Source organism: Glycomyces artemisiae (genome assembly GCF_003002955.1).
Classification (GTDB): Bacteria; Actinomycetota; Actinomycetes; order Mycobacteriales; family Micromonosporaceae; genus Glycomyces; species Glycomyces artemisiae.
In genome coordinates this window covers 111561-168665 of the sequence record NZ_PVTJ01000010.1, presented here as the reverse complement: position 1 = coordinate 168665, position 57105 = coordinate 111561, and the positions used below count along the sequence as shown (strand labels likewise).

The window sequence follows — 57105 nt, the reverse complement described above, 5'->3', positions numbered from 1 at the left end:
CGCGGAGTTCAGTGAACGGCTCGCCGACGAACTCGGCATCGACCCCGGCCGGTCGCTGAGGGACCTTCACACCGCCATGCTCCGCGCCGACGCCCGTCCGGCCGCGGGACCCGCCGGGACACGCCGGACCGCGCCCCTCCCGCCACCGGTCCGCCCCGCGCTCCTGCCCCCCGACACGGCCGCGTTCACCGGTCGCGGCCGGCATCTCGATGCGCTCGACGGCCTGCTCGACGACGAAGTCGAAGGAGTGCGGCTGTCCGTGATCACCGGGACCGGCGGCGTCGGCAAGACCGCGCTCGCCGTGCGGTGGGCGTATCGGGTCGTCGACCGGTTCCCGGACGGGCAGCTGTTCATCAACCTGCGGGGCTTCGACCCGCGGCACGCACCGCTCGGACCCGACGAGGCGGTGCGCGTCCTGCTCGACGCGCTCGGTGTGCCGCACCAGCGCGTTCCGGCCGACCCCGAGGCGCAGTTCGGCCTGTACCGCAGCCTCCTCGCCGAGAAGCGGACACTGGTCCTGCTGGACAATGCCGCCGATGCCGCCCAGGTCCGGCCCCTCATCCCCGGCGGCCGAGGCAATGCCACCGTCGTCACCAGTCGCAACCCGCTCTACGGGGTGGTCGCCTCCCAAGGGGCGCAGACGGTCCCGATCGCGGAGCTGTCGGCCGACGAGGCGTACGAGCTGCTGGAGCGGCGCATCGGCGAGGACCGGGCGTCGGCCGAACCCGATTCGGTCGCCCGGATCGCCGAGCGCTGCGCCCGGCTCCCGCTGGCGCTCGCGGTCACCGCCGCCCGCGCCGCGGCCCAACCGGACTTCTCCCTCGCCGCGCTGGCACGCGAACTCGACGAGACCGCCGGCGTCCTCGACGCGTTCGCCGGGGACGACCCCGACACCGACGTCAGGGCCGTCTTCGCGTGCTCCCTTCACGCCCTCACCGAACCCGCCGCGAGGCTGTTCCGGCTGCTGGGCCTGCACCCGGGCCCCGACTTCGCCGCCCCGGCCGCCGCCAGCCTCGCTGCGGCTCCGCTTCACCAGGTGCGGACGTCGCTGACGGAACTCACCCGCGCGCACCTGCTCACCGAGTCCGAGCCGGGCAGATACACGTTCCACGACCTGCTCCGCGCCTACGCCGGCGAGCTCATGACCGAGACCGACCACCGCGCCGAGCGAGAGGCGGCGACCCGCCGCGTCCTCGACCACTACCTCCACACCGCCCACAGCGCCTCGCTGCTCGTCAATCCCGGACGAGTGGCGATCGAACCGGCGCCGGCACGCCCGGACGTCGCACCCGAGCCGCTCGCGGACTCCGAACAGGCATTGGCCTGGCTCACCGACGAACTCCGATCACTCGCCGCCGCCGTCGGCCTGGCCGCCGACTCCGGATACGACGGCGTCGCCTGGCAGCTCGCCTGGACGTTCATCGGGTTCACGTACCGGCAGGGCCACCTGCACGACGGCATCGCCGCCCAGCGCACGGCGCTCGCCGCCGCGCGACGCCGAGGCGACGCGAAAGGCCAGGTGTACTCGCATCGCATGCTCGCCGTTCACCTTGCGGCGCTGGACGACTACGAAGGAGCCGCCCACCACTTGGAGCGGGCGCTCGACCTGTGCGACGGGATCCAGGACCCTCTGACGCTCGCACAGGTCCACCTGAATCTCGCTCGAATCCATGAGCAGCGCCAGAAGTACGCCGAGGCGGTCGAGGCCGCGAAGGAGGCGCTCGGCGTCTTCCACGAACTCGGTGAGACCTGGCGCGAGGCCACCGCGCTCAATGCCGTCGGCTGGTACTGCGCGCACCTGGAACGCTACGACGAGGCGCTCGCGTACTGCGAGCGGGCGCTGGCCATCCAGGTCGAGTCCGGCAACCCGGCGTACCAGTCGAGCACCTGGGACAGCCTGGGGTTCATCCACCAGCGCCAGAGCCGCTTCGACCGGGCGGTCGAGTGCCTTCGCACGTCGCTCGATTTGAGCAGGAGGACCGGACATCGCACCGACGAAGCCGAAGCCCTGATCCACCTCGGCGACGCCTACCAGGGCGCCGGCGACGCCGCGGCCGCGCGTGCGGCCTGGCGCGAAGCGCAGGACCTCTTCCGCCATCTCGACCCCTCACGGATCGCCGAACTCCAGGCGAGACTCGACCGTCAAACGCCGCCGCCGGGAATGTAAGCGGGATTGCCGCTCGCCACCTCGTAGAAGTACGGATCGAAGAGCGTCTCGGTCTCCTTCTTGAGGTCGGCGCGGCTGTCCTCCATCATCGACTCAGTGTCGTCCAGCACCGCCATCACGTCGTCCTTGATCGTCTCGAACTGATCCAGCTTGAGCTCCCGTTCGATCGTGATGTCGAGCTTCACTTCGACTCCGGCGTAGGACAGCGCCCCCAGTGCGAAACCGACCACCGCCAGCGGCTGGGTGCTGACCACCAGCCCGACCGTGCCGAGGACCATCGACGCATCGCCCAGCACGTCCCACTCCTTGAAGTGGTCGAGATAGGTCTTCTGCCGAATCGTGTTGTGCACCTGCTTGACGCAGTCGGCGAGCACATAGTGCACGGTGATCTGGAGCGCGAGGTCGTTGTTCGCTTGATCGCGCAGGATCTGCGCCATGGCGGCGTGGTTGTCCCCGGCCTGCTTGATCGCGCCGCCGTACTGCTCATGCGCGGTATCCGCGTCGTCGCCCTGCCAGTGATCGCTGCCTTCGTCGCTGAGGGCGTGAATCGACTTGTAGGCGCCGTCCGCTCCGGACTCCGTAGCGGAGTCCAACGCCTCGCAGACCCGCTTCATACCGAGATAGAGCTGCTCGGTCTCCTGCATGTCGCCGTTGTCGAGCAACTCGGTGAAGCGGTCGGACCATTCGGCCAGCTCGGTGTCGACCCATTCGTCCGCCTCGATGTCGATCGCCCAGGCGGTCCGGTCGTCGCAGTCCTTGTCGACCGGGCACTGGGTGTAGGTCGACCACTTGACCTCGTACATCTCCTCGAACTCGGACGTCGGGGTGGCCGAGGACGAACCCCCTTCCGATTCCGGACCGATCCTGCCGCCGTTGTGCCGGTACTCGTCCTCCGAGTACTCGAAGATGAATCCGCGGTCCACGGTCTCCCCCATGGCCCCCAGGGACTCCTGATCGGCGTCGGTGACCTTCATGTCGCTCCAGCGCTCCTTGCAGTACTGCCTGACCTTCATGGCCGTGAACGGCTCCCGGAGCTTCTCGATGAGTTCGAGGATCTCGCGCTTGGTCGGAGCGTCGCTCGTCGGCTGCGCTTCGCCGCCGTCGGGTGTCTCTTCCATGGATTCGGCCCTTCCTCTCCTGATGCCGACCGCCCGGTCAGCTGAGCTCGTCCTCGTACGGGTTCGGCGCCTCTTCAAGGTCGTAGGCGTCATCGGTCTGCGGGTCGATGCCCTGGTCTTTCACCTGATCCTCGACGGTCGTGTAGTCGGAGCCCAACTCGTCGTCCCTGGCCTCGTCGAAGCTGGACTCGAACATCGCCTCGTCGTCCTCCGCGTCGTCGGCGACCTTCTTGAGCGCCTTCTGATACGCCTCGCTGGCCGCGGAGGTCTCGTAGAGGCAGTTGTAGAACAGCTTGAAGCACTGGTCCCAGGACGAACCGAAGGAGTGGACGCTGCCGTTCGCGTCGCTGAAAGCCTCGTCGCGGACCAGTCCGGCGTCCGCCGTGTCGTTCACGAGGTCGTAGTACAGGTCGACGACGACCGACACCGCGTTGTCCGCGACGTCCCGCATCTCCTCAGTGTCGATCTTCCTTCCGCCCATCGGCCGCCTCCTCACATCCGTGACCTGCTCGGAGTCCGATTCACTCGGGGACTCCGCTTGAGGCACCCAGTGTGGGCGGCGCCGGTACGAGTCCGCTACGAGTTCGCTACCGTTCGGTGGTCGGCAGATCGGGACCTCGGAAAAGCGCTAGGATTCGGGCGGACACACCATGAGCCTCATACACTTTGTCTCGCAACAGGAATAGAATGCATCTAGAGACCGGAGACCGGAGACCGGAGACCGGAGACCGGAGACCGGAGACCGGAGACCGGAGACCGGAGACCGGAGACCGGAGACCGGAGACCGGAGACCGGGATGGCCGGTTGACGGGGCGAGTTCTGCGTTTGAGCGTCGAGTCGTGTTCGCGGGTGGGAGCCTGCAGGCGCTGAACCGGCTGTATTACGACGTCGAGCCGCTCTTTGCGGGCGATCGGCGGCTGCTCATCCGATACGCGCTGTTCCACACTGAGCGTCAGGCGAGCGGGCGCCGGTTCAGCCGGCAGAGGGACATCGACTGGCTCGACTGGGACTCGGTCACCACCGACCCGCCCGATCTGCTCGTCTCCTCTGGTGCGACGAACACCCTGTACGAGGCCGGCTGCGATGTCGCCCTCGTGCCGCACGGCGCGGGCCACAACCGCTTCACCCCCTACTTCGAAGGCGTCGCGGGCCTCGCCCGCGGCCAGCTCCGGAGTGACGACGGACGCCTTCCCGCCTTCCTGGCCCTCCCCGGACCGGCCTCCGCCGAGCGGCTCCGCATCGACTGCCCCGAGGCGCTCCCGTTCGCAGAGATCACCGGCGACCTGTGCTTCGAGCGCCTCCGGCTCAGCACCCGCATGCGCCGCGAATACCGCCGCGCCCTGGGGCTCGATCCGGACCGGCGCCTCGTGCTGGTGGCGTCGACCTGGCTCGGCCGTTCGCTCTTCGCGCACCATCCGTCCCTGCCGGAGCGCCTGCTCGCCGCCCTCCCGATGGACGACTACGCGGTCGCGTTCGTCCCCCACCCGAACATCCTCGCCGTCCACGGCGGCATGGAGAGCCTGTTCCGCCGCCAGCTCGAGAACGGCCTGATCATGGTCGATCCCGGCGAGGGCTGGCGCGCCGCGCTGCTCGCGGCCGACTGCGTCGTCGGCGACCACGGCTCCATCGGCTTCTACGGTGCGGCGCTGGGCATTCCGACCGCTGTGGCGGCCTTCGGGTTCGAGGAGATGCCGCCCGAGTCGCCGCTGGCGGCGTTCGGCAGGCTGGCGCCCGCGTTCCACGCGGCCGGCGACCTGTTCGGCCAGATCGAGCGCCTGTGCGACGCGGACCCGATTCGGGACGAGTGCTTCTCCCAGGCGCTGGCCGAACCCGATCCGGGTCCGTCCCGCCGACTCCGCGCCGGGCTGTACCGCACGCTCTCCCTGGACGAGCCCGCGGGACCGGACCCTCGGATGTTCCCTCCGCCGACTCCGGTGCCCCACTGGCGCCCGACATCGGCTTGGCGCGCGGAAGTGGAGATCGACGGCGGCGATGCAGTGTGCCGCCGCTTCCCCTCGGACGACGGCCGCCGCGGCCCGGGCCATCTGGTCGCCGACGTCCGCTGCCTCGATGTCAGCGCCCGCGACCGCGCCGACGCCATCGTCCGGCACCACGACGCGCTCTCGGACGGCGAGGCGCAGCAGGAGGGCCTGCTGCTCCTCGACGAGCACCCGTTCGCTCAGGTGGCGAGTGTGCGCACGGACCCGGAGGCGCTGGCCTGGGCCTGCGCCGACGGCCGCAGGTTCCGCACGGTCTGCGACCCCGAGCTGGCCGATGCGGCGGTCTCGGTCTGGTTCGCGGCGGGAAGGCCCGACTCAGGCGAGTGGCACGTGAACGGCGGGACCGTCAGCGTTCATCGGATCCGTTGAGCCCCAGCCGCTGCCGGACCCGTGCGGCGTCGAGGACCGCGCCGTGCGCGTCGAACAGCCGCAGCGCCCGCTCCAACCGGTCCCGATCAGGGGCCCCGTCCTCGCCGGTCGCCTCCGCGACCCGCTCGTGCGTCTCGGCGACGGTCTGCCAGTAGCCGCCCTGCTCGAACGGCTTCAGCAGGTCGTCGATCTCCGGGACGACACCGGTGTCGCCGCGGCGGAGGCGGAGCATGGCGATGTCGAGCAGTGCGCCGTTGCGGTTGCGCCAATCGGTTCCCGGATCGAACTGCTCGGCCGCCTGCGTCCAGGTCGCGACGGCGTCCTCGAATCTTCCTTCGGCCTGGTACGTCTCGGCGATCACCCGGAGGCGGATGCCGACCGCTCGTGATTCGCCTGCCTCCGCCATGTACTCGCAGGAGCGGAGCAGTACGTCGCGGGCGTCGTCGAATCGCCCTTGGCCCTGGCGCAGGCGTCCGAAGGCTTCGGTGACGATGCCTTTGAGCCGGGTCCGGTCGACGGCCTCGGCACGCTCGGCCGCGGGCGGGGCCGACTCCAGTGCTTCCATCGCGTGGTCGAGGACCTGCTCGGCTTCGTCGAACCCGCCGATCCTGATGAGGCACATGGCGAGCAACGAGGACAGGTGGGCCTCGGCGTGCGGGCCGTCCGCGACGGCGCGGGCCGCGCGGTAGGCCTCGGCGGCGTCCTCATGGCGGGAGGCGTTGGCGTAGTACGCCCACAGTGCTTCGGCGAGAGCCCAGGTCAGATCGGTGTGCAACCGCTGCTTCGCGGTGACGAGCAGCGAGCGGTGGAGGACGGGGTAGAGCGTGCGGAACCACTCGATGGCGGTTGCTTCGCTCGTGAACGGCGTCGCCGCGATGTGGCGGGGCAGGGGCGGGGCGAAGCGCATGCGGGCCTTCATGATCGCGTGGTCGGCGAGCTGGGCTCGCCGGATGTGCCAGATGAGGGCGTCGCGGACCGAGCCGTGCACGTCGGAGCGGACGGCGCCGGTGCGGGCGTGGCGTCCCCCGGCACCGGTGATCTGGTATTCGAGCCGGTACCAGCCGGGCCGGTGGGACTTGACGAGGCCGAGCGCTTCGAGTTCGGCGAACGGGTCGAGGGTGCCCTTCGTCCAGTCGACGGAGCCTTCGAAGATCTGCGTCAGGTCGCCCTCGAATTCCCGGTTCGGCAGCGATTCGAGCATGCGGTGCAGCCACTTCGCGCTCTCGCTGAGGCTGTCGTAGATTCCGGTGAAGAGACTGGAGCCGCCCAGGGCCTCACGGACTTCGAACAGGCCCGTCAGGGAGCGGTGCCGGACGAGCTTCGCCAGCGCGGACAGGTCGGCCGGTTTCGACCCGAGCTCGGCGACCAGTCGTTCCGGCGCGCCTTCCACGAGGTTGGGGCAGGCGCGGCGCAGGAACTCGGCGGCGTGCCCCGGATCGAGCGGCCCGACCTCGTGCCGGGCGAATGAAGCGTCCTGGAGGGGTTGTCCGACCACGAGGTATCCGCTCGCGGGGGACGCGGGTCGGAACCGGGAGGCCTGACCCTCGCTCACGACGCCGTCTATGACGACGAGGAGCGCCAGCCCCCTGGTCACCGATTGGTACATGCCCAGGCGGCGGTTGAGGCCCTTCGGAATCTGACTGGAGTCGACGTTGAGGCTCAGGAGCATGTCGTAGAGGACCTCTGCCGGGTCGTCGGTGTCCGTGCCGAGGTCGACATAGAGCTGGCCGTCCGGATAGCGGTCGCGGAGGTGGTCGATGACCTGCGCGGCGAGTGCGGTCTTGCCGATCCCGCTCTCGCCGTGGATCGCCACCGGACGCCGGGCGGCGATGTCGGCGGCGATCCGTTCGACCTCGCGTTCGCGGCCGATCCAGGCGCCGTCCACCGGAGGTCCTTCCTGAGGCGGGATCCGGTTCGGCCCGTAGTGCACATGGATCGTCTGGCCTTGAATGAGACGTTCGACGCCGCCGTCGAACGTGTTGTGGAAGGCCGACTCCTCGGACATTTGGACTCCCGGCGAGGTAAGGGTGCTCCGGACATGCTCCCACAGAACACGCATGGGGGCCGTTCCAGGCGCGATACCGGACTGCCGTCGGTCATGGAGGTGGTGGCCGCCGATGGGGACGCGGAGCCTGGCGGGCGCGTTGTTTGGGTCCGGTAGGCCGGGGGAACTATCCCGGCGTGTTGCTGAGGGGTGTCGGTGCAGCGTGCGGGCTCGTGGCCTGTGCGTGGGCGGTCGCCGGGTGCGGGGCCGGGCAGCGGGGCGAGGAGGCCGGGGCGGCCGCTGAGGCGTTCGTGGCTGCGCTTGCGGAGGGCGACGGGGCGGCGGCGTGCGGGCTGCTCTCCCCGGAGGCCGTCGAGCAGGTGGTCTCGCAGGAGGGGAAGGACTGCGAGGCCGCGGTGCTCGCACTGGGCCTGCCTGCCGAGGCGTCCGGCACGGCGGAGGTGTGGGGCGACCGGGCGCAGGTGAAGACCGGGTCCGACGTGCTGTTCCTCGCGGAGCTGGAAGACGGCTGGAAGGTCGTCGCCGCGGGCTGCGCGCCGCAGGGCGAGCGGCCGTACGAGTGCGAGGTGGAGGGCTGATGAAGCGCGTGATGTTCACCGTGTACCTGGCGTTCACCGCGGTCGGGCTCGCCTACATGATCGCCGTCGGCCTGCTGCGGCTCTGAGGAGGGGACGATGCGGAAAGCGTTGCGCGACAACGGGTTGAGCATCGGCTTCGGGCTGCTGTTCCTGGCGGCGCTCGTGGGCCAGGCCTTCGCCGGGCAGGCGGACTTCAACGACAGGCAGCTCGCCGAGGCGGGCCGGCAGGTCACGCTCGTGCAGTACGTGACGTCGAGCGACTTCGCCGTGGACGTCGCCGAGAACTGGCAGTCGGAGTACCTCCAGTTCTTCCTGTACGTGTTCGCGACCGTGTGGCTGGTGCAGCGCGGCTCCCCCGAGTCGAAGCTCGTGGGCAAGACCGGGACCGAGTCCGACGAGGAGCAGAAGCTCGGCGAGTACACGACCGAGGACTCCCCCGCGTGGGCGCGCGCCGGAGGCTGGCGGACCGCGGTGTTCTCCAGGTCGCTCGGGGCGGTCATGGGCGCGCTGTTCGTGTTGTCGTGGCTCGCGCAGTCGATCGCCGGGCGGTCGGCGTACAACGCCGAGCGGCTCGCGCAGCTCCAGGACCCGCTGAGCTGGCTCGGGTACGTCGGCAGCGCCGACTTCTGGAACCGGACGCTCCAGAACTGGCAGTCGGAGTTCCTCGCGATCGGCTCGATCGTGGTGGTCAGCATCTACCTGCGCCAGCGCGGCTCCCCCGAGTCGAAGCCCGTGGGCGACCCGCACGACACGACGCAGGACTCGGGCTGAGCCCGCGGTCGCGGTTCAGCGCAACGGGATCGGGTACCCGCCGCCGATGTTCGCCCGCCTCACGAGACTCGTCGGCCGCGACCTGCTGCGCGACACCCTCGCGTACAGCGCGGGGATAGCCGTGGCGGGCGCGTCGTTCGGCGCGCTCGCGACCGCGCAGGGCCTGGAATGGTGGACGACCATGGCCGTCTCGGTCCTGGTGTACGCCGGGACCGCGCAGTTCGCGGCGCTCGGAGTCGCCGCGTCCGGTGGCGGGCCGGCCGCGATCATCGCGACGGGGCTGATCCTCAACCTGCGGCACATCCCGTACGGCCTGTCGGTCGGCCACCTGTACTGGGACCGGTGGTGGACGCGGATCCTCGGGACGCACAACCTGCTCGACACGACGACGGCGTTCGCGCTCGCCGAGGGCGACGACCTGCGGCGCGCGAAGATCGCGTACTGGACGACCGGGGCGGGGAACGCCGTCGCGTGGGTCGTCGGGAACGCGGCGGGCATCCTCGCGGGGAGCCGGATCGGGGACCCTGCGGTGCTGGGCGTCGACGCGGCGCTGCCCGCGCTGATCCTGGCGCTGGTGCTGCCCGCGCTGCGCGACCGGTCGACGCTGCTCGCCGCGGTGGCGGGCGCGGGGATCGCGCTGGCGGCGAGCCCGTTCCTGCCCGCGGGGCTGCCGGTCCTGGCGGCGCTCGCGGGTCTGCTGTTCGCTTGGCCGAGAAGGGAGTCCGAGGCGCGGGAGGGGGCGGCGCCGTGAACGTGCTCGTCATTGCGGTCTTGGCGGTGGGGACGTTCCTGATCCGTCTCGCCGGGCCGCTGCTGCGCGGCCGGGTCGAGGTGAGCGACCGGGCCGACTTGCTGCTCAAGCGCGGGGCGACGGTGGTCCTGGTGGCGCTGGTGGCGACGTCGGCGCTCATCGTCGAGGGCGCGTGGGCGGGTTGGGCGCTGCCCGCGGGCGTGGTCGTCGGCGGAGTGCTCGCGTGGCGGAAGGCGCCGCTGGCGCTCGTGGTGGTGGCCGCGGCGGCGACGACCGCGGGGCTGCGGCTCCTCGGTGTCGCGTAAGAGCCGCCAGCGCCGCGTATGAGCCGTCAGCCCGGCATGGTCTCGCCGCCGAGCGGGGCGAGGACTTCGCCGGTGTAGAACGAGGAGAGCCGGTTCGACGCGAAGAACACGTAGGACGGCGCGATCTCGTCGGGTTCGGCGGCGCGGCCCATCGGGGTGCGCTCGCCGAAGCCCTCCACGTGGTCCTCCGAGAGCGTGGAGGGGATGAGCGGCGTCCACACCGGGCCGGGCGCGACGCAGTTGACGCGGATCTTCCGGTCGGCGAGCGCCTGGGCCATGGAGTAGGTCCAGGCGAGGATCGCGCCCTTGGTCGCGGAGTAGTCGATGAGGGTCTTGTTGCCGCGCAGGCCGTTCACGGACGCGGTGTTGATGATCGAGTCGCCGTCGCCGAGGTGGGCGAGGGCGGCGGCGGTGACGCGGAAGTAGGAGTGCATGTTCACGTCGAACGTGTGCGTCCACTGCTCGTCGGTGATCTCCTCGGGCCGGTCCACCGGGGTCTGGGTGGCGACGTTGTTGACGAGGAGGTCGAGCCCGGAGAGGGCCACGACGGTGCCGTCGACGGCCCGCTGGCACTGCTCGGGCGAGGCGAGGTCGCCGGGCAGGAGCGCGCAGACGCGGCCTTCGGCCTCGACGAGCTGCGCGGTGCGGGTGGCGTCGTCGTGCTCCTCCAGGTAGGCGATGGCGACGTCGGCGCCCTCCTTCGCGAACGCGACGGCGACGGCGCGCCCGATCCCGGAGTCGCCGCCGGTGATGAGCGCCTTGCGGCCCTTGAGGAGTCCGCTGCCGGTGTAGCCCTCCATCGCGTCGCGCGGCTGCGGCCGCATCGCGTCGGTGCGTCCGGGCGGTTCCTGCTGCTGCGCCGGCTTCCCCATGGCGGCGTCCCCCTTCGGTCGCGGCCCCCGGCCGGGGCCTGTGAGGGGAGGGATACCCGTGGTGGGAGTGGTTAACCACCTGGAATCGGACGGAGAGGGAGGGCCCGGCCGTGCGGCCGGGCCCTCCCTGCGCTTGCTTCCGCTACTGCGCGTTGGCGATCGCGGCGGCGACTTGCTTGACCTCGTCGATGCCCTGGCGGCCGAAGGGGTCGCGGACCTCGACGGCGAGGCCGGGGGCGAGGAGGCGGGCGACCTCGTGCTCGCTCAGGAGGCCGTCGTCGCCGAAGGGCTCGGGCTTCCAGTCGTCGCCGCGCTCGTGGTACTCGACGAGAAAGGCGCGCAGGGCGTCCATGTCGGCGAGGCCATCGCCGCGCATGGCCTGCACTTGGAGGTCGACGCGCCAAGCACCGGAGTCGAGCCGCGTCTCCCAGACGCGCTGGACGAACGCGACGCCGCCCCATTCGAACTCGAAGTCGGAGGCGGAGCCGAGCCGGTCGGGCAGGTACCCGACCGCGAGGCCGCCGATGTGCGTTTCCTGGCTGCTCACAGTCATGTCTCCATTGTAGGTATTTGCGTGTGGAGTGTGCTATTGCCTCAAAATCCGGCTTGTCCGTGAATCAACTGTTGCGTAAGTTCAGCATGTCTTGTGGGTAAAAGATGGGATTCACCCCTTGCGTCGCTTCGTCATCCCATGATTCGATGAATCCCGGTCCCCCAGTACTCCCCCACTTCCCCGCAGGAGCCTCAATGAAGACACTCAAGCGCGCGGCCGCGCTCGTCTCGGCCGCGGCCCTCGCCGTGCTCACGGTCCTCGTCCTCGACACCGCCCCGGCGCAGGCGGTGCGGCCGCCGGGCATCCCGTCCCTGTCCACCGCACAGTCGGAGCTGAACGCGCTGACCGTGGCCTCGGAGTCCCACGGCGACTCGTACGACCGGGACCTGTTCCCGCACTGGTCCAGCGTGGGCGACGGCTGCACCGCGCGCCAGTACGTCCTCAAGCGGGACGGCAGCAACGTCGAGACCGGCTCGGACTGCCAGCCCGACTCCGGCTCCTGGCAGTCGGACTTCGACAACCAGTGGACCTCGACAGTCTCGAACGCGACGGTCGACCACGTGGTGGCCCTCTCCGAGGCGTGGGCGTCGGGCGCCTGGGCGTGGACCACGGCCGAGCGCGAGGACTTCGCGAACGACATCAGCTCGCCGCAGCTGTGGATCGCGACGACCTCGGCGAACTCCTCGAAGAGCGACTACGACCCGGCCGAGTGGATGCCCTCGAACTCCTCGGTCCGCTGCGACTACGTCAAGGCGTGGACGCACGTGAAGTACCTGTACGACCTCACGATCGACTCGGCGGAGAAATCCGCGATCCAGTCGCACTTCGACACGTACTGCTAAGACGCGGCCTGCTAGGACGCGACCGCGGCGGCGCCCCCGGATTCCGGGGGCGCCGCCGCCGTTCACAGGAAGTTCGCGGTGGTGATGAGGGCCGTGATCGCGGCGAACGAGAGCGCGACGATGGCGATGATGAGGCCGGTGAGGGCCACGCCCTTGCCGGAGATGCCGCCGTTCGCGCCTCGGATCTGCTTGCGCGCGTGGAGGGCCAGGAACAGCGCGCCGATCCCGAACAGGGCCGAGCTCATGAAGAACGTGACGCCCGCCCAGGGGGTCACGATCGCGAAGAGCATGCCCGGGAGCGCGCCGAGGACGGCGCCGATGCCGGCGACCAGGGAGCCGATCGCCGGGCCGGACGGGATGGGCCGCAGGCGCGGCTGCACGATCTGGAAGCCGTCGATGACCACCGGCGCCGGGACGGGCGGCCAGTAGTACGCGGCGGGCTGGAACTGCGGGACCTGCTGGTACGGCTGCGGGTAGCCGTGGACCGGCGGGCCCGGATGGGCGGGCTGCATCTGGGGATGGTTCACGGGGGCCGGGGGCGGCTGGAGATGAGGATGGTACGGATCCTGCGCGGTCACGCCCCCAGACTAACCGCCGCGGAGCGTCCTCGCGACCTCGGCGAAGTACTCGTCCACCTCCGCGGTGTCGTAGCCGCGCAGGGTGAGCTGGAAGCCCATGTTCGTGAGCGAGTCGGGGTGGGGCGGGGCACCGGCGTCCGTCGCGGTTCTGATGCGGGCGACGGCGCGGTCGACTTGGGCGCGGTCGTATCCGCGGAAACGGACAGAGAAGAAGGGGTTCTCCATGCGTCACAGTCTGCCAGGTCAGCGCCACGCTTTGGGATCGGGCCACCGCCGGATGAATTTGTGGGGAAATATCAACTTCTTACGGGCACAAACTAAGTGAGGAAACGCTTCCACCTTTTCACCTGGTGTCCGATCCTGCCGGAGTAGTCGGACGCGACGGCCGCGGCCGCATCGGCGTCCGATTCCGAGACCGCATGGGGGGCGAACGCCGCGGCGTTGACCAGACGCGGCAAAGGCCCGATATCGGCTTCAAGGGTCGCCAAGCGCGCCGCCGCCTCTTCCGCGTTGGCGTGGCCGGGGACCTTCACCCCCGCGCGGGCGGCGGACGCCAGGACCTCGGCCCACGCGCCCGCGACGCGCTCGGCGGGCGTCCCGCGCGTGAGCCTGCGGCGCCTTCGCAGCGCCCGGCGGGCCTTGAGCACCAGCGGCACGCACGCGAGCAGCAGGACCCCGATCGCGTACCAGACCCACACCGGCAGGCCCCCGGCGTCCTCGGTCAGCGCGTCGTCGAAGTCGCCGTCCTGCTCCAGGGACTCGTCGTTGAAGTCCTCGGCCTCGCCCCCGCCGCCGGAGTCCTCCTCGGGGCTGGGGGTCTCCTCCTCCATCTGCTCCAAGGTGTCCTCGGGCGGCACGGGCACCGCGTCGGGCGGCGGCATCGGGTCGAAGCGCACCCAGCCGACGCCGTCGAAGTCGACCTCCGGCCACGCCGAGCCCTGCCCGGCGGTGACGGTGCTGGAGCCGCCGGGGACCTCGAAGCCGACGACGACGCGGCTGGGCAGGCCGATGAGGCGCGCGATGACCGCGTACGCGGCCGCGAAGTGCTCGCTGGTGCCGCGCTGCCCGCCCGCGTCGACGGGGCTGCCGAGGAAGAACCCGAGCGAGGGCAGGTCGTGGCCCGACGGCGCCTCGGGGTTGTACGCGTAGTGCTGGCCGAGGAAGTCCGCGAGCCCTTGGGCGCGTGCATACGGCGTGTCGTACGTGGTGCGGATGTAGTCGGCGATCGTCGCCATGATCTCGGGCGTGCCGGGCGGCACGGCGACCGTGGCGGCGTCGGCGAGGTTCGCGCGGGCGTTCTCGGCGGCGGCCGGATCGGCGGCGACCAGCGCGGAGTCGACGTGGTACGCGGTGCCGGTGGCGAGGCCGTCGGGGGTGAGGAGGCACCTGGTGGTGAGGTTGACGGCGATCGGCAGGCCGGTCACGGTCGCGGGGTCGGCGGCGGCCGGGACGAGCTTCCCGCCGAGGCCGATGATCTCGACGTCCGCGGAGTAGCTCGCGTCGCCGCTGCCGGGGATGACCGTGCCCGCGGTGCGGAAGTCGCCCGCGGCCTGCCAGGTGGTGCCGTCGTACTCGGTGAGGACGGCGAGGCGCATCCACGCGTCGGCGCTGGTGTCGGCCTTGAAGAGGTCCTGGTCGGGGTATTTCGACCACTCGGCGATGCGCACGAGCGGGTTGAGGTCGATGTCGGTGAGCTGCGGCGGCTCGACGTACTCGCGCGGGTCGCCGGGGCTGGCGGTGACGAGGCGGGCCGCGACCGGGACGAGGAGCGCCATGACCGCGAGGAGGACCGCGGCGGTGGCGACCATGCCCATGAGCGCGGGCGCGCGCGAGGGCGCGGGACCGTCGACCACGGCGTCGGTGTCGGGGCGGCGCTCGGGCGGGGCGGCGGTGACGGCCAGCGCGGCGGCGGCGAGGACGCAGAACGCGACGGCCGAGACCGTGCCGACCTCGGCGTTGGGGCCGACGAGGTAGAGCCCGGCGCCGTACAGGAGCGCGGGCGGGAGGCAGCCGAGGAGCGTGCGGCCGTAGCGGATCGCGAACTCGCACGCGAGGGTCGCGGCGAGCCAGGTGAGGAAGACGGGGACGACGACCGTGTCGGGGGCGGGCTCGACCGGGATGAGCGCGGTGAGCGTGCGGGGCACGGCGTTGACGAGCGCGTCGACGATCGTCGCGGGGAGCGGGTCGGCGCCGTCGTCGGTGATCGCGATGGCGGCGAGGAGGTACGCGGCGAGGCCGACGAGGGACGCGCTGGGTGCGAGGAACGCGGGCCGGTTGCGCAGCGCGAAACCGATCGCGAAGGCGCCGAAGGCCGCCCCGGCGACGAGGAGGTAGAGGAGCTGCCCGTGGTAGACGCGGGCGGCGACGGCGCCCGCGAGGGCGCACATGAGCGTCAGTGAGGCCGCGACGGCGGCGACGCGGAGGCGGTAGCGGACGCGGCGGCCGCTGCGCTTGGGGCGGTCGCGCTGGATGGCGGTCACAGGCGGGTCCCGCCGCTGTTCCAGGCCGCGGCGAACTGGTCGCCGTCGCCGGCGCGGACGGTCGGCAGGCCGCCGACGAGGGACGCGGAGGCGGGCAGCCCGGTTGCGAGGTGCACGGCGATCACGGTGGGGTAGGCGCGCTTGAGGAGCGCGAGGCGGTCGGTGGGCGGCTCGGTCCCGGTGATCCACACGAGGGTGTCGCCGTAGCGGGCGGCGGTGAGGCGGGCGACGTACGCGTCGAGCGTGTCGGTCGCGTTCGGGGCGAGCTCGGCGAGCAGGTCGCCGTAGGAGTCGCGGCCCGCGCCGGACACGGTCGCGCCGGAAGCGGGCACGAGCGCGGCGTGGTACTCGGCGCGGAAGCACGCGGTGAGGACCGAGTACGCGGCCTCGCAGGCGGCTTCGAACGGGTCCTTGAGCGGGTTCGGGACGGGCTCGGCGGGCCAGGACCCGGGCCGGTCGTCGATCGCGATGGCGACCGTGGGCAGCGAGGTGTCGAGGTGCTCCTTGACCATGAGCTTCCCGATGCGCGCGGAGGTGCGCCAGTGGACGTGCCGCAGCTCGTCGCCGATGACGTACTCGCGCAGGGCGTGGAAGGTCTGCGAGCCCTGCTCGATCTTGTCGGCCGTGCCTTCGAGGGACCGGGCGAGGCCGTCGGGGGTGCGGGCGAGCTGGTGCAGGCGCGGGTGGATCCACAGGCGCCCGCTGGGGCCGAAGTTCCCGGCGGTCGCGGCGAGGCCGAGGAGGTCGCGCTTGCCGATGCCGAGCGGCCCGGCGTCGACGACGCCGCGGCGCTCGGCGGTGATCGTGTAGCTCGCGGACGCACTCTTGCCGGGGCGCAGGCGCGCGAGCGGGACGGCGACGCGGCGCGTCTCGATTCCTGTACCGCCATAGGCGTCCACAGCGCGGGCGTTGACGGCCCGCCAGCGCCCGGTGTTCGTGACGTTGAGCTGCACGGTCGCGGTGTGGCCCACCGAGACCCGGTCGGGGTGGACGGTGCGCTCGACGCTGAGGCGGGGCCGCGCGGCGATCACCGACCCGGCGGCGACGCACGCGAGGGCCGCGGCGGCGCCGATCGCGGCGAGCTCGGGGTAGCCCCAGACCCATCCGGCGGCGAGGAGCGCGAGCGCGGCGGCCGCGAGGCCGGCCCCGCGGGCCGTGATCGGGACCGCGAGCAGCCGTTCGGCCAGAGTGGACCGAGACGCGGCGGGCGCCTCCGGTGCCGCGGCCGCACCGGCCCCGCTCATGCCGCCGAGGCGGGCAGCGGGACCGAGACCTGGTGGAAGGCGTCGGCGACGACCTGAGCGCCGGTGGCCCCGCGCATCGCCGCGTCGGGCGCGAGCTGGATGCGGTGCGCGAACACCGGTCCGGCGAGGGCCTTCACGTCCTCGGGGATGATGTAGCTGCGGCCCTGCGAGAGCGCGAACACGCTGGCGGCCCTGGTGAGGGCGATCAGTCCGCGAGGGCTGACGCCGACGGCGACCTGCGGGTGGTTGCGGGTGGCGTTCGCGAGCTGCACGAGGTAGGCGTACAGCGGCTCGGCGATGTAGACGTGCTTGGCCATCTCGGCCATCTGCGCGACCGTGTCGGTGTCGACGACGGCGGCGAGGTGCTCGGGGCTGCGCTGGTGGGTGCCGCGCAGGACCTCGATCTCGGCGGCCTCGACGGGGTAGCCGACGGAGAGCTTCACGAGGAAGCGGTCGAGCTGGGCCTCGGGGAGGCGGTAGGTGCCGTCCATCTCGACGGGGTTCTGGGTCGCGACCACCAGGAACGGCTGCGGCACCTGGTGCGGGCGGCCGTCGACGGTGACGCGGCCTTCCTCCATGACCTCCAGGAGCGCCGACTGGGTCTTGGGGCTCGCGCGGTTGATCTCGTCGGCGATCACGATGTTCGCGAACACCGGGCCGGGGTGGAACTCGAATGCGCCGCTGGCCTGGTTGAAGATCGTCACGCCGGAGACGTCGGAGGGCAGCAGGTCGGGCGTGAACTGGATGCGACGCCACTGCCCGGACACGGCCGCCGCGATGGCGCGGGCCATCGTGGTCTTGCCGGTCCCGGGCACGTCTTCGAGGAGGATGTGGCCCTCGGCGAACATGGCGGTCAGGGCGAGCCTGACCACCTCCTGCTTGCCGAGCACGACGGTGTCGACCGCCGCGGCGAGCCGCTCGAACGCGGCGGCGAACTGCTCGGCCTGCGCGGCGCCCAGCTGGACCTGCTGCTGCATGCGCTTAGGCACCCGCAGCGGGTGGGTCTGCTCGGTGTCGTGCATTCATGTCTCCTGCTAGCACTCCGGGAGGTCCCCGACGGAGTTCTTACCGACGCCGTCGATGTTCAGCCATGCGAACGGCACATACGCGTTGGAAGCGTAGTCGATTTTGATCCACTTGTCGGAGGCGTTCTTGTCGGGGTGGTAGTCGTGGTAACCGTCGCTTTCCTGACCACGCACGTCGACGGTCTCGCCGCTCGCCCAGCAGTAGGCCTTGTAACGGTCGCCGGAATGCGTCTTGCCGATCGAGTTGCCGTTGTTGTTAGTGGTGCTGTAGACGCTGATGCCGTCGACGGAATTGCAGTAGGCGGTGTCGTAGCCCTCGTCGCAGCGGAAGTAGATCTGGCCGTTGATCGTCGTGGTCGACGCACTGTAGGTCGAGGAGGTCATCTCCCCGGCCGGGTTTGAGATCTTGATCTGGAAGCTGTAGCTGGTCGAGGCGTACAGGCCGGTCACGGCGTAGACATCCGGGCAGGACTGGGTCGACTGGTTCACGCCGTCGCTGAGCAGGGTGCACTGCGCGTCGTCACTGCCGCCGTCATCAATCGCCAAGGTCAGGTTGATCTGGTTGGCGAGTGACTCATGGCTGGAGATCTGGACCGTCGGCGCGCTCATGGTGTTCGAGGTCGTGGTGGCGGGCTCGGACTGGCCGGCCTCGTTCACTGCGACCACCGAGACGTTGACCTGCTCGTTGTTGTTGAAGCCGGAGATGCTCGTAGTGGTCCCGCTGGTGACTTCCTTGGTCTGGCTGCCGGCGGTGACGATGTACTTCTGGATGTCGCGGCCGTTGTTGGACGGCTGGCTCCAGGAGACGTCGATCGTGCCCGCCGCAGAGCCGGAGCTCTGGGCGAGCAGGTCGCCAGGCGCATCCGGAACGTTGAACGGTACGACCGTGGCCGACAGCTCCGAGGGAGCCGAGGCCGCAGACCCGGACAGGGTCGTCACCTGGAACGCGTACTGGGTCCCGTAGTCGAGGGTCCCGGCGGCGGTCTTCAGCTCGGTGCCGTTGGCCTGGCCGACCACGGTCCGCTCGCCGGTGCCCGAGACGGACTCGACCTGGTAGCCGGAGATGTCGTTGCCCTGGCCGTCGGCCTCGTCCCACTTCACGGTGACCGTGCCGTCGGGGTTGGCGGTGGCCTCGACGCCGCTGGGGGCGCCCGGGACCTCGGCGGAGGGGGTGATGGTCGGGGAGGTGGCCGTGTCGCCCGCGCCTTCGGCGTTGTGGGCGGTCACGGTGAAGGTGTAGCCCTGGCCGTTCTCCAGGTCGCCGATTTCGAGGACGCGCTGGCTGGGTGCGATCTCCCAGCTCTGGCCCGCGCCTTCGACGACGTACTTGGTGAGCGCGGAGCCGTTGTTCGGCGCGGCGTCCCAGGACAGGTTGATGGTGCCGTCGCCGACGGTGCCGTCGAGGTTGGTGACCGCGCCGGGCGGGCCGACCTCGGGGGCGGACTCGTCGTCGCCCTCCTCGTCGCCTTCGTCGCCGCCGTCGTCCTCGGTGGGCGGGGCGTCGCCGCCGAGGATGTCGTCGCGGTTCTTCGGGGCGAGGGCGGCCACGCCGTCGGCGGAGACGACGACAGCGGCGTTCGTGTTGACCGCGTTGGCGAACAGCGTGTCGCCGGTGTGGTACAGCTCGACGGGCCCGCCGCCGGAGTCGATCTCGATGCGCTGGAGCTCGTTGCCGTCGAGGTCGTAGACCCAAACGAGACCGGAGGCGCCGTCGGGCACGTAGATGCGCTCGTGGAACTCGACTGAGGCGCCGAGGAGTTCGGAGGACCCGGCGCCGATGGCGAAGCTGCGGGTCTGCTCGTCGTCGACCGTGACGATCGAGGGCGGGTCGGTGACGGTGACCGAAGCGATGGTGCCGGGGCTGGTCACGGCCGTCTCGGCGGGTCCGGCGAGTTCGACGGGGGTGACGGCGCGGCGGCCGTCGGTGCGGATGGTCGTCATCTCCTTGGCGGTGGAGTTGAGGACCGCGACGCCGTCGCCGAGGACGGTGAGCGCGAGCTCCTGGCGCGGCTGCGCGACGACCTCGGTCGCGGCGGTCTTGGCGCCGGAGTCGCGCGGCTCGATCTGGACGATGGTGCCTTCGCGGGGGACGCCGACCCAGAGCATCCCGTCGGCGTCGAACGCGCCGCCGGTGAGCCCGGCCGGGAACTGGAGGGGGTCGCCGATCGCGGAGAGCGTGGACGGGTCGACCTGGTTGACCAGGCCCTGCGTCTGGTCGATGATGAACGCGCCGTCGTCGGAGAGGGCCACGCGCACGCCTTCGCCGGGGGCGGTCTCGGCGTTGCCGGTGACTTCGAGGGTGGAGAGGTCGATCGCGGAGACCTTGCCGGTGGCGATCTCGCGCAGCAGCAGGTGGGAGTCGGTCTGCTCGATCTGGACGGCGTTGCCCGCGGCGTCGGTGATGTCGAGGCGCACGTCGGTGGCGGCGGTGAGGCCGTTGACGCGGGCGATCTCGCCGAGGGGGGTGGTCCAGAGCCAGAGGCTGGCGTCCTCGCCCTCGTTCTCGCGGCTGAACGCGCCGGTGCCGAGGAGGGTCGCGACGAGCGCGCCCACGAGGACCACCGGGAGGCCTACGGCGATGAGCAGCCCCTTGACGTTGAGTCTTCGGGCGTCGACGTTCCGAGTGGTCATAGGGGTGAGTTCCTCTGCGCTTCTGGTGCAAGTCGGCGGCTCGCGGGCCTGCGCGGGTCTCGCGCGGGCGGGGTGCGGTCAGGGAGGCGCACGAACCCGAGCCTAATTCGCGGGTGCAACTAGGACTAGGCTGCCATTGTCACAAGACGGTATCGGTCTCGGGTATCCCTAAGTGACACAAGCCGGTCAGGTTACCGCCACGTAGCGGTGCGGTCGAGTCGCTCCAGACACAGAGGTGGCGGTGCGCTGGTCAAATTGATGGCTCGCAAGCTTCGCCAAGAGGGCGCACCGCCCGTCAGGTTCTCAGATATTCATTTCTCTCTCGCCGAGGCGGCGCATCTGCTGCTGCGCCGCCGCGGTCCTGCCGAATGGATAGTAGGGACAAGAAGTAGGTCAGGCGGCCTCGCCGAGTTCGAGGACCCCGGCGCGGCGCGAGCGCGAGACGCCGGCCATCGCGAGGATCTCGGCGGCCACCTCGGGCGCGGCGAGCTCGTTCGGCGTGTACACCGGCGCGTCCATGCCCGCGACGGCTTCGCGGATAGCGAGCTGGGACTGGGTGAGGCGCCCGGAGGCGGCGATCACCGGGAGGCCGAGCGAGCGCAGGTGCTGGGCGCCGTAGCGGGCCCCGGCCGCGTCGGCGGCGGCGAGGACGACGCCGTCGACGAGTTCGCGCACGAGCGGGAACTCCAGGAGCGCCGAGGTCTCGGACTGGAGGATGCCGTCGGCGATCTCCATGACCACGGCGTCGACGTCGTGCGCGGCGGCGTGGTGGTAGAGCGTCTGGGCCAGTTCGGCGAGCTCGGGGACGGGGACGCCCGCGGTCGTCGGGTACCCGCCGTCGGTGAAGTCGGCGGCGACCACGGCGCCCGAGTCGCGGAACATCCACGGGTCGCCGCCCGCGCCGGTCCCGGTGATCTTGATGCCCGCGACGCGGCGGCCCGAGCGCGACAGGCCCCGGATCACGGACGCGGCGGTCGTCGACTTCCCGGCGTTCATCGAGGTCCCGACGACGCACACCACCGGCGGGTGGTCGCCCAGGCCGAACGGGGCGAGCACGCTGAAGCGGCGCAGGTCTACGGGCGTGCCCTCGCGGTCCGCGAGGATGCCGATGGGCTCCAGGCGGGTCGGCGGGCGCATGTCGCCGTGCCGGGAGAGGACCTCCCCGGCGACGCCGCCCGCGGCGACGAGGTCCACGGACGTGCCGAGGACGTCGGGGATGCGGGACTCGTACTGGTCGGGGGCGTAGCGCTCGCCGAAGGCCAGGAGGATCTCGTCCCCGGGGTAGATCGCGGCCTTGCGGCCGGTGGAGAGTTCGAGCCAGTTGTGGTGCCCGATGGCGTCGACCCGGGCGGCCAGGATATGGCCGGCGCGGGGGGCGCATTCGTCCACCAGGGTCAGTCCGGGCAGCGTCAGGTCGACGTTGCGGACCGCGTACGCGACTTTGAGCCGCGAAGCGAGCTCAGCAGGGAACTCACGAATGCGCATGCACACTCCAAAGAGGACAAAAAGGGTGAGCGAGAGGACCCGCTCATTTGGAAGTACACCAGTGGTCCGAGACCTGGCCACGGTGGCAGACACGGCGATCGCCGCGCTGTTGATGGACGAATATTACGGCCTGTGTTCGGGCTTGTAAAGAGTGGATTAGGTAAAACTGCGGCGGCGCCGAGGTGACACCTCGACGCCGCCGGGAAACCGGGTTTTACCTGGGAAAACTCACAGTTCGCGGCCTCGCGCGGCGACGGCCCCGATGACGATGACGGACGGGTGGTGCGCTTCGGTGACGCCGAGGTCGGACAATTCGCATTCGCGGACCGTCTGGTTCTTCGTCGTCGCGTTCTCGACGATCCGGACCGGGGTGTCGCCGGGCCGCCCGCCCTCCATGAGCGCGGCGGCGATGGCGGCGCGGTTCTTGACGGCCATGAGGAGGACGACGGTGCCGTTCCCGGCGCCGAGGGCGTGCCAGTCGACGAGGCTCTGCGGCCCGGGCGGGACGTGGCCGGTGGCGACGGTGAAGTCGTGGACGACCCCGCGCTCGGTCACGGGGATGCCCGCGGCGGCGGGCCCGGCGATCGAGGAGGACAGGCCGGGGACGACCTCGACGGGGACGCCCGCTTCGAGGCACGCGTCGAGCTCCTCTGCGCCGCGGCCGAACACGAAGCCGTCGCCGCCCTTGAGGCGGACCACGAACTTCCCTTCGCGGGCGCGCTCGACCATGACGGCGTTGATCTGCTCCTGGGTGGTGTGGCGCCCGTAGGGGAGCTTCGCGGCGTCGACGATCTCGACGTCGTCGCCGAGCATGTCGAGCAGCTCCTGCGGGGCGAGGCGGTCGGAGACGACCACTTCGGCCTGGCGGAGCAGTTCGAGGCCGCGGAGGGTGATGAGGTCGGCGTCGCCGGGGCCGGCGCCGACGAGCGCGACGCCCGCGGGGCGGGTGCGGCGCGCACGCGGGGCGTCGATGTCGCCCGAGTGCAGGGCCGCACTGACGGCGTCGCGGACGGCGGCGGCGCGGCGGGGGTCGCCGGAGGCGGAGACGGCGACGCTGACGCCGTCGAAGGCGGCGTGCGCGAGCGTCCACGCGTCGGAGGCCTCGGCGTCGTCGCTGCGGACGCACCAGGTGCGCAGGGCCTCGGCCTCGGCCGCGACGGCGGCGTTCACGGCGGGGTCGTCGGTCGCGGCGAGCACGAACCAGGCGTCGTCGCCGTCGCCCGCGCGCCATTCGCGCCGCTCCCACTGGAGCTCGCCGGAGGCGGCCAGGTCCGAGAGGGTCGTGGTGGCCTCGGGGGCGACGAGGCGCACGCGGGCGCCCGCGTCGAGCAGCCGGGGCACGCGGCGGCCCGCGATGGTCCCGCCGCCGACGACGAGCACGGTCTTCCCCGCGAGCCGCAGGCCGATTTCGTAGACCGACACGCGTGCCTCCTCCGGTGATGCGATTGCACAAAGTGAATGGACTCCGACAAGCGTAGGCAGGTTTCGTCGCGGGCATCTAACCGGCGGATTGCGAGCCTGTTACGCACGACTCCCGTGGCGCGTCGGCCTGGAGTGATGCGAGTCCGGTTTGCGTTTCGCCCCTTGATGAAAGCGATACCGACGCTCGTGAGGATTTTCACCTTGAGGTCATCCGTGTGCCCTAGGCTGGATATATGCGCGATCGACCCCGCCAGCACCGTGTGCCCGGACTGTCCGCACTCGGGAGCGACCGACCCGGACCGCCCGCCGAAGGGGTGTACGCCCTGCTGCGCACCAGCGTCCTCGCCGGGCTCGCCATAGCGGCCCTGCTGTTCCCGCTGGCCGCGATGGCCGGGCTCAGCGCGAAGGCCGGGTTCAACGCGATCGACACCCTGTCGGTCGAGGTGACCGAGACCGACCCGCCGCTCACCTCGTACGTCTACGCCGCGGACGGCGAGACGCTCATCTCCCTGTTCTACGACGAGTTCCGCCGCCACGTCACGCTCGACGAGGTCGCGCCCGTCATGCAGCAGGCCATGGTCGCGGCCGAGGACGCCCGGTTCTACCAGCACAACGGGGTCGACTACCGCGGCATCGTGCGCGCGTTCGTCGCGAACAACTCCTCCGGCGGCGTCGAGCAGGGCGCCTCGACGATCACCATGCAGTACGTGCGCGGCGCGCTCCAGCTCAACGCCGACTCGATCGACGAGGTCATCGCCGCCACCGAGCAGACCGCGACCCGCAAGCTCACCGAGGCCCGCCTGGCGATGGCCGTCGAGGAGCAGCTCTCGAAGGACGAGATCCTGGAGCGGTACCTCAACCAGGCGTACTTCGGGCACAACGCGTACGGGATCTTCGCGGCCTCGCAGGTGTACTTCTCGAAGCACCCGTCGGAGCTGAACCTCCAGGAGGCGGCCACGCTCGCCGGGCTCGTGCAGGCGCCGTCGGCGTACGACCCGATCGTCTCGGACCAGACCGACGCGCTCGCGCGCCGCAACTGGGTGCTCGACCGGATGACCGACATCGACTACCTGTCCCGCGGCGACGCCTCCGAGGTGCGGGGCCTGCCGATCGAGCTGAACGTCTCCGACCCGCCGAACTCGTGCATCGGCGTGGAGGGCACCACTTCGGAGTACGGGTTCTTCTGCGACTACTTCCGGCGCTGGTGGCGCGCGCAGGACGCGTTCGGGGCGACCCCTGCCGAGCGCGAGCAGGAGCTGCGCCGCGGCGGGTACACGATCATCACGACGCTCGACCCGGACCTCCAGAAGCTCGCGAACGACACCGTGACGCACCAGAAGAGCGAGGACTCGAAGCTCGCGCACGGCGCGGTCCTCATGGAGCCGGGGACGGGGCGGATCAAGGCCCTGGGCCTGAACCGCACGTTCTCCTACGACCAGAGCAAGAACGGGCCGCACTCGAACCCGTCCTTCGACCGCAAGGGCAACTACCCGAACACCGTGAACCCCGTCCTGGGCGGGGGCGACACCGGCGGGTACCAGGCCGGGTCGACGTTCAAGGTGTTCACGATGCTCGCGGCGCTCGACGCGGGCTACCCATTGGACTACAACATCTACTCGCCCAACCAGGTCCGGACCAGCTTCGTGTCGGCGACGACGGCATGCGGCGGGAACTGGTGCCCGAAGAACAGCTCGGCGGCGATGGCGGGCAACCGGGACATGTGGTCGGGCTTCGGGATGTCGGTGAACACGTACTTCGCGCAGCTCATCGACAGGGTCGGCGCGGACAAGGCCGTGGAGATGGCCGAGCGGATGGGCCTGCACTGGCGCAGCGAGGGCGACGCGTACTACGCGTCGGAGGAGCGGCGCTCGGGCTGGGGGCCGTTCACGCTGGGCGTCTCCGACGTGCAACCGATCGAGATGACGAACGTGTTCAACACGCTTGCGGCCGAGGGGAACTACTGCGAGCCGATCCCGGCGCTGCGGATCATCGACCCGAACGGCCAGGAGCTGGACACGGCGGCGCCGCGCTGCCACCAGGAGCTCGACAAGGACGTGGCGCGGGCGGCGACCGACGCGGGCCGGTGCGTCACCGAGACCGCGCGGCGCGGCGCGCAGTGCGGGTCGTGGGGCACCTCGCCGGTCGTCGGGGACCTGGCGGGCCGCCCGGTCGCGGGCAAGTCGGGCACGACCGACAACAACCGCACCTCGTGGTTCCTGGGGTACACGCCGCAGCTGACGGTGGGGGCGTTCATGGCCGACCCGGACTACATATTCAACGCCGTGGGGACGGCGAACGCGACGAAGTCGAAGGAGACGGTGGGGACGATCTTCAAGGAGGCCCTGGAAGGGGAGCCGGTGATCGACTTCAAGGCGCCGTCGAGGGAGATACAGTACGACGGCAAGGATTAGCCGTCAGCGCGAATCGGCCGCTTCCGCTTCGGGGGCGGCCGTTCCGCTGTCTTCGGCGGCGGCCTCGTCGAGGTCCTTGCGCTCGCGGCGCACGAGGGTGATCCAGCCGAACGGGACGAGCGCGGCGAACAGGGCCCACTGGACGGCGTACGAGTAGTTCTGCCAGTCCTTGAACGAGGGCGTCTCCAGTTCCGTGAGGCCCTCGGCCGGCTCGATGTCGGCGATCCACGCCGAGCGGAACTCGTAGTCGAAGTAGGAGCCGAGCATGTCGATGCTCAGGCGGCGCGACTCCAGGTGCCCGTCGACCTCGGTGACGCCGCCGGAGGCCTCCTCGTACTCGTAGACGCGGCCGGTCACGGTGACCTCGCCGGTCGGCGGGGCGGGGTAGTCGGGGACGGCGCCGGTGTTCTCGGAGGGCACGAAGCCGCGGTCGACGAGGACGGCGGTGCCGTCTTCGAGGACGAGGGGGGTGACGATCTCGAAGCCGTTGAGGGAGTCGTTCGTCTGGGCGCGGAGCACGATCTCCTGGTCGGCGTCGTACACGCCGGTGGCCTCGACGAGGGTCCAGCGCCGGTCGGGGTCGAGGCCCTCGGCGGCGGGGAGCGTGTCGTCGATCGGGGCGGACTCGGTGCTGGTCTCGATGACCTCGTTCGCGGCCGCGCGCTCCACCGCCCGGCCCCACTGCCACTGGGAGAGCAGGGCGCAGACGACCATCACGACCACGCCCGCGAGCGTCAGGAGGAGCCAGCGGGGCGTGAACACGAACCGGTATCGCTGCAACACGCCGCTTACTCTAGACCCGACCTAGAATTGCGCCCCATGAGCGATGTAGTGAATGCGGTGCGCGCCGCCCTCCCGGGGGTCCGCGCCGATCTGGAGGCCCTCGTCAAGATCCCGGCGATCGCCTTCGACGGACTCGACCACGAGCCGGTCCGGCGCGGCGCGGACACCGTCCAGCGCCTGCTCGAAGAGGCCGGCGCCGCCGAGGCGCGGCAGCTGTCGCACGGCGGCGGGCAGCCGAGCGTGTACGCGCACTTCCCCGCGCCCGAGGGGCAGCCGACGGTGCTGCTGTACGCGCACCAGGACGTGCAGCCGGTGGGCGACCTCGCGAAGTGGGAGCAGGACGACCCGTTCACGGTGGTCGAGAAGGACGGGCGCCTGTACGGGCGCGGCGTCGCCGACGACAAGGCCGGGGTGATGGCGCACATCGCGGCGCTGCGCGCGCACGGCGGGAGGCCGCCGGTGGGCGTGAAGCTCCTCATCGAGGGCGAGGAGGAGTTCGGCTCCCCCACGCTCGAAGGACTCCTCAACGAGTACAAGGACCTGCTGACCGCGGACGTGGTCGTCATCGCCGACTCGAACAACTGGCGCACCGAGGTCCCGGCGCTGACCACCAGCCTGCGCGGGGTCGTCAATGTGTACGTCGAGGTCTCGGTGCTCAAGGTCGCGGTGCACTCGGGCATGTTCGGCGGGCCGGTGCCCGACGCGCTGACCGCGCTCGCGCGGCTCGTGGCGACCCTCCACGACGAGCACGGGGACGTGGCGGTCGAGGGCCTGGTCTCAGGCCGCGCCTCGGACCTGGACTTCGACGAGGCGGCGCTGCGCCACGAGGCCGGGATGCTGCCGGGCACCGAGTTCATCGGGACCGGGCGGCTCACCGAGCGGCTGTGGACGAAGCCGACCGCGACGGTGCTCGGGATCGACGCGCCGGGGGCGGCGGAGTCGGCGAACGCGTTGCAGCCGAGCGCCCGCGCGAAGCTCTCGTTCCGGCTGGCGCCCGGCGACTCGGGCGCGAACGCGCTCAAGGCGGTCACCGCGCACCTGGAGGCGAACGCGCCGTGGGGCGCCGAGGTGACGGTGACGCCGGAGGGCGGCGTGGGCGACCCGTGCGCGATCGACGCGACCGGCCCGGCGTTCGACGCGGCGCGCGCCGCGTTCACGGAGGCGTGGGACGGCACCGAGCCGGTGGAGATCGGCGTCGGCGGCTCGATCCCGATGATCGCCACGTTCCAGGAGCTGTACCCCGAGGCCGCGATCCTCGTGACGGGTGTCGAGGACCAGTACTCGAACCCGCACGGCCCCAACGAGTCCCTCGACATCCGGATGTTCGAGCGGGTCTGCACGGCGGAGGCGCTCCTGCTGGAGAAGCTCAAGCGCTGAGCGATACGGAGAACGGGCCCGGTCATCCGATCGGGCCCGTTCTCTGCTTGTCCTAGAGTCCGTCGCGGAATTTCCGCAGGAGCTTCGCGAGCGGGTCGCCGGAGGTCTCGAAGAGGTCCTTGTAGGACTTCGCGGCGGCCTTGGCCTCGGCGGAGATCGACGCGTCGGCGTCCTCGTCGCGGCGAGGGTAGGACCCGGCGAGGTAGTCGCGGTACTCGCCCTCGTCGATCCAGGTCTTGACGGCGGCGGCGCGGGCGACGGCGAAGTCGTGGCTGCGCTGCTCCAGCAGGATGAGCTTGAGGAAGCTGTCGCGCAGGTCGCCGCCGGTCTCGAACTCCTTGGCCTGCTCCAGGAACGCCGCGGTGTCGACGTCGTGGAGGTCGCCGCCGCCGGCGAGCTTCGCCATGACGCGGATGGCCGCGGCCGGGTCCTGGACGGCGAGGGCCCCGGCCCGGTCGGCGGACAGCTCGGACTTGCGGCTCCACTCGTAGAGCGCGGCGGTGATGACCCGCAGGCCGACGACGCCGACGGGGATCCACGCGACGGAGGTCGTCAGGCGCAGCAGGACCATGAGCAGGGTGCGGTAGAGGCCGTGCCCGGAGAGGGCGTGGCCGAGCTCGTGGGCGAGGAGGAACCGGAGCTCGGCCTCGTCGAGGAGGTCGAGGGACCCGGAGTTGATGACGACGACCGGCTTGTCGATGCCGATGCACATGCCGCCGAGGTCGGGGTTGCGGGTGATGTAGAGGTCGGGGAGGTCGGCGGCGTCGAGGACGGCGCCGACGGAGAGGTACGCGTCGTGGACGCGGGAGTACTGGTGGCGGTCGACCTTGATCGCGGAGCCCATGAGGCTCAAGCGGAGCGCGCGCTCGGAGATCATGCCGGAGAGCTTGCGCAGGACGATGTCGAAGCCGCGGAGCTCGCGCAGCGCGACGAGGGCGCCGCGGTCGGCGGGGTGCTCCCAGGCCCGGGTCGATATGCCGCGCAAGATGACCGGTTCGCGCCCGTTCTCGCGCGGTTCGATCGGGGCGTCCTCGGCCGGTTGACGCTCGTCGCTCATGCCCGCTCCTCACAGTCGGCTCTCCCGCAAGTGTGGCACGGCGGCGCCAGGGGCGGGCTCCGGCGAGTGCGGGGCGGGCCGGGGCGACCGGATCGCGCACGCTCCGTGCTCGTTCGGTGCGTGCCGGATTTCACCCTGCGTGTCCATTAGGGCCGCACGCAGTCAGGACGCATAGCGGGCATTGCCGCCCACTTAGGGCAAGATAACGAATCAGCGTCAACACGCCGCGCGCAGCTTGACACTTGAGCGCTCAAGGACTACTCATTGATGTGGGTCAGCAATTCCGGGGCGTCGTGGAGAATCGTTTGGGGTGTTCTTGCGACGCCCCGTATCCGTGCCCGCCTTCCCGCCCCGTCCCCCCGGGAGGGCCCGGCGCCGGGTATCCTTACCGCTGGCGCGGCGCCGTGTGCTCCCCGCCGTGCCTCAGTAGCTCAGCTGGATAGAGCACCGGACTTCTAATCCGATGGTCGCAGGTTCGAATCCTGCCTGGGGCGCGCTCACTCCCCCACATCGCCCGGATGCTTCTCTTTTCTGCGCTCCGCGTGCTTGGCGATCCAGTTCTCGACCGGCGCGAGTCCCGCGACGACGATCAGGTGCATGGCGGCGACGGCGACCGCGATCCAGTACAGCCCGGCGGCGCAGGCGACCGCGATGGCGGTGACCGACCAGATCGAGGCGGCGGTGGTCATGCCGTACACCAGGTTGCGGTGGAAGAAGATGACGCCCGCGCCGAGGAAGCCGACGCCGGTGACGACCTGCGCGGCGATGCGGGCGGGGTCGACGCCGGGGGTGCCGGGCTCGATGTGGCCGAAGCCGTAGCGGCCGGCGAGGACGAACAGGGCCGCGCCGACGGCGATGAGGGCGTGGGTGCGCATTCCGGCCGGCTTGCCCTGCCATTCGCGTTCGGCGCCGACGAGGACGCCGAGGAGGAGGGCGAGGGCCACGGGTCCGAGCTGGGTGAGGAAGTCGTCCATGACGTGCTCGGGTACCCCGCCGGGGCCGCGGCGAATCACCCGAGCAGGTCGGACTCCCAGTCGTCGGGGCCCTCCCCGGGGCCTTTCTCGCCTTTGACGAGGATGTAGTGCTCGGCGGCGACCGCGCCGTCGCCGAGCTTGTCGCCGAGGAGGTCGAGCCAGTCGCCGGGGGCGATCTGGGTCGCGTACGCGGCCATGGCCTCGCGCTTCTTGTCGGCGGCGGCGGGCCCGGCGGTGACGCACGCGTGGATCTCGTCGTCGCGGGACCCGAACGGGAGGTCGTCGACGGACGCCGCGCCCGCGAAGGGGTTGTCGCTGGCGCCCGCGAAGGCCGCGAACTGGGCTTCGACGACATCGCGGGGGACGGTGGTCCAGTAGATCTTGCGGACCTCGTGGGCCCCGCCGAGGTCGGGGCGCCACGCGGGGTCGGCGGCGAGGTCGGCGGCGCGCATGGCGACGCGGTGGGCCTGGATGTGGTCGGGGTGGCCGTAGAAGCCGACGGGGTCGTAGGTGACGAGCACTTCGGGGCGCCGGTCGCGGAGGACGGCGACGAGGTCGGCGGCCGCGTCGTCGACGTCGGCGCCCCAGAACGCGCGCGGGTGGCCGTTGGAGGGCAGGCCCATCATCCCCGAGTCGCGCCAGCGCCCGACGCCGCCGAGGAAGTGGGTGTCCTCGACGCCGAGGATGCCGGTGGCCTGCCGGTACTCCCAGTAGCGGTAGCCGCCGAGCTGGTCGGCCTGGTCGGCGGCGAGCTGCGCGAGGTGGGGGACGCGGATCTCGCCCTCTTCGCCGAGGGTGCAGGTGACGACGGTGAGGTGCACGTCGGGGCGGGCGGCGTAGTGGGCGAGGGTCGATCCGGTGGAGACGGTCTCGTCGTCGGGGTGGGCGTGGACGAACAGGATGCCTCGTGCGCTCATGGGCCCAAGCCTAATCGGCGGACCGCGGGAACCGGCTCCCCTTGCGCCCCAGGAGACGCAACGAGTGCTCACATGAAACTTCGCAATCTACAGTCCCAGTAAGAGAAAAGCTCGTAATTGTGATGTACCCCATGGACTTACGTCACAGGTTCAGGGATATCCTGCGCTGATGACCACGACCGAAGACAGTGCCGTCTCGTCGCCGCGGGCCGCGATCAAGGCGCGGAACCTGCGGACCGACAACTGGCGGCGGGGCCCGATCCTGACGGTGCTCGGCATCACCGCCTGGGTCGCCTACGCGACGTTCCGCGTCTTCTACCAAGGCGACTACTGGGTCGCCGACTACCACTACCTGACGCCGTTCTACTCCCCGTGCGTCTCCACCGGGTGCGTCCCCGAGGCCGCCCACTTCGGACGGTTCCTCCGGGACCACCCGCTGATCCCCTACGCCGCGCTGAGCCTGCCGTTCCTGCTGGCGTTCCGGCTGACCTGCTACTACTACCGGAAGGCGTACTACCGGTCGTTCTGGCTGTCGCCGCCCGCGTGCGCCGTCCCCGACGGGCACACCTCCTACACCGGCGAGACGCGCTTCCCGCTGATCCTCCAGAACTTCCACCGGTACTTCTTCTACGCCGCGTTCCTCATCTCCGTCATCAACACGTGGGACGCGATCCTCGCGCTCCACTCCCCCGACGGGTTCGGCCTCGGCCTGGGGAACCTCGTGCTGTGGGCCAACGTGGTCCTGCTGTGGTGCTACACGCTCGGCTGCCACTCGTGCCGCCACGTCATGGGCGGGCGCCTGAAGCACTTCTCGAAGCACCCGGTGCGGTACCGGTTCTGGACGGTCTCCAGCGCCCTCAACGCCCGCCACATGATGTGGGCGTGGATCACGCTGGCGTCGCTGGCGCTCACGGACTTCTACGTCATGGCCGTGGCCGCCGGGTGGATCACCGACCTCCGGTTCATCGGATAAGCAGGAGTAGGCATGAGCGACAACGACCTCAACGACGTCGAGCACCTCGCCTGCGACGTCCTCGTCATCGGCGCGGGCGGCGCCGGGCTCCGCGCGGCGGTCGAGGCGCGCCTGGCCGGGAAGACCGTCATCGTCATCTCGAAGTCCCTGTTCGGCAAGGCGCACACCGTCATGGCCGAGGGCGGCGCGGCCGCCGCGATGGGCAACGTCAACGCGAACGACAACTGGCAGGTCCACTTCCGCGACACCATGCGCGGCGGGAAGTTCCTGAACAACTACCGCATGGCCGAGCTCCACGCCCAGGAGGCGCCCGACCGGATCTGGGAGCTGGAGACCTACGGGGCCCTGTTCGACCGGACCGCCGACGGGAAGATCAGCCAGCGCAACTTCGGCGGCCACGAGTACCCGCGCCTCGCCCACGTCGGCGACCGCACGGGCCTCGAACTCATCCGGACCCTCCAGCAGAAGCTCGTCTCGCTCCAGCAGGACGACGAGGCGGCCGGGGAAGGGGACGCGAAGCTCCAGGTCATCGACGAGACCACCATCACCGAGCTGTTCATCGAGCAGGGGAGGGTGAAGGGCGCGTTCGGGTACCGGCGCGGCACCGGCCGGTTCATGGCCGTCGCGGCCCCCGCGGTCGTGCTCGCGACGGGCGGGATCGGGCGGTCGTTCAAGGTCACGTCGAACTCGTGGGAGTACACCGGCGACGGGCACGCGCTGGCGCTGCGCGCCGGGGCGAGCCTGATCAACATGGAGTTCATCCAGTTCCACCCCACGGGGATGGTGTGGCCGCCTTCGGTGCGCGGCATCCTCGTGACGGAGTCGGTGCGCGGCGACGGCGGCGTACTGAAGAACTCCGAGGGCAAGCGGTTCATGTTCGACTACATCCCCGAGGTGTTCAAGGCGCAGTACGCCGACAACCCCGAGGAGGGCGACCGCTGGTACACCGACCCCGACCACAACCGGCGCCCGCCCGAGCTCCTGCCGCGCGACGAGGTGGCGCGGGCGATCAACTCGGAGGTGAAGGCGGGCAGGGGCACCGAGCACGGCGGGGTGTTCCTGGACATCGCGTCGCGGCGCAGCGCCGAGTACATCACCGAGCGGCTGCCGTCCATGTACCACCAGTTCAAGGAGCTGGCCGATGTGGACATCACGTCGGAGCCGATGGAGGTGGGCCCGACCTGCCACTACATCATGGGCGGCATCGAGGTCGACCCCGAGACGGCGTCGTCGAAGGTGACGGGGCTGTACGCGGCCGGGGAGGTCTCGGGCGGCATGCACGGCTCGAACCGGCTGGGCGGCAACTCGCTGTCGGACCTGCTGGTGTTCGGCAAGCGGGCCGGGGAGTTCGCGGCGGAGCACGCGACGGCCTCGGAGCCGCCGAAGCTGCGCGACGAGGAGATCGCGGCCGCCCAGGCGGAGGCCTTGCGGCCGTTCGGGAACGACGGCGAGAACCCGTACGAGCTCCAGGCGGCGCTCCAGGCGATCAACGGGCGCCTGGTCGGGATCATCCGCAGGGCCCCGGAGCTGGAGGAGGCCCTGCGGGAGCTGGAGGCGCTGAAGCCGCGGATCGACAACGTGACGGCCGTGGGCGGGCGCGCCTACAACCCCGGCTGGCACCTGGCGCTGGACCTGCGGAACATGTTCGTCTGCTCGGTGGCGACGGCGAAGGCCGCGCTGGAGCGCGACGAGTCGCGCGGCGGGCACACCCGCGAGGACGCGCCGGGCATGGACCCCGAGTGGCGCCGCGTCAACCTGGTGGCGACGCTCGACGGAGGCGAGGTGTCCCTGGCGCGGCAGGACGTCCCGGCCATGACCCCGGAGCTGCTGGGGCTCTTCGACACCAGTGAACTGGCCAAGTACATGACCCCCGAGGAATACGGGCCGACGGAAGCGGAGGACGCCTGATGAGCACGAGGACCTTCCGGGTGTGGCGGGGCGACGCGGACGGCGGCGACTTCGCCGAGTTCGACGTCGCCGTGAACGAGGGCGAGGTCGTCCTCGACGTGGTCCACCGCATCCAGGCGGAGCAGGCCCCGGACCTGGCGGTGCGGTGGAACTGCAAGGCGGGCAAGTGCGGCTCGTGCTCGGCCGAGGTGAACGGGATGCCGCGGCTGATGTGCATGACGCGCATGAACGTCTTCGAGGAGGGCGAGCCGGTGACGATCACGCCGCTGCGGACGTTCCCGGTGGTGCGCGACCTGGTCACGGACGTGTCGTTCAACTACGAGAAGGCGCGGCAGATGCCGCAGTTCGCGCCGCCCGCGGACCTGAAGCCCGGCGAGTACCGGATGCAGCAGGTCGACGTGGAGCGGAGCCAGGAGTTCCGCAAGTGCATCGAGTGCTTCCTGTGCCAGAACACCTGCCACGTGGTGCGCGACCACGAGGAGAACAAGCCGCCGTTCTCGGGCCCGCGCCTGTTCATCCGCGCGGCCGAGCTCGACATGCACCCGCTGGACGCGCGCGACGACCGGCGCGAGGCGGCGCAGGACGAGCAGGGGCTCGGGTACTGCAACATCACGAAGTGCTGCACGGAGGTGTGCCCGGAGCACATCAAGATCACCGACAACGCGATCATCCCGATGAAGGAGCGCGTGGCCGGGGACCGGTACGACCCGCTGGTGTGGCTGGGCCGCAAGATCTTCCGCAAGGGGAAGACCTCGGCTTGAGGAGGCGTGAAAGGGCGGCCCCTCACCGGGGGCCGCCCTTTTGCTTGCGCGCCTTACTCTCCGGCGGCCTGGACGAGGTCGATCTCGACGACGATGTTGCCGCGGGTGGCGTTGGAGTACGGGCAGACCTGGTGGGCCTTCTCGACCAGGGCCCGCGCGGTCTCGCGGGGGGCGCCGGGGGTGGAGACCTCCAGGATGGCGTTGAGGCCGAAGCCCTCGCCCTCCTTGCCGATGCCGACGCTGGCCTCCACAGAGGACGCGCCGAGGTCGACCTTGGCGGCGCGGGCGACCGCCTGGAGCGCGGAGTGGAAGCAGGCCGCGTACCCGGCGGCGAACAGCTGCTCGGGGTTCGTCAGCCCGCCGGGGCCGCCGAGCTCCTTCTGGATGGCGAGGTCGAGGTCGATGAGGCCGTCGTCGGTGGCGACGTGGCCGTTGCGGCCCTCGCCGGAGGAGACGGCGTGCGCGACGTAGAGCGGTTCCATGTGGTTTCCCCTTTACTCGGAGGTGTTGTTCTCGGAGGCGGATTCGCGGTCGCCGACGGATGCGGTGAACTCGTTGAGCCGGTCGCGCAGGGCGATCAGCTCGTCGTAGGACATGCCGGAGGCGGTGCCGACGACCTGGGTGATCTCGCAGCCCCGGGTTTCGAGGGCCGCGCCGGAGTCGGTGAGGTGGACGGTGACGCGGCGCTCGTCGTCGGATTCGCGGCGGCGCTCGACGAACCCGGCGGCCTCCAGGCGCTTGAGGAGCGGCGAGACGGTGCCGGAGTCGAGCTGGAGCTCGTTGCCGATGTCGCTGACGGTGCGGCCGTCGGTCTCCCACAGCAGCATGAGGACCAGGAACTGCGGGTAGGTGAGTCCGAGCCGGTCCAGCATGGGCCGGTAGAGCCCGATGACGGCCCGGGAGGCGGCGTACATGGCGAAGCACGCCTGCTCGCTGAGTCTCGGTGTCGCGTCCATGAGAAGAAAGATAGCGCGCAACTAAGTTGCGCACAACTTAATTAATTGTGATCTGCCAGCCAGACGGAACGGAGCCGCTATTCGCCCAGCAGCGTTGCGGCGGCGACGGCTTTGAAGGCGGCCTCCGGGTTGTCGGCCACCCCCTGCGGGAAGTTCCCGGCGATGAGCAGCTCTGCGAAGCCGTGCGCGAGGGACCAGGCGCCCAGTGCGCGCACGTTGAAGACGGCTTCGGGGTCGGCGCCGGTGCCGCGGTGGAGGGCGGCGCGCGAGCGGGCTTCGGCGCGGTTGAGGTCGGGGTCGTCGGTGTGGAGCAGCTCGGGCCGGAACATGACTTCGAAGTGGGCCTTGTGGTCGATGGCGAAGCGGACGTAGGCGGCGCCGACGGCGGCGAAGTCGCCGGTGGCGTCCCAGGTGCGTTCGAGCGCGTCGGCGAAGCGGTCGAAGCCCTCGGCGGCGACGGCGGTGAGGAGCCCGGCCTTGTCGCCGAAGTGGTGGGCGGGTGCGGCGTGGGAGACGCCGGCGCGCTTGGCGACGGCGCGCAGGCTCAGGGCGCTCGGCCCGGCCTCGGCGACGGCCTCGACGGCGGCGTCGATGAGGGCGCGGCGGAGGTCCCCGTGGTGGTAGCGGTCGGTCACGGGAACCACTGTACCGCGGATCTTGACAGTGTCAAACGACACTGGCCATTGTCAAGATTCGAACTTGACAGTGTCAAGACAGCTGGGTACCTTCAGATGCAGCACCGCCACGAGATTGGAAGCCCCTGATGTTCGACTCCGCCTTCGCCCTCAGCGACGCCTCCCGGCTCCTCGCCGGGATCGTCCTCCTCACTGTCGTCACCATCGAGTTCGGCGGCACCTTCCTGGTCCGGATCGCCAGCGGCAAGGTGCCCTTCACCGAGTTCCAGAAGTCCTTCTCCCGCGCCGGGCACGCCCACGCGGGCGTCCTGGTCATCTTCAGCCTCATCGGCCTCGTCCTCGCCGACGCCACGGGCCTCGACGGCGCGTGGGGCTGGATCGCCCGCGCCGGGATCCCCGCCGCCGCGATCCTCATGTCCGGCGGGTTCTTCGCCGCGATGGCCGGGAAGGGCCGCACCGAGCCCAACAAGGCGATCGCCCTCCTCTACGCGGGCGCGGCGAGCCTCGCCGCCGGGACCCTGACCCTCGGGATCGGGCTCCTGACCGCGTAGGACCCGGCCCGGCGCCGCCCCCGGGCCGTCCCAGTGCACATCGCGAGGTCGCGCCGCAGCCGCGCGGCGCGGCCCCGCCTAGAATCGGTTCTCGTGAAACTCAGCATCGGTATCGTCGGCCTGCCCAACGTCGGCAAGAGCACGCTGTTCAACGCGCTGACCCGCTCGGACATCCTCGCGGCGAACTACCCGTTCGCGACGATCGAGCCGAACGTCGGCGTCGTCGCCGTCCCCGACGACCGGCTGCCGAAGCTGGCCGAGATCTACTCCTCGGAGAAGATCCTCCCGGCCACCGTCACGTTCGTCGACATCGCAGGCCTGGTCAAGGGCGCCTCCGAGGGCGCGGGCAAGGGCAACCAGTTCCTGTCGAACATCCGCGAGACCTCCGCCATCGCGCAGGTCGTGCGCGTCTTCGAGGACGGGAACGTCACCCACGTCGACGGCAAGGTCTCCCCCGTCGACGACATCGAGACGATCAACACCGAGCTGATCCTCGCCGACCTCCAGACCATCGAGAACGCCCTCAAGCGCCTGGAGCGCGAGGCGCGCATGAACAAGGACGCCAAGCCGAAGCTGGAGGCCGTGCAGGCCGCGCAGGCCGTCCTCGACTCCGGTCGCACCGTCTTCGCCGCGGGCCTCGACACCGAGCTGCTCTACGACCTGCACCTGCTCACCGCGAAGCCGTTCATCTACGTGTTCAACGTCGACGAGGACCAGGTCGCCGACGAGGAGCTGGCCGCGAAGCTCCGCGCGCTCGTCGCCCCCGCGCAGGCGGTCATCCTCGACGCGAAGTTCGAGTCCGAGCTCATCGACCTCGACGAGGCCGAGGCCCTGGAGCTCCTGGAGTCCACCGGCCAGACCGAGCCGGGCCTCGACCGCCTCGCGAGCGTCGGCTTCGCGACCCTCGGCCTCCAGACGTACCTCACGGCCGGGCCGAAGGAGACGCGCGCCTGGACGATCAAGCAGGGCGCGACCGCCCCCGAGGCCGCGGGCGAGATCCACACCGACTTCCAGCGCGGCTTCATCAAGGCCGAGATCGTGTCCTTCGACGACCTGGTCGAGGCCGGCACGATGCAGGCCGCCAAGTCCGCCGGGAAGGTCCGCATGGAGGGCAAGGACTACGTCATGGCCGACGGCGACGTCGTGGAGTTCCGCTTCAACGTCTAGCGCCTCGCCCGGTTCAGCCGAGCTCCTGTGCGAGCCCGATGAGGACGCCCTCGGGGCCGCGCAGGTAGCACAGCAGGTAGACGTCCTCGTAGCGGACCACCTCGCCGACCACGGCCCCGCCGAGCGGGCGCACGCGCTCGATCGTCGCCTCCAGGTCGTCCACGGCGAACATGACCCGCAGGTAGCCGAGGGCGTTCACGGGCGCGCGGCGGTGGTCCGCGGCGACGGCGGGTTCGAGGAAGCGCGAGAGTTCGAGGCGGCCGTGGCCGTCCGGGGTGCGCATCATCGCGATCTCGACGCGCTGGCCCGGCAGGCCGGTGACGCGCCCGGCCCATTCGCCCTCGACCATGCCCGTGCCTTCAGCTTCGAGCCCGAGCTCCTGGAAGAACGCGACCGCCGCGGCGAGGTCCTCGACGACGATGCCGACGTTGTCCATCCTCACGATCATGGCGCCAGCCTATCGACGCCGCGCACGGCCGGGGCCCCGCCCGGATTTGCGGCGGGCGGCGATACTCGGGGACCGGGCGGGGCCGTCGGCCCCGCGTCGAGCGCCGCCGGGGCAGGACCCGGCGCGGAAAGGCAGGCGGCATGAGCGATCCGACCCCCGGGAGCCGGTGGCACGTCACCGCTGACGGCACGGTCGTCAAGTCCTACCGAAGGCCCGGGACCACTCCGATCCGCGGCGCGAGGCGCCGCAGGGCCTGCAGTACCTGCGCTACGCCACCGCGCGGCCGGTGGCCCTCGCGGACCTCCAGGCGATGGACGAGCGCATCGCGCGGTCCATGGCCGCCTTCGGGCGGCTCACCATGGCGACGCTCGTCGTCGGGGTGCTCGGGATCGCCGGGATGCTGGCCGGGTGGATCGTGCTCCCGCTGCTCGGCGCCGACGACGCGGCGGGCACGGTGTTCTTCGTGTCGGTCCCGCTCCTGGCGGTCGGGGTCCTGGCCCTGGTGATCGTGCCGGGCGCGATGCGCGGCAGTGCGAACCGGGCCGGAGCGGCCGCCGGCCTGGCGCCGTCCCCGGCTCAAGTCGTGAAGGAGCCGGAGGCACGGGCGCTCATCGAGGCGCCGGGGACCGTCTCGGGTCCGGCCGCGCTGTAAGCGGCGCAAGCGAAAAGCCCGCACAGGATGCGGGCCTTCGCGGTGTTCGGCGGATCGCCGGGAGGTGGGGTTCCCGGCGGTCCGCCTTGTCATCGCCGCCCGTGAACAGATTCGTCCGTGGACGGGCTATTCGCCGCGCCTGAGCCAGCGGAAGCGGCCCTTGGAGAGGTGGGTCTCCTCGGCCGCGAGGTCCCCGGCGATGGTGATGTACGCGGTCTCGACGCGTCCGGCGAAGGTCACGTCGGTGAGGCTGAACCCGCCCTCGCGGGCGAGCACGATGAGCGTGGCCTCGTCGGTCCGCCGCACGTCCGGGCGGACGCCGAGCGTGTCGGCGAAGATCTTGATCTGCTCCGCGAGCTCGGCGTGCTGGGAGTCGTCGAGCGGCAGCGACCGCGAGAGGCGGCCGTCGTCCGCTACCCAACCGTTGAGCTCCCTCAGTGCATCCAGCAGCACGTTGTCGTCTTGCTCCGTTCTCCCCATGGCACCGTCGCCATCCGTCGTCGCCGTTCCGAAGTGCCGCGTCCAGCAGAGCTGTGCCCGGCCATTGCAGGGCCGCGACCGATCAGTAAGGTTGGTCTGACAGGGATCCGACAGTCACGAGGGGCGTTCGTGTCTGAATTGTCGCCGGATCTTTATCATTTCAAAACCGAGTCTTCCGCGTTGTTCAGCTTCTGTCCAGACCGGCAAACGGGATTAAACGGTCATTGCGGAAATTCAGGGACAGTTCTTGTCTGGTTCTGTGCCGACGGACACGATTCCTGACCACCCGGCCCATGCGATATCAACCGAACGTATGAGCAACAGGATGCTCACTGGTCATCACGCATCGTCATCGTTCGCACGAAAGATAACGAAACGCCTTCAGCCCGGCAACGGACCCATCGGCCGCCTTCTGCCCCACCGGCCTAGACTCCTGCCGGTGAGCGAAGCAAGCACACCCGGCAGCGTCCCCCGCATCGTCGTCGGCGCCGCGATCCGCGACGGCCGCGCGATCCTCGCCGCCGCCCGCGCCTACCCGCCCGCACTGGCCGGGCTCTGGGAGTTCCCCGGCGGCAAGCTCGAACCCGGCGAGACCGAGGCCGAGGCGCTGCGCCGCGAATGCCGCGAGGAGCTCGGCGTCGACATCACCGTCGGCGAGCGCGTCACCGGCGACCTCTCCACCGGCGACGGCCGGCACCTGCTGCGCGTCTACTACGCCGCACTCGCGGGCGGCGAGCCGCACGCGAAGGAGCACGCCGAACTGCGCTGGCTCCGGCCCGAGGAGCTCGACTCGGTCCCGTGGCTGCCGGGCAACCGCCCAGCGGTGGACGCGATCCGGGAGGCCTTGGGCGCCGAGGATTCGGGGCCGCGCCCTTAGCGGTCCACCTCAGAAAAAGGTCCGGACGGCGTCGACCACGGTGCCGGTCTCCTCATCCACGACAGGGATGAGACGCCACTTGTCGAAGCTGGTGCACGGGTGGGAGAGGCCGAGGCGCACGGTGTCGCCGACGGCGAGGCCGTCGACCGCGCCGGTGAGGAACAGGTGCTGGTCGCTGATCTGCGGGCACTCGGTGTCCTTCAGCCCCAGGGGGATCGGCAGGTCCTGGTCGTAGGGGAAGTCGCGGCGGCCGCCGTCGAGGATCGCCAGTCCCGGTTCGGGCCTTGCGATCACGCGGGAGCGCCCTTCGAGCGCCGGGCGCAGCTCCGGGCCGTCGCCGCCGCGCGCGGTCGGGGTCATGCGCGCGTAGAAGCCGTGGTCGTGGACGAGGTAGGAGCCCGAGCGCAGGAGGACCTCGGCCCGGTCGGCGAGCGGCCCGAGGATCGCGGCGACGCGGTCGAAGTAGGCGCTGCCGCCCGCGCTGACGACGGGCCGGTCGGTCTCGAAGTCCAACGCCTCGAAGAGGGTCGCGAGGTCGCCGAGGTAGTCGTCGACGGCGGCGATCGACGCCGCGTCGGTCCCGCCGGTCACCGACCCCTCGTATCCGGCCACCCCGGCGAGCCGCAGATGCGGCGCGGCCTCGATCTGCGCGGCGACTTCAAGCGCCTCCTTGACGCTCCGCGCCCCGGCCCGGCCGCCGGGGTTCCCGAGTTCGACGTACACGTCCAACGGCGCGGCCCAGCCCCCGGCACCCCTGACGAAGGTCAGGGCCGAATCGGAAAAAAGTCCGATGGCAGTGCCTTCACCTGCCCATACGCTTAGTCGTACAAGCTCGGCCGGATCGGCGATCTGGTTGGCGATGACGATGCGGGGCACGCCGAAGTGGCGGGCCACCCCGGCCTGAAAGGAGGTAGCGACCGTAATCGCGGCAGCCCCGGCATCCAGCTGGCGGCGCCACAACTGCGGAGCCATGGTGGCCTTCCCATGAGGGGCGAGCGCAAGCCCCCGGTCGGCACACCACGCGGCCATGGCCCGCAGATTGTGCTCCAGAGCCTGGTCCGATATCGATACGAGGGGGGTGGGGAGGGAGGGGGAGGGGGGCCCCGAAGCGAGCCACTCCGCGACCGTGAGCCCGTGAGCCGCAGCCGGAATGCCCTTGTACCGCCAATCGAGCACCTCGTCGCGGAGAGCGTCGAGGCGGGCCGTGTCCATCATGCGCGGGTCTCCTCGGGTCGGAACCGGGCCGAGTGCGGTCGAACCGCGCTCGGCTGAGCTGGCGAGCCGGGCCGCGGCCGACCGGGCCTTCGGCCCGGCCGGGGGGCGATTGTGGCGCCGTCGGCTGGGCCATTGCTTACTGGAAGGTATCTTCACTATATGACCGAGAAGATCGCGATCCACACCGATGCCGCTCCCGCCCCCGCGCATGCCTTCCCCCAGGGGGTGCGCAAGGGCCCGCTGCTCACCGTCTCCGGGCAGGGGCCGGTCGATCCGGCCACCGGCAAGTACCTCTTCCCCGGTGACGTGAAGGCGCAGACCCGGCGGACGCTGGAGAATGTGGCGGCGATCGTCGAGGCGGGCGGCGCGTCGATGGGCGATGTGATGATGCTTCGGGTGTATCTCGCCGACCGCGCCGACTTCGCCGCGATGAACGAGGTCTACGAGGCGTTCCTCGACGAGAAGATCGGCGGCGCCGCGCCGTTCCCGTGCCGCACGACGGTCATCTGCACGCTCCCGAGGGCCGAGATGCTGGTGGAGGTCGACGCGCTGGCCTGCGTAGACTAGGCCGACTTTTTCGCCGACGGGGAGGGCGCGCAGTGACCACAGGAGACTTCGTGATCCGCGGCGCCGCCGTCGCGGACGGGACCGGCGCGCCCCTGTACCGGGCCGACGTGGCCGTCCGCGGGGGCCGGATCGCCGGGATCGGCGAGCGGCTCGACGGGGGGAACGCGATCGACGCGGGCGGGCTCGTGCTCGCGCCCGGGTTCATCGACATGCACGCCCACTCCGAGCTCGCGGTCCTCGCCGACCACGACCACCTCGCCAAGCTCGGCCAGGGCGTCACCCTCGAAGTGCTCGGCCAGGACGGCCTCTCCTACGCCCCCGTCGACGAAGCCACCGCGCCGCAGATGCGCGAGGCCATCGCCGCATGGAACGGCCCCCTCGACGTCGAGTACGACTGGCGCACCGTCGGCGAGTACCTCGACCGCCTCGACCGGGGCATCGACGGCCGCGGCATCCCCGTCAACGCCGCCTACCTGGTCCCCCACGGCACGGTCCGGATGCTCGCGATGGGCTGGGACGACCGCCCGCCCACGGGCGCCGAGCTCGCCGCCATGAGAGCCCAAGTGGCCCAAGGCATGGAAGAGGGCGCGTTCGGGCTCTCCGCAGGGCTCAGCTACACGCCGGGGATGTACGCCGCCACGGCCGAGCTCGTCGAACTGTGCGCAGTGGTCGCCCGGTACGGCGGCTACTTCGGCCCCCACCAGCGCAGCTACGGCGCGGGCGCGATGGAGGGCTACGCGGAGATGATCCAGATCGCGCGCGAGGCCGGTTGCGCCCTGCACCTCGCGCACGCCACCTTGAACTACGAGGTCAACGCGGGCCGCGCCGCCGAACTCCTGAAGCTCGTCGACGAGGCGCTCGACGAGGGCGTGCCCGTCAGCCTCGACACCTACCCGTACCTGCCGGGCATGACGATGCTCGCGGCCCTCCTGCCGAGCTGGTCGCTCGCCGGAGGCTATGGGGCGCTTCGGGAACGGCTCGGCAGCCCCGAGACGCGGGCCCGGATCGTCCACGAGCTCGACGTCACGGGCACCGACGGTGCGAACGGCGTGCCCGGCCACTGGGACCGGTACGAGATCGCGGGCGTCGCGAATCCCGAGCTGCGCGGCTACGTCGGCCGGTCCGTTGCCGAGGCCGCGGGCGCGCAGCGGCCTGCCGAGTTCTTCCTGGACCTGCTGGTGCGCGACGACTTCGGGACCGGGTGCCTCATGCACGTCGGCAACGAGGAGAACGTGCGCGCGATCATGCGGCACGGGGTCCATACGGGATCGTCCGACGGCGTGCTCGCCGGGGACAAGATCCATCCCCGCGCCTGGGGCTCATTCGCCCGCTATCTCGGCCACTACACGCGCGAGCTCGGCCTGTTCACCGTCGAGGAATGCGTGGCCCACCTGACCGGCCGCCCCGCCGCGGTCCTCGGACTCCCCGACCGCGGCCTCGTCAAGGAGGGCTTCGCGGCCGACCTCGTGCTGTTCGATCCCGCCACTGTGGACGCGCGATCGACGTTCGCCGAGCCCCGTCGGCAGGCCGCGGGCATCCCGTACGTCTTCGTCAACGGCGCCTTGGCGATCGACAACGGCGACCGGACCGACGCCCTTGCGGGCGGGTCGGTTCGCCGTCCTGGGTGGCGTGCCTGATCCCGTCAGCGGCAGCCGAGTTCGGTGAAGGTCAGTTCCGCTCGGCGGTCGAGGTCCGCTGCGGTCTCCTCCTCGCCCAGGCCGCGGTGCGACTCGGCGAGTGCGGCGAGGGTGCGGGCGTGCCAGAGCGGCGCGGGCATCTCGGCGAATTCGGCGCGGGCGCGGCGGCCGTGGTCGGCGGCCATGCCGAAATCGCCGATGCCGTTGCGGAGCTTGCAGATCAGGTGGTCGCGCCGAGTACTGCGCACATAAGCGAGCTGCCTGCGCTCGGTCCGCCCGAGGCGGAGGAGGTCAAGGGCGGCGTGCGGACGTCCGGCGTCGCCGAGGAGGTCGGCGAGGACGTTCTGCGCGGACCAGGCGGTCGGGTGCCGACCGGACTCGCGCGCCATGTCGAGCGCCAAGGTCGCCTCGCGGATGCCGTCCTCGTATCGGCCGCGGAGCCGGTGCAGCTCGCCGCCCCACAGCAGCGCCATGATGCGGAACCGCTCGGACCCGGCCGCGTCGGCCGCCGCGGCGACCTCCGCGATGCGGGCGGCTGCGGCATCGAGGCGGCCGGTGTCGAGGCAGAGGATCGCCAGACCGGTGCGCGATTCCATCGCGGCGGCGGCGTCGCCGAGCTCGTCCGCCAGGGCGATGGCGCGATCGAAGGCGTGTTCGGACTCGGTGAACCGGGCCCGGTACCAGTGCGTCACACCGAGGTTCGCGAGATGGCCGAGCGCCTGCTGCGGTTGCCCGGCCGCTTCGGCGGCGGCCAGGGCCTCGCGCAGGAGCGGCTCCGCCTCGTCGAGTCGGCCGAGGATGCCGAGGGTCGCGCCGAGGCTGCCGCGGGCGCGGCCCTCCGCGTCGCCGTCGCGGAGCGAGGCGACTTCGGCGGCCGCGCGGCGGGCGAAGTCGGCGCCGGAGTGCGGATTCCCTGCCATGCAGTGGAGATGCGAGAGCGCGACGGCGATCCGGTACCGGTCGTCGGCGTCGCCGTGCCGGGCGGCCTCGCGGTCCGCTGACTCGACCAGGGCGAGGATTTCGGCGACGTCCTGTCCGAGCGTCGTGAACCGGGCGAGGACCGGCGCGAGCCGCAGGGCGGGACGGTGCGCCCGCCACGCCCGGAAGACGCGCTCGACCTCAGGGTAGTCCTCGGACGCGAGGTCGTACTGGTGCGCGGCGTACCAGTCGCAGGCGCCGTCCATGATCGCGTCCTGCTGCGCCGCAGTCAGTTCCGCAGTGGAGCGCCGCCGCAGGTACTCGGCGACGAGGTCGTGGAACCGGAGGCGGCCCGAGCGCGGGGATTCGAGGAGGTGGACCGTCTCCAGTCGGCGGAGCGTCCGCTCTACCTCAGCAGGCGGCAGGCCCGTCACCGCCGCCGCGAGGCCGGGGCGGACCCCGCCGCCGGGCACGAAACCCAAGCGCAGCAGCGCATCCCGTGACGAAGCGTCGAGCGCGCGCAGCGAGTTGTCGAACACGGCCGTGACCGCCGCATCCGGGTCGCCGTCGATCGCCAGCGCGTCGAGGCGGTCCGCGCCCGCGAGTTCGGCGGCGAACCCGGCGAGGTCGTGCCGGGTCTGGGCGGTGAAGTTGGCGGCGGCGATGCGCAGCGCCAGCGGGAGGCCGCCGCACAGGTCGGCGAGGCGGCGGACGGCTTCCGTTGCGGCGGTGAGGGTTTCGGGGCCGAGGGTCGCGGCGAGGAGGTCCAGGCTCGCGCCCGTGTCGAGCCGTTCGAGGGGGACGGGCCGGGCGTCGTCGAGGGCTTCGAGGCCGGTGAGCCGGTTGCGGCTGGTGACGATAGTGCGGCTGCCGGGGGTGCGCGGGAGGAGGGGCCGGATCTGTGCGGCGTCGCGGGCGTTGTCCAGGACGACGATGACCTGCCTGCCGGAGAGGAGGCGGCGGTAGGTGCTGACGGCGTCGTCGAGGTCGTCGGGGTCGGCGGCGTCGGTCTGGCCGAGGGCCTTGAGGAACTGGGCGAGCGCCTGCCGGGGCGGGAGCGGTTCGCCCGCGTCGAAGCCGTGGAGGTCGATGTAGAGCTGCCCGTCGGGGTACCGGTCGCGGTGCCGGTCGGCCCAGGTGAGGGCGAGTGCGGTCTTGCCGACGCCGCCGGGTCCGGAGAGGGTCGCGAGGTTGCCGAGTTGGAGGGCCTTGTCGAGGTCGGCGAGGGCGTCGTCGCGTCCGGCGAGTGCGGCGGGCGGTGCGGGGAGGAGTTCGGGCGCGGTCGGGATCGGAGCGGGCGGCGCCGGGGTGTCGTCGGCGCGGAGGATCGCGGTGTGGACGGCCTGGAGGCGGGCGTCGGGGTCGAGGCCGAGGTCGTCGGCGAGTGCGGTGCGGACCTGCCGGTAGACCTGGAGCGCTTCGGGGGTGCGGCCGGTGGCGTGGAGTGCGCGCATGAGCTGTGCGGCGGTGCGCTGGCGGAGGGGGTCGGCGTCGAGGAGTTCGCGCAGTTCCGCGACGGGGGGCGGGTCGCCGAGTGCGAGTTCGAGGTCGATGCGCTGTTCGACGGCGTCGAGCCGGGCGGCTTCGAGGCGCCGCGCGCCGGATTCGAAGAGGGGTCCGGTGAGGCCCGCGAGGGCGGGTCCGCGCCAGAGGTCGAGGCCGTCGCGCAGGTGCTGGAGGGCGGCGGCGTGGTCGCCGGTGTCGTTGCGGGCCTTGGCGTCGCGGAGGGCGCGGTGGAAGTCGTCGGCGTCGAGGGCGGCGTCGCGGAGGGCGGCGCGGTAGCCGTCCCCGGCGGGGGTGATCGCGTCGGCGCCGAGGGCCCGGCGCAGGAGCGCGGCCTTGTTCTGCACTTGGCGGCGGGCGGTCGCGGGCGGGTCGTCGGCCCACAGGCCCGCGATGAGGCGGTGCATGGGGACGGCCCGGTCGGGTTCGAGGAGGAGGATCGCGAGGAGCCGGATCGGGACGAGGCCCGGCAGCGGGACGGCGCGGCCGTCCCGCAGGACCTCGGGCGGCCCGAGGATCCGGTACTGGAGCATCCCGTCATCTCCGTGGTGCGCCGTCGGCGGAAGCGAACGCCCTCCAGCATAGGCAGCCGCGTCCCGCTCCGCGTGCCCCTGGATGCGGATCGGATGCCGTTCGGGTGCAAGGGGGGCGCACGGTGGGCGGATCAGTCTCGATCCGAAGCCTCTCGGGGCGGAGCGGAGGAGGCGATGTTCAAGAAGCCAGCGCCGCACGGCGACCAGCACGGATGATTCGAGGACGATACCGGTGACCGACCCTTCCCAGCCGCAGCCGGAACCGCCTGGGCCGCGATGGCATCCGCAACCGCCTCGGCAGTACCCGCCGCCTCCCGGCTACGGCTACGGGCTGCCGCCGGGGCCGCCGCGGATGCCGGGGGTGACGCTGACGGCCGTAATCCTGCTCTGGGTCGGGTTCGCCACGGGGATCTGCAATGCGGCCGTGGCGCTGGGGTCGTTCGGGATCATCAGGTTCGCGCTCGGCACGGAACTCGCCGAGCTGGGGGTGGTCGACCTCGTCGCCGCGGGCGCCGGGGTCGTGTTGAACCTGGCGTTCCTGGTGCTGCGGCCCGTGTTCGCGGTCCTGATCGGGCGCCGCAGTGCTTCGGCGCGGAAGGGCGCGGTGATCGCGGAGTACGTGTACTTCGGGGTGAGCGCCGTGCTGCTGTTCTGGTCGATGCAGTCGCAGTTCGACGCCTCGGGCGAGTCGATGCACGTCTCGCTCGACTGCACGGGGGTGATCGCGCCGATCCTCATCATCGCGTTCCTGGAGGCGTCGCGGTCGAAGTGGTGGTGCTCGCGGCGGGGCGGCGGACCGGTGTCTTGACCGGTTCGGTCCGCCGCCCCGGCGGTGGCCGGCGCCTGGCCGAGGCTCCAGACGCCGGACGGTTCTTTGAGTCCGTACGTCGAGAAGCCCTGGACGAAGAAGCGCTGGAAGAACAGGAACATCAGCAGGACCGGGAGGATGAACATGGTGCTGCCGGCGGCCAGGAGGTTCTGGAGATCATGGACTATCTGGTGGACCCCTCGGTGTTCGCATTCGACGAAGGCTACGTCGCACGTCCGACAACGCCGGGTCTCGGCATCGAGGTCGACGAGGCGGCGGTCCGCAAGGCGGCCGAGCAGGGGCATCGCTGGCGCAACCAGGTGTGGCGCCTGAAGGACGGCACGTTCGCCGAGTGGTAGCGGCCCGAAGGAGCAGGGCCCCGGCGCATCGCGTTGGGGCCCTTCCCTATGCGGTCGTCGGGAGCGCCGCGGTCGCGATCACCTCGTCGAGGATCGCGCGGGTGCGGTGGAGGTCGGCGATCGTGCGGTCGATGCGGTCGCGCTCGGCCATGAGCTCGCGGGCGAGGCTCTCGGTGGTCATCTCGTTCGGGCCGCCGTCCTCGTCGTGGATGCACGGCAGCACGGAGGCGACGGTGGCCGAGTCGAGGCCGGCCGCGAACAGCACCTGGATGCGGATGACCCGGTCGACGGCCTTCTCCGCGTACTCGCGATGGCCTCCCGGGGTGCGCTCGGAGGCGAGCAGTCCGCGCTCCTCGTAGTAGCGCAGGGACCTGACGCTCACGCCGGTCCGCTTCGCGAGCTCACCGATTCGCATGGCGTGCCTCACAATCCCTTGAACCTCACATCAGTGTCAGGTTCTACCGTACCCTCATGACGAACGAAACGACCGCCCGGCGCCTTTTCGAGCCCGTGAAGCTCGGGGCCCTGGAGCTCCCCAACCGCATGGTCATGGCCCCGATGACGCGCAACCGCGCCACCTTCGAGGGCGTCCCGCTGCCGCTCATGGCCGAGTACTACGGCCAGCGCGCCACCGCGGGCCTCATCGTCGGCGAGGCGTCGACGCCGAGCCCGTTCGGGTTCACCTACCCCGAGATCGCCGGGCTGTACGGCGACGACCAGGTCGAGGGCTGGCGGGCCGTCGCCGACGCGGTGCATGCGGGCGGCGGGCGGCTGTTCCTCCAGATCGAGCACGGCGGCCGGATCGGCCACCCGGACAACAACCCGGGGGGCCACCTGCCGCAGGCACCGTCGGCGGTGCGGCTGCCGGGCGGGATCCACACGCCCACAGGGCATCAGGAGGCGCCGGTCCCCGTGGAGATGACGGCGGCGGACCTGGAGCGGACGCGCGGCGAGTTCGTCGCGGCGGCGCGGAACGCGCTGCGGGCGGGCGCGGACGGCGTGGAGGTCCATGCGGCGAACGGGTACCTGCTCAACCAGTTCCTGTCGTCGAGCACGAACCTGCGGACCGACGGGTACGGCGGTTCGGCGGCGAACAAGATCCGGTTCGTCGTGGAGGTCGTGGAGGCGGTGGTCGCGGAGGTCGGCGCGGAGCGGACGGGGCTGCGGATCTCGCCGTGGAACACGGGCAACGGGATCGACGTGTCGGACAGCGGCGAGGTGTTCCCGGCGCTGCTGGACGCGGTGTCGCACTTGGGTCTCGCGTACCTCCACATCGCGCGGGCGCTGCCGGGCGAGGCGCTGTTCGGGGAGCTGCGCGAGCAGTGGACGGGCCTGCTGGTGGCGAACCCTGAACTGGGCGAGGAGCTGCCGATCCCGGCGGACGGCGGCCTGTCGAAGGGCGTGGAGCTGCTGGAGGCGGGCGCTGACCTGATCGCGTTCGGGCGGGCGTTCCTGGCGAACCCGGACCTGGTGGAGCGGTATCGCATCGGCGCGGCGCTGAACCCGGTGCGCGAGGACGTGTCGATGTACGGGCGAGGCCCGGAGGCGCTCACGGACTACCCGTTCCTGGCATAGGGGAAGGGGCTCCCGTCGCAGTGGGAGCCCCTTCCTTATGCGCTAGTTCAGGATTCGGCCTCCAGTTCGGCGTCGGCGCCCGTCACGGCGCCGTCGGCCACGGTGGCGGCGGCGGTCCCGGCCGCGTAGCCGGGGGCGCTCACCTCCAGGGTGCGGTCGCCGGGGTCGGTGAACAGGACGTACATGCCCGAGGCGTCGGTGATGGCGCCGGACCCGGAGGCCGGGTCGACGACGCGCGCGCCCTCGATGGGGGCGCCGGTGGCGGTGTCGGTGACGTGGCCGCGGACGAGCCCGCCGTCGAGGGCCTCGCAGCCGCCGACGCGCACGTTGTCGACCATCCACCAGTACGCCCAGGTCGCGTTGTCGGTGAAGTGGAACTTGAGCTGGACGGCGGTCTGGTCGGCCCATTCGGTGAGGTCGACGGTCTCGACCGTGGCTTCGAGGTCCTCGTTGGTGTACCAGACCTGCTCCCAGGTGGCGCCGCCGTCGGCGCTCAGGAGCACTTCGGCCTCGGAGCCGATGCCGCCGTCGACGAAGAAGTTCGCCCACGACAGCGTCGGTTCGCTCGCGGCGCTGAGGTCGAACGGCGCCGTGATGAGGTCGGTGTCGGTGAGGGCCTCGATGTCGGAGGCGTCGGAGTTGGCCTCGGCGTACCCGCCGGAGCCGGGCGTCATGTTGCCGTAGCCCCACGGGTCGTCGAAGACCCACGGGAAGTCGTCGTCGCCGTTGTTGACGACCTCCCAGCCGGTGGGCGCCGCGAGGGTCTCGAAGCGCTCGTCCAGTGTGGTGGACCCGAAGCCGGGCGCGAGGCACCCGTCCGCGGTCGGCACCTCGATGAGGGCCGCATCGTCCGGGTCGACGGTGACGGTCTCATAACCGGGGTAAGCGGTCTCGACGGTGAGCGGCCAGTCCCCTTCGTCGGGGATGACGAGGCTGTACTCGCCGGTGAGCGGGTCGGTGTCGGCGACGGCCTCGCCTGCGGCGGTCGAGACGGTGGCGTCGAGCGGCCAGCCCTGGCCGCCGCCGTCCACGACTTGGCCTGCGACGGTGCGGGTCTCCAGAAGCTCCATCTCTGTGTCGAACACGGCGGCCGCGTTGCGGTTGACGCGGACGGTGCCGGTGGCGTCGCCGTACAGGAACTTCGTGGCGCTCACGCGGTACCGCCCGGCGGGGATGCGCTCGAACGCGTACTCGCCGTCGGCGTTCGTGGTGGCCTCGCGGACGACGCCGCCTTCGAAGACGAGCCGGGCCCCGGCGACGGGGTCGCCGTGCTGGTCGGTCACCGTGCCCGAGAGGGACCCGAACTTGCCCGCGGGCGCTTCGTCCACGGCGTCCTCGACGTCGATGCGGCCGTGCCCGTACACGTTGTTGGCCTCGTCGTCGCCGGTGCACTGGTCGTCGGGGGTGTCGACGGCGGTGCCGGTGATCGTCTCGTAGACCGCCTCGTAATCGCCCTCCAATGTGGGCGAAGCGGACATGAGGAGCGCGATCGCGCCCGCGACATGCGGTGCGGCCATCGAGGTCCCGTCGCCGAGCCCGTACTCGTCGCCGGGGAGCGAGGAGCGGACGGCGACGCCGGGCGCGGACACGTCGGGCTTGAGCGTCCCGCCGAGGCCGTGGCCGCGGGAGGAGAACTCGGCGACCACGTGGTCCTCGTCGTAGGCGCCGACGGCGATGACGTTCTCGTACACGCCGGGGGTGCTCATGGTCAGGCACGCGGGCCCGTTGTTGCCCGCGGCGAACACCGGGATGATCCCCGAGGCGTGCCACAGGTCCACGACCTCGGCGTAGATCGGGTCGTAGCCCGGGATCGTGGTCCCCCACGAGTTGTTGACGACGTGCGGCGCCTTCAGCGGGTCGGGGTTGCGGCCCTCCGCATCGGTGGGCGCGGCGATCCACTGCCCTGCGAGGATGAGCGTCTCGATACTGGGGCAGCAGCCGTTGACGGCGATCCACTCGGCGTCGGGTGCGACGCCGATGCCGCCGTTGCCGACCATGGTGCCCATGGTGTGGGTGCCGTGGCCGTCGTCGTCGCAGGGCGCGTCGCCTGCGCACACGTCCTGGATGTCGTAGAAGTTGTAGTCGTGCGTGTAGGTGCCGTCGCCGTTGTTGCCGCGGTAGGAGTCGGCGAGCGCGGGATGGTCGTACTGGACGCCGGTGTCGATGGAGGCGACGGTGATGCCCTCGCCGGTGAAGCCCTCGTCCCAGACCTCGGGGGCGCCGACGTCGGCGACGCCCCATTCCACGGCCGCGGTCTGCACGGCGTCCCAGGTCTGGAAGCCGCCGCCCGCCTCGTCCTTGCCGTCGGGGGCGACGGGCTCGATCATGTCGTACTCGGGTGCGGCGACGACCGCTTCGACGGTGTCGAGCGCGGCGAGGTCGGCGAGGAGGTCCTCGTCGGCCTGGACCTTGATCGTCGATGCGCCCCAGTAGGACTCGTAGTCGGCGCCCGCGGCGTCGAGCACGTCGACGGCGTCGCGCTGCGAGGTCTCGGCGTAGGCCTTGGCGGCGGCGACGGCCGCGGCGCCCTTCTGCTCCTTCGCGGCGGCGTCGAACGCGGCGCCGTAGTCGGGGGACCCGGTGAAGAGGAGCCACGCTTCGGCGTCCCCTTCGGCGCCGATCTCGGCGAGGATCTCGGGGGCGGTCTTCTCCACGACCAGGGCCGCTTCGGTGTCCTGGGCGGCCGCGCCGGTCGCGAGACCGGCGGGGACCAGCGCGCCCGCGAGGGCGGCGGCGAGGATGCGGCGCGTGCGCCGCGGTGCAACTGTCACGAACTCTCCTTGGGGGGATGGCCCCGGCGGCGCCGGGGCCGTTTGGGTGTGCTGTCCGGAGTAGTGGGTTTGGTGACTATTGACATGTTGGCAGGGGTAGCTCCACTTTGGGGTCCCCAACGGACGTACGCCCCGAAGGCCGGTTGCGGTTGCATTCGATCGGTTTTAGGCACATGGAAAAGCCCCCTGCCGCGGTGCGGCAGGGGGCGGGTGTTCACTCAGGTCTCAGCAGTTCAGCTCCTCCAGGGTGAAGCTCAGGTCGGCGGTGTCGCCGGCCGGGAGCGCGAGGCTCCCGAAGTCGGCGGCGTAGCCGTCCTTGGAGGCGATGATCGTGAAGTCGCCCTCGGGGAACCAGTAGGAGTAGTCGCCGTTGTCGTCGGTCCAGAAGTGGAACCGGTCGCCGTCGGCGCCGCGGACCTGGACCTGGACGTCGCCGAGCGGGACGGTGTCGCCCTCGCAGGTGGCGGCCAGGACCGTCCCGGTGACCTTGCCCTGCTCGGCCGTGGGGACGACGAGCATGGACACGTCCACTGAGGGCGATTCGTTGGGGCTGACGTAGTTCGCCGTCAGCGTGGCCGTGTAGGTGCCCGGCTGGTCGACGCCCGCTTCAGCGGTGGCGCTGGTCTTCACCGTGACGGTGACGGTGGCCCCGGCGGGGACGGTGACCGCGTCGACGCTCGTGGTGAGCCACGAGGTGTCGCCGGGGTAGCCGTAGCCGAGGATCGCGAAGCCGCCGTCCGAGACCGAGAACGTGACGTCGCCGTCGGCGGTCCCGGTGTTGGTGAGCCGCAGGCGGGTCGACCAGGTCGCGCCCTGCTGGACGTAGGTGCTGACCGAGGTCGCCGAGATGCTGATGTCCGCCACGCCGATCGCGAAGTCCGCGGTCGTCACGGCGTCGGGGACGATCGCGACGTCTTCGGTGGCGGAGCCGTACTCGGCGACGACGGCCTTGAACTCGCTCGGGCCCGTGCCGGGCGCGAACGTCCAGTAGGAGCCGTCCTCGTCGGTGACGGCCGAGTAGCCGGACGCGGTGTGGGTGACGGTGGCGCCCGCGAACGGTTCGCCGGACTCCAGGTCGGTGACGGTGCCGCGCACCAGGCCGCCCTCGATGGCGGTGCAGTCGCGGGAGGTGCCGACGAACACGTCGTCGATCTCCCACCACCACGCCCACGTGGTGTTGTCGTTGTAGTGGAACTTCACCTGCGCGGCGGTGGAGTCGGCCCACTCGGACAAGTCGATCTCCACGGTCTGGTTGCGGGCGTTCGCGGTCGGGGCCCACACGGTCTCCCACGTGGCGCCGGCGTCGGGGCTGAAGAGGACCTCGGCGACGGTGTTGTAGGAGCCCTTGTAGTAGTCGGTCGCGAAGGACAGGACCGGCTCGTCGGCGGCGGACAGGTCGAACACCGGGGAGACGAGGTCGGAGTCGAGGAGCTTCCCGCCCGAGCCCTGCTCGTCGGAGTCGGCGATGGCGAACCCGCCGGAGCCGGGGGTGCGGTTGCCGCGCCCGCCGGGGTCGTCGAACGTCCACGGGTTCTGGGCGCGGTTGACGACGGTCCAGCCCGCGGGGGTCGTGCCGCCCTCGAAGCCGTTGCCGAGGGGCTCGTACCCGTAGCCGGGCGCGGTGCAGTCCTCGGTGATCGGCACTTCGATGACGAGGTCGTTCGCGGAGACGACGCTGGTGGTGACGGTCTGGTAGCCGGGGTAGTCGGCCTCGACCACCAGGTCCCACTCGCCGACCGGGAGGGTCAGCGAGAACTCGCCGGTCAGCGGGTCGGTCGCGGTCGAGACCTCGCCGCCTTCGGTGGAGACGGTGGCCGCGAGGGGCCAGCCGTGGCCGGAGCCGTCGACGACGGTGCCGCTCACGGTGGCCGAGTCGACGGCGGTGAGGACGGGGTCGAAGACCGCGGCCTGGTCCGCTTCGACGGTGACGGTGCCGGTGGTCTCGGCGTACCCGAACTTGTTCACCGTGACCGCGTACGTGCCGGTGGGGACGACGGGGAGCGCGAACGCCCCGTCCTCGCCGGAGGTGGCGCGGCGGGTGAAGTCGCCGGTGAACACCAGGTCGGCGTCGGCGACGGGCGCGCCGTCCTGGTCGGTGACGGTGCCCGAGACCGAGCCGGTGTCGCCGATCGGGGACGCGAGGACCGCCGCGAGCGCGTCGAGTTTGCCGTTGCCCCACACGTTGTTCAGTTCGGCGGTGCCGCCGCACTGGTCGTCGTCGACGGGCACGGCGGTGCCGGTGAGGGCCTCGTAGACGCCCTCGTAGTCGCCGTCGAGTGCCGGTGCGGCCGAGAGGATCAGGGCCACGGCGCCGACGACGTGCGGTGCGGCCATGGAGGTGCCGCTCTTGAGGCCGTAGCCGGTCCCGGGGATCGCGGAGCGGACCGCGACGCCGGGGGCGGCCAGGTCGGGCTTGACCTGCCCGTCGCGGCCGGGGCCGCGGGCGGAGAAGTACGCGATCTCGCCGGCCTCGTCGTAGGCGCCGACGCCGATCACGTTCGGGTACAGGCCGGGCGAGCCGGCCGACTCGCAGCCCTCTTCGCCGTTGTTGCCCAGGGACATCACGGGGATGATCCCGGCGGCGTGCCACAGGGCCACGACGTCCTCGTAGAACGGGTCGTCCACGGAGGCCGTGGTGCCCCACGAGTTGTTGACGACGTCGGGCGCCTTGGACGGGTCGGGGTCGGAGCCGTCGGCCTTGGTGGGCGCGGCGATCCACTGCCCGGCGTCCAGGAGCGCGTCGGCGCTGGGGCAGCAGCCGTTGACGGCGATCCACTCGGCGCCGGGGGCGACGCCGATCTGGTTCCCCGCGCCGTCGTCGCCGACCATGGTGCCCATGGTGTGGGTGCCGTGGCCGTTGGTGTCGCAGGGGGCGTCCCCGGCGCACGAGTTCGCGACGTCGTAGAAGTTGTAGTCGTGCGTGAAGGTGCCGTCGCCGTTGTTGCCGCGGTACTGGTTCACCAGGGCCGGGTGGTCGTAGTCGACGCCGGTGTCGATCGAGGCGACGACGACGCCGGTCCCGTCGTAGCCGAGGTCCCACACGTCGGGCGCGTTGATCGCGTCGACGCCCCATTCGGTGGCGGTGGTCCCGAAGCCGCTCTCGGGGACGGGGTCGATGAGCTCGTACTCGGGCGCCTGGACGAGGGCGTCCACATTGGCGACCTGCACGAGGTCGGCGACGAGGTCCTTGCCGCCGGTGGTGCGCACGGTGTTGGAACCCCAGTAGGATTCGTAGTCGGCACCGGACTGCTCCAGGAGGTCGATCACGTCCTTCTGCGAGGCCTCGGCGAACTCCTGAGCCGCTGCAACGGCTTCGGAGCCCTTCTCGGTCTTGGTGTCTGCTGCGAGGGCGGGGCTGAAATCGGGGGCTCCTTCGAAGCGCACCCAGATCTCGGCCTCGCCCTCTGACTCGATCGCCGTGAGGAGGTCGGCCGCGGCCTTGTCCTCGATGAGTGCGTCGGTGTCGGACTCGGCGAAGGCCGCGGTACCGGGCATGGCCGATACCAGCAGTCCCGCGGCCGCAGCCGCGAGCGCCCTGCGCCATCGTCGTTGCGGATTCGTCACGACGGCTCCTGTTCTGTTGGGCTCCGGGCGTTGGGTAGTGCCCGGAGTGGGGGGTCGAGCGGCGCCTCGCGTGGATGCGCGGACGCCGACGAGGACACGATTCCAGTCCACAAACGAACGCACAAGGCCCCACTTCGCACGGTTCGGTCACGCTTCGACAGAACTCCGGTAACGCGCCTTTGCGGCGCAGCGGGCGAAGGGCCCGAACCGGGAGTGAGCGGCAGAGCCCCTGAACTCGGGAGATTCCCGCGCAGCCCGGCGGAAGCGGGACGGCGCGGGACGTGAAGTAACGCTTCGTCAACACTCCGGAAACGGAACGTAGACCCAATCAAGTGATCAAGATCACAAACAAGGTTGCACAAAGTCGCTGGGGCGCTTGGGACTCACGTCGAGTAGTGGCCGCATTACCCCTTCTGCACCCCCAGGCACGCGAACGGCCCCCGCCCACTGTGGGCGGGGGCCGGAGCACTCGCGTCGGGAGGCTACTCGAACCCGCCGAAGTCGCCTCCGCCCCCGAAGTCCCCGCCGCCGAAGTCGCCCCCGCCGTAATCGCCGCCACCGTCGCCGCCCCCGTCCGCGGACGCGTCCGCGCCGCCGTCGGCGAAGCCGTCCTGGTAGCCGTCGGCGTACCCGCCCTCGATGGCGCCCATGGAATACGCGGGCGAGATCATCGCGTCGAAGATCATCATGCCCACGAGCGCGCCGCCCGCGCCCGCCAGCGCGGGCTGCCACCACGGCGTGTTGTACCAGCCGGACGGGACCGGGCGTCCGTCCACAGTGCCGCCCGGGTAGTAGTGGCGGTTCTCGTCGCTCGGGTTCGGCGAGCCGGTGTACCGGCGGCCCTCGACCTCGGCGCTCACCGGCTCGGTGAGCGCGCCGGTGCTGCGGTGGCCGCGCAGCTGCGGGATCTCGGGCCCGGGGTCGAGGTCCATGGCGGTGCGGGCGGCCCGCACGTAGTGGAGGCCCTCGATCGCGGTCTGGGCGGCGAGCCGGTACTGGTGGATCGTCTGCGCCTGCTCGATCTGGGAGCCGGTCGCGGTGTAGCGCTCGCCCGCGTCGGCGAGGGCCTGTGCGGCGGGCAGGTTGTCCCCCGGCGCCACGAGGTTCATCGTCTGGCCGCCGAGCCGCTCGTGCAGGCGGCGGGCCTCGGCCTGCGCGTCGGCCAGCTCGGCCTGGGCGCGCTTCTTGTTGGACTGGACGAGGAAGGCGATGACCAGGATGGCCACCACCAGGAGGGTCAACCACAGCAACATGTACCGACTCTACCTGCGGCCGCCCGCTTAGACTGGCCTCTATGACGTGGGTCCTATTGGCGGCGGTGTGCCTCGCGGCGGGCGGGGTCGGGGGGTGGTTCGCCGGGCGGTCGCGCCAGGCGGCCGAGCTGGCGGCGGCGACGGCCCGCCTGGAGGCCGCCGCGGAGAACGAGCACCGGCTCGAAGCGACCCTGCGGACCGTGGCGTACGAGGCGACCGACCATTCGCGGGAGGCCGTCGGGCAGGTCCTCGCGCCGATCGCGGACACGTTGCAGCGCT

At 71.2% G+C, this 57105-nt stretch carries 47 protein-coding genes, 1 tRNA gene and 3 pseudogenes (2 of these 51 running past the window's edge); 23 read left to right on the top strand and 28 right to left on the bottom strand.

Going from position 1 to position 57105, the window contains the following annotated elements:
* On the top strand, positions 1-2167 hold the 3' portion of the coding sequence (locus B0I28_RS22885; RefSeq protein WP_181245914.1) for an AfsR/SARP family transcriptional regulator. It extends 638 nt beyond the left edge of the window; only the last 2167 of its 2805 coding nucleotides appear in the window; the start codon falls outside the window, past its left edge; it ends in the stop codon at positions 2165-2167.
* Here B0I28_RS22885 and B0I28_RS22880 read toward each other — a convergent pair.
* Both B0I28_RS22880 and B0I28_RS22875 read right to left on the bottom strand, forming a co-directional pair.
* The gene (locus B0I28_RS22880; RefSeq protein ID WP_106366168.1) at positions 2143-3285 is read right to left on the bottom strand and encodes a hypothetical protein; all 1143 of its coding nucleotides are present in this window, start codon (positions 3283-3285) and stop codon (positions 2143-2145) included. The two genes, B0I28_RS22885 and B0I28_RS22880, sit on opposite strands and share 25 nt — an antisense overlap.
* Before the next feature lie 37 nt (positions 3286-3322).
* Positions 3323-3766: a hypothetical protein gene (locus B0I28_RS22875; protein WP_106366167.1), complete on the bottom strand. Its 444-nt coding sequence runs from the start codon at positions 3764-3766 to the stop codon at positions 3323-3325.
* A gap of 358 nt (positions 3767-4124) precedes the next feature.
* Here B0I28_RS22875 and B0I28_RS22865 point away from each other — a divergent pair, with 358 nt between their 5' ends.
* Positions 4125-5654 carry a hypothetical protein gene (locus B0I28_RS22865; protein ID WP_106366166.1) on the top strand — a complete coding sequence of 510 codons (1530 nt, stop codon included), beginning with the start codon at positions 4125-4127 and terminating at the stop codon, positions 5652-5654.
* Here the strand turns inward: B0I28_RS22865 and B0I28_RS22860 are convergent.
* Complete coding sequence (locus B0I28_RS22860; RefSeq protein WP_106366165.1) at positions 5632-7659, bottom strand: AAA family ATPase; 2028 nt, start codon at positions 7657-7659, stop codon at positions 5632-5634. The two genes, B0I28_RS22865 and B0I28_RS22860, sit on opposite strands and share 23 nt — an antisense overlap.
* 212 nt (positions 7660-7871) lie before the next feature.
* Between B0I28_RS22860 and B0I28_RS22855 the strand changes: the two genes are divergently transcribed.
* From B0I28_RS22855 to B0I28_RS22840, 4 genes are all read left to right on the top strand, one after another.
* Positions 7872-8237, top strand: a complete 366-nt coding sequence (locus tag B0I28_RS22855; RefSeq protein ID WP_106366189.1) for a hypothetical protein — start codon at positions 7872-7874, stop codon at positions 8235-8237.
* 96 nt (positions 8238-8333) lie between these two features.
* Complete coding sequence (locus tag B0I28_RS22850; protein WP_106366164.1) at positions 8334-9008, top strand: DUF6766 family protein; 675 nt, start codon at positions 8334-8336, stop codon at positions 9006-9008.
* Between the two features lie 46 nt (positions 9009-9054).
* On the top strand, positions 9055-9759 hold the full coding sequence (locus tag B0I28_RS22845) for an AzlC family ABC transporter permease (RefSeq protein ID WP_106366163.1): 705 nt from the start codon (positions 9055-9057) through the stop codon (positions 9757-9759).
* A 2-nt stretch (positions 9760-9761) separates the two neighbouring features.
* The gene (locus B0I28_RS22840) at positions 9762-10064 is read left to right on the top strand and encodes an AzlD domain-containing protein (RefSeq protein WP_245889078.1); all 303 of its coding nucleotides are present in this window, start codon (positions 9762-9764) and stop codon (positions 10062-10064) included.
* Positions 10065-10090: 26 nt separating this feature from the next.
* On the opposite strand, the gene B0I28_RS22835 is transcribed toward B0I28_RS22840, so the two are convergent.
* Complete coding sequence (locus B0I28_RS22835; RefSeq protein WP_106366161.1) at positions 10091-10936, bottom strand: SDR family oxidoreductase; 846 nt, start codon at positions 10934-10936, stop codon at positions 10091-10093.
* Positions 10937-11078: 142 nt separating this feature from the next.
* Positions 11079-11489 (bottom strand): hypothetical protein, encoded by a 411-nt coding sequence (locus B0I28_RS22830; protein ID WP_146148205.1) that lies wholly within the window; start codon positions 11487-11489, stop codon positions 11079-11081.
* A 194-nt stretch (positions 11490-11683) separates the two neighbouring features.
* Here B0I28_RS22830 and B0I28_RS22825 point away from each other — a divergent pair, with 194 nt between their 5' ends.
* On the top strand, positions 11684-12331 hold the full coding sequence (locus tag B0I28_RS22825) for an HNH endonuclease family protein (protein ID WP_106366159.1): 648 nt from the start codon (positions 11684-11686) through the stop codon (positions 12329-12331).
* 62 nt (positions 12332-12393) lie between these two features.
* Here the strand turns inward: B0I28_RS22825 and B0I28_RS22820 are convergent, their stop codons facing one another.
* From B0I28_RS22820 to cobA, 8 genes are all read right to left on the bottom strand, one after another.
* Complete coding sequence (locus B0I28_RS22820) at positions 12394-12843, bottom strand: hypothetical protein (RefSeq protein WP_106366158.1); 450 nt, start codon at positions 12841-12843, stop codon at positions 12394-12396.
* Between the two features lie 75 nt (positions 12844-12918).
* Positions 12919-13134 (bottom strand): DivIVA domain-containing protein, encoded by a 216-nt coding sequence (locus B0I28_RS22815; RefSeq protein WP_106366157.1) that lies wholly within the window; start codon positions 13132-13134, stop codon positions 12919-12921.
* Positions 13135-13226: 92 nt separating this feature from the next.
* A complete protein-coding gene (locus B0I28_RS22810; RefSeq protein WP_106366156.1) occupies positions 13227-15389 on the bottom strand; it encodes a transglutaminase TgpA family protein in 2163 nt (720 codons plus the stop codon).
* The gene (locus tag B0I28_RS22805; protein WP_106366155.1) at positions 15386-16633 is read right to left on the bottom strand and encodes a DUF58 domain-containing protein; all 1248 of its coding nucleotides are present in this window, start codon (positions 16631-16633) and stop codon (positions 15386-15388) included. Before B0I28_RS22805 ends, B0I28_RS22810 begins: the two co-directional genes overlap by 4 nt.
* Complete coding sequence (locus tag B0I28_RS22800; protein WP_106366188.1) at positions 16630-17610, bottom strand: AAA family ATPase; 981 nt, start codon at positions 17608-17610, stop codon at positions 16630-16632. The genes B0I28_RS22805 and B0I28_RS22800 overlap by 4 nt, the downstream gene beginning before the upstream one ends.
* Positions 17611-17667: 57 nt before the next feature.
* Complete coding sequence (locus tag B0I28_RS22795; protein ID WP_106366154.1) at positions 17668-20289, bottom strand: fibronectin type III domain-containing protein; 2622 nt, start codon at positions 20287-20289, stop codon at positions 17668-17670.
* Positions 20290-20682: 393 nt separating this feature from the next.
* Positions 20683-21774 carry a DUF1611 domain-containing protein gene (locus B0I28_RS22790; RefSeq protein WP_106366153.1) on the bottom strand — a complete coding sequence of 364 codons (1092 nt, stop codon included), beginning with the start codon at positions 21772-21774 and terminating at the stop codon, positions 20683-20685.
* Positions 21775-22002: 228 nt separating this feature from the next.
* Positions 22003-23196: a uroporphyrinogen-III C-methyltransferase gene (cobA, locus tag B0I28_RS22785; protein ID WP_106366152.1), complete on the bottom strand. Its 1194-nt coding sequence runs from the start codon at positions 23194-23196 to the stop codon at positions 22003-22005.
* A gap of 233 nt (positions 23197-23429) precedes the next feature.
* Here cobA and B0I28_RS22780 point away from each other — a divergent pair, with 233 nt between their 5' ends.
* Positions 23430-25607 (top strand): transglycosylase domain-containing protein, encoded by a 2178-nt coding sequence (locus tag B0I28_RS22780; protein WP_106366151.1) that lies wholly within the window; start codon positions 23430-23432, stop codon positions 25605-25607.
* Positions 25608-25610: 3 nt separating this feature from the next.
* Here the strand turns inward: B0I28_RS22780 and B0I28_RS22775 are convergent, their stop codons facing one another.
* A complete protein-coding gene (locus B0I28_RS22775; protein WP_146148204.1) occupies positions 25611-26390 on the bottom strand; it encodes an SURF1 family cytochrome oxidase biogenesis protein in 780 nt (259 codons plus the stop codon).
* 36 nt (positions 26391-26426) lie between these two features.
* Here B0I28_RS22775 and B0I28_RS22770 point away from each other — a divergent pair, with 36 nt between their 5' ends.
* Positions 26427-27767, top strand: coding sequence for a dipeptidase (locus B0I28_RS22770; protein ID WP_106366149.1), 1341 nt, complete (start codon positions 26427-26429; stop codon positions 27765-27767).
* A gap of 52 nt (positions 27768-27819) precedes the next feature.
* Here B0I28_RS22770 and B0I28_RS22765 read toward each other — a convergent pair whose 3' ends face one another.
* Complete coding sequence (locus B0I28_RS22765) at positions 27820-28824, bottom strand: M48 family metallopeptidase (RefSeq protein WP_106366148.1); 1005 nt, start codon at positions 28822-28824, stop codon at positions 27820-27822.
* 420 nt (positions 28825-29244) lie between these two features.
* Between B0I28_RS22765 and B0I28_RS22760 the strand changes: the two genes are divergently transcribed.
* Positions 29245-29318, top strand: a tRNA-Arg gene (locus B0I28_RS22760).
* Between the two features lie 3 nt (positions 29319-29321).
* Here B0I28_RS22760 and B0I28_RS22755 read toward each other — a convergent pair.
* Positions 29322-29798 (bottom strand): MgtC/SapB family protein, encoded by a 477-nt coding sequence (locus B0I28_RS22755; protein WP_106366147.1) that lies wholly within the window; start codon positions 29796-29798, stop codon positions 29322-29324.
* Positions 29799-29833: 35 nt separating this feature from the next.
* Positions 29834-30715, bottom strand: a complete 882-nt coding sequence (gene mshB / locus B0I28_RS22750) for an N-acetyl-1-D-myo-inositol-2-amino-2-deoxy-alpha-D-glucopyranoside deacetylase (RefSeq protein WP_106366146.1) — start codon at positions 30713-30715, stop codon at positions 29834-29836.
* A gap of 169 nt (positions 30716-30884) precedes the next feature.
* On the opposite strand from mshB, the gene B0I28_RS22745 reads away from it, so the two are divergent.
* From B0I28_RS22745 to B0I28_RS22735, 3 genes and pseudogenes are all read left to right on the top strand, one after another.
* Positions 30885-31688 (top strand): hypothetical protein, encoded by an 804-nt coding sequence (locus B0I28_RS22745; protein ID WP_106366145.1) that lies wholly within the window; start codon positions 30885-30887, stop codon positions 31686-31688.
* 12 nt (positions 31689-31700) lie between these two features.
* A complete protein-coding gene (locus tag B0I28_RS22740; protein ID WP_106366144.1) occupies positions 31701-33596 on the top strand; it encodes a fumarate reductase/succinate dehydrogenase flavoprotein subunit in 1896 nt (631 codons plus the stop codon).
* Positions 33596-34345 (top strand): annotated as a pseudogene (locus B0I28_RS22735) (succinate dehydrogenase/fumarate reductase iron-sulfur subunit); the annotation flags it as partial. The gene B0I28_RS22740 and the pseudogene B0I28_RS22735, both read left to right, overlap by 1 nt.
* Before the next feature lie 65 nt (positions 34346-34410).
* Here the strand turns inward: B0I28_RS22735 and B0I28_RS22730 are convergent.
* The 3 genes from B0I28_RS22730 to B0I28_RS22720 form a co-directional block, all read right to left on the bottom strand.
* A complete protein-coding gene (locus tag B0I28_RS22730; protein ID WP_106366142.1) occupies positions 34411-34839 on the bottom strand; it encodes an organic hydroperoxide resistance protein in 429 nt (142 codons plus the stop codon).
* 12 nt (positions 34840-34851) lie between these two features.
* Complete coding sequence (locus B0I28_RS28370; protein WP_106366141.1) at positions 34852-35313, bottom strand: MarR family winged helix-turn-helix transcriptional regulator; 462 nt, start codon at positions 35311-35313, stop codon at positions 34852-34854.
* A gap of 77 nt (positions 35314-35390) precedes the next feature.
* The gene (locus B0I28_RS22720) at positions 35391-35948 is read right to left on the bottom strand and encodes a TetR/AcrR family transcriptional regulator (RefSeq protein ID WP_106366140.1); all 558 of its coding nucleotides are present in this window, start codon (positions 35946-35948) and stop codon (positions 35391-35393) included.
* 128 nt (positions 35949-36076) lie between these two features.
* On the opposite strand from B0I28_RS22720, the gene B0I28_RS22715 reads away from it, so the two are divergent.
* Together B0I28_RS22715 and ychF are read left to right on the top strand one after the other, a co-directional pair.
* The gene (locus B0I28_RS22715) at positions 36077-36499 is read left to right on the top strand and encodes a hypothetical protein (protein ID WP_106366139.1); all 423 of its coding nucleotides are present in this window, start codon (positions 36077-36079) and stop codon (positions 36497-36499) included.
* A gap of 93 nt (positions 36500-36592) precedes the next feature.
* Positions 36593-37666: a redox-regulated ATPase YchF gene (ychF, locus tag B0I28_RS22710; RefSeq protein WP_106366138.1), complete on the top strand. Its 1074-nt coding sequence runs from the start codon at positions 36593-36595 to the stop codon at positions 37664-37666.
* 13 nt (positions 37667-37679) lie between these two features.
* Here ychF and B0I28_RS22705 read toward each other — a convergent pair whose 3' ends face one another.
* Positions 37680-38114, bottom strand: coding sequence for a VOC family protein (locus tag B0I28_RS22705; protein ID WP_106366137.1), 435 nt, complete (start codon positions 38112-38114; stop codon positions 37680-37682).
* Positions 38115-38400: 286 nt separating this feature from the next.
* Here B0I28_RS22705 and B0I28_RS22700 point away from each other — a divergent pair, with 286 nt between their 5' ends.
* Positions 38401-38766, top strand: a complete 366-nt coding sequence (locus tag B0I28_RS22700) for a hypothetical protein (RefSeq protein WP_106366136.1) — start codon at positions 38401-38403, stop codon at positions 38764-38766.
* Positions 38767-38892: 126 nt separating this feature from the next.
* Here B0I28_RS22700 and B0I28_RS22695 read toward each other — a convergent pair whose 3' ends face one another.
* Positions 38893-39246 (bottom strand): pterin dehydratase, encoded by a 354-nt coding sequence (locus tag B0I28_RS22695; RefSeq protein WP_181245913.1) that lies wholly within the window; start codon positions 39244-39246, stop codon positions 38893-38895.
* Between the two features lie 433 nt (positions 39247-39679).
* On the opposite strand from B0I28_RS22695, the gene B0I28_RS22690 reads away from it, so the two are divergent.
* Complete coding sequence (locus B0I28_RS22690; RefSeq protein ID WP_425433452.1) at positions 39680-40123, top strand: (deoxy)nucleoside triphosphate pyrophosphohydrolase; 444 nt, start codon at positions 39680-39682, stop codon at positions 40121-40123.
* 9 nt (positions 40124-40132) lie between these two features.
* Here the strand turns inward: B0I28_RS22690 and B0I28_RS22685 are convergent, their stop codons facing one another.
* Positions 40133-41335, bottom strand: a complete 1203-nt coding sequence (locus B0I28_RS22685; protein ID WP_281260951.1) for an alanine racemase — start codon at positions 41333-41335, stop codon at positions 40133-40135.
* Positions 41336-41497: 162 nt separating this feature from the next.
* On the opposite strand from B0I28_RS22685, the gene B0I28_RS22680 reads away from it, so the two are divergent.
* Together B0I28_RS22680 and B0I28_RS22675 are read left to right on the top strand one after the other, a co-directional pair.
* Complete coding sequence (locus B0I28_RS22680; RefSeq protein ID WP_106366134.1) at positions 41498-41905, top strand: RidA family protein; 408 nt, start codon at positions 41498-41500, stop codon at positions 41903-41905.
* Between the two features lie 32 nt (positions 41906-41937).
* Entirely contained in the window at positions 41938-43542 is a 1605-nt protein-coding gene (locus B0I28_RS22675) for an N-acyl-D-amino-acid deacylase family protein (protein WP_106366133.1), read from the top strand.
* A 5-nt stretch (positions 43543-43547) separates the two neighbouring features.
* On the opposite strand, the gene B0I28_RS22670 is transcribed toward B0I28_RS22675, so the two are convergent.
* On the bottom strand, positions 43548-46496 hold the full coding sequence (locus B0I28_RS22670) for an AfsR/SARP family transcriptional regulator (RefSeq protein WP_106366132.1): 2949 nt from the start codon (positions 46494-46496) through the stop codon (positions 43548-43550).
* Between the two features lie 361 nt (positions 46497-46857).
* Here B0I28_RS22670 and B0I28_RS22665 point away from each other — a divergent pair, with 361 nt between their 5' ends.
* Together B0I28_RS22665 and B0I28_RS28560 are read left to right on the top strand one after the other, a co-directional pair.
* Positions 46858-47304, top strand: coding sequence for a hypothetical protein (locus tag B0I28_RS22665; protein WP_106366131.1), 447 nt, complete (start codon positions 46858-46860; stop codon positions 47302-47304).
* A gap of 173 nt (positions 47305-47477) precedes the next feature.
* Positions 47478-47663: pseudogene (locus B0I28_RS28560) on the top strand (galactonate dehydratase); the annotation flags it as partial.
* A gap of 46 nt (positions 47664-47709) precedes the next feature.
* On the opposite strand, the gene B0I28_RS22655 reads toward B0I28_RS28560, so the two are convergent.
* Positions 47710-48078, bottom strand: coding sequence for a MerR family transcriptional regulator (locus B0I28_RS22655; protein ID WP_106366130.1), 369 nt, complete (start codon positions 48076-48078; stop codon positions 47710-47712).
* 56 nt (positions 48079-48134) lie between these two features.
* Here B0I28_RS22655 and B0I28_RS22650 point away from each other — a divergent pair, with 56 nt between their 5' ends.
* Complete coding sequence (locus tag B0I28_RS22650; protein WP_106366129.1) at positions 48135-49238, top strand: alkene reductase; 1104 nt, start codon at positions 48135-48137, stop codon at positions 49236-49238.
* A 47-nt stretch (positions 49239-49285) separates the two neighbouring features.
* Here the strand turns inward: B0I28_RS22650 and B0I28_RS22645 are convergent, their stop codons facing one another.
* The 3 genes from B0I28_RS22645 to B0I28_RS22635 form a co-directional block, all read right to left on the bottom strand.
* Complete coding sequence (locus B0I28_RS22645) at positions 49286-52009, bottom strand: S8 family serine peptidase (RefSeq protein WP_106366128.1); 2724 nt, start codon at positions 52007-52009, stop codon at positions 49286-49288.
* 225 nt (positions 52010-52234) lie between these two features.
* On the bottom strand, positions 52235-55573 hold the full coding sequence (locus B0I28_RS22640; RefSeq protein WP_146148203.1) for a S8 family serine peptidase: 3339 nt from the start codon (positions 55571-55573) through the stop codon (positions 52235-52237).
* Between the two features lie 482 nt (positions 55574-56055).
* Entirely contained in the window at positions 56056-56826 is a 771-nt protein-coding gene (locus tag B0I28_RS22635) for a hypothetical protein (RefSeq protein WP_106366126.1), read from the bottom strand.
* 41 nt (positions 56827-56867) lie between these two features.
* Between B0I28_RS22635 and B0I28_RS28555 the strand changes: the two are divergent.
* Positions 56868-57105: pseudogene (locus B0I28_RS28555) on the top strand (DNA recombination protein RmuC) (its annotated part continues 893 nt past the right edge of the window); the annotation flags it as partial.

Coding starts and splice junctions, on each gene's coding strand:
- B0I28_RS22880 (WP_106366168.1), bottom strand. CDS start 3,285: ATGGAAGAGACACCCGACGGCGGCGAAGCGCAGCCGACGAGCGACGCT.
- B0I28_RS22875 (WP_106366167.1), bottom strand. CDS start 3,766: ATGGGCGGAAGGAAGATCGACACTGAGGAGATGCGGGACGTCGCGGAC.
- B0I28_RS22860 (WP_106366165.1), bottom strand. CDS start 7,659: ATGTCCGAGGAGTCGGCCTTCCACAACACGTTCGACGGCGGCGTCGAA.
- B0I28_RS22850 (WP_106366164.1), top strand. CDS start 8,334: ATGCGGAAAGCGTTGCGCGACAACGGGTTGAGCATCGGCTTCGGGCTG.
- B0I28_RS22845 (WP_106366163.1), top strand. CDS start 9,055: ATGTTCGCCCGCCTCACGAGACTCGTCGGCCGCGACCTGCTGCGCGAC.
- B0I28_RS22835 (WP_106366161.1), bottom strand. CDS start 10,936: ATGGGGAAGCCGGCGCAGCAGCAGGAACCGCCCGGACGCACCGACGCG.
- B0I28_RS22830 (WP_146148205.1), bottom strand. CDS start 11,489: ATGACTGTGAGCAGCCAGGAAACGCACATCGGCGGCCTCGCGGTCGGG.
- B0I28_RS22825 (WP_106366159.1), top strand. CDS start 11,684: ATGAAGACACTCAAGCGCGCGGCCGCGCTCGTCTCGGCCGCGGCCCTC.
- B0I28_RS22820 (WP_106366158.1), bottom strand. CDS start 12,843: ATGCAGCCCGCCCATCCGGGCCCGCCGGTCCACGGCTACCCGCAGCCG.
- B0I28_RS22815 (WP_106366157.1), bottom strand. CDS start 13,134: ATGGAGAACCCCTTCTTCTCTGTCCGTTTCCGCGGATACGACCGCGCC.
- B0I28_RS22805 (WP_106366155.1), bottom strand. CDS start 16,633: ATGAGCGGGGCCGGTGCGGCCGCGGCACCGGAGGCGCCCGCCGCGTCT.
- B0I28_RS22800 (WP_106366188.1), bottom strand. CDS start 17,610: ATGCAGCAGCAGGTCCAGCTGGGCGCCGCGCAGGCCGAGCAGTTCGCC.
- B0I28_RS22795 (WP_106366154.1), bottom strand. CDS start 20,289: ATGACCACTCGGAACGTCGACGCCCGAAGACTCAACGTCAAGGGGCTG.
- B0I28_RS22790 (WP_106366153.1), bottom strand. CDS start 21,774: ATGCGCATTCGTGAGTTCCCTGCTGAGCTCGCTTCGCGGCTCAAAGTC.
- B0I28_RS22780 (WP_106366151.1), top strand. CDS start 23,430: ATGCGCGATCGACCCCGCCAGCACCGTGTGCCCGGACTGTCCGCACTC.
- B0I28_RS22770 (WP_106366149.1), top strand. CDS start 26,427: ATGAGCGATGTAGTGAATGCGGTGCGCGCCGCCCTCCCGGGGGTCCGC.
- B0I28_RS22765 (WP_106366148.1), bottom strand. CDS start 28,824: ATGAGCGACGAGCGTCAACCGGCCGAGGACGCCCCGATCGAACCGCGC.
- B0I28_RS22755 (WP_106366147.1), bottom strand. CDS start 29,798: ATGGACGACTTCCTCACCCAGCTCGGACCCGTGGCCCTCGCCCTCCTC.
- mshB (WP_106366146.1), bottom strand. CDS start 30,715: ATGAGCGCACGAGGCATCCTGTTCGTCCACGCCCACCCCGACGACGAG.
- B0I28_RS22745 (WP_106366145.1), top strand. CDS start 30,885: ATGACCACGACCGAAGACAGTGCCGTCTCGTCGCCGCGGGCCGCGATC.
- B0I28_RS22740 (WP_106366144.1), top strand. CDS start 31,701: ATGAGCGACAACGACCTCAACGACGTCGAGCACCTCGCCTGCGACGTC.
- B0I28_RS22730 (WP_106366142.1), bottom strand. CDS start 34,839: ATGGAACCGCTCTACGTCGCGCACGCCGTCTCCTCCGGCGAGGGCCGC.
- B0I28_RS28370 (WP_106366141.1), bottom strand. CDS start 35,313: ATGGACGCGACACCGAGACTCAGCGAGCAGGCGTGCTTCGCCATGTAC.
- B0I28_RS22715 (WP_106366139.1), top strand. CDS start 36,077: ATGTTCGACTCCGCCTTCGCCCTCAGCGACGCCTCCCGGCTCCTCGCC.
- B0I28_RS22705 (WP_106366137.1), bottom strand. CDS start 38,114: ATGATCGTGAGGATGGACAACGTCGGCATCGTCGTCGAGGACCTCGCC.
- B0I28_RS22695 (WP_181245913.1), bottom strand. CDS start 39,246: ATGGGGAGAACGGAGCAAGACGACAACGTGCTGCTGGATGCACTGAGG.
- B0I28_RS22685 (WP_281260951.1), bottom strand. CDS start 41,335: ATGGACACGGCCCGCCTCGACGCTCTCCGCGACGAGGTGCTCGATTGG.
- B0I28_RS22680 (WP_106366134.1), top strand. CDS start 41,498: ATGACCGAGAAGATCGCGATCCACACCGATGCCGCTCCCGCCCCCGCG.
- B0I28_RS22670 (WP_106366132.1), bottom strand. CDS start 46,496: ATGCTCCAGTACCGGATCCTCGGGCCGCCCGAGGTCCTGCGGGACGGC.
- B0I28_RS22655 (WP_106366130.1), bottom strand. CDS start 48,078: ATGCGAATCGGTGAGCTCGCGAAGCGGACCGGCGTGAGCGTCAGGTCC.
- B0I28_RS22650 (WP_106366129.1), top strand. CDS start 48,135: ATGACGAACGAAACGACCGCCCGGCGCCTTTTCGAGCCCGTGAAGCTC.
- B0I28_RS22635 (WP_106366126.1), bottom strand. CDS start 56,826: ATGTTGCTGTGGTTGACCCTCCTGGTGGTGGCCATCCTGGTCATCGCC.